At 67.6% G+C, this 56,560-nt stretch carries 55 protein-coding genes (2 of these 55 cut by a window edge); 27 read left to right on the top strand and 28 right to left on the bottom strand.

The window, feature by feature from the left end:
* The 11 genes from ILT43_RS08210 to ILT43_RS08260 form a co-directional block, all read right to left on the bottom strand.
* A protein-coding gene (locus ILT43_RS08210; RefSeq protein WP_204198197.1) for a terminase TerL endonuclease subunit crosses the window boundary here: on the bottom strand, window positions 1-419 show its beginning. It extends 1,342 nt beyond the left edge of the window; only the first 419 of its 1,761 coding nucleotides appear in the window; it begins with the start codon at window positions 417-419; its stop codon lies beyond the left edge, outside the window.
* A gap of 4 nt (window positions 420-423) precedes the next feature.
* Window positions 424-903, bottom strand: coding sequence for a hypothetical protein (locus ILT43_RS08215; RefSeq protein ID WP_204198202.1), 480 nt, complete (start codon window positions 901-903; stop codon window positions 424-426).
* Window positions 904-977: 74 nt separating this feature from the next.
* A complete protein-coding gene (locus tag ILT43_RS08220; protein WP_204198206.1) occupies window positions 978-1,325 on the bottom strand; it encodes an HNH endonuclease in 348 nt (115 codons plus the stop codon).
* Window positions 1,326-1,492: 167 nt separating this feature from the next.
* Window positions 1,493-1,948 carry a hypothetical protein gene (locus ILT43_RS08225; protein WP_204198209.1) on the bottom strand — a complete coding sequence of 152 codons (456 nt, stop codon included), beginning with the start codon at window positions 1,946-1,948 and terminating at the stop codon, window positions 1,493-1,495.
* Between the two features lie 256 nt (window positions 1,949-2,204).
* The gene (locus ILT43_RS08230) at window positions 2,205-5,024 is read right to left on the bottom strand and encodes a phage/plasmid primase, P4 family (protein WP_204198233.1); all 2,820 of its coding nucleotides are present in this window, start codon (window positions 5,022-5,024) and stop codon (window positions 2,205-2,207) included.
* Window positions 5,025-5,068: 44 nt separating this feature from the next.
* Window positions 5,069-5,845: a hypothetical protein gene (locus ILT43_RS08235; RefSeq protein ID WP_204198245.1), complete on the bottom strand. Its 777-nt coding sequence runs from the start codon at window positions 5,843-5,845 to the stop codon at window positions 5,069-5,071.
* A gap of 3 nt (window positions 5,846-5,848) precedes the next feature.
* Entirely contained in the window at window positions 5,849-6,961 is a 1,113-nt protein-coding gene (gene dnaN / locus ILT43_RS08240; RefSeq protein ID WP_204198248.1) for a DNA polymerase III subunit beta, read from the bottom strand.
* Entirely contained in the window at window positions 6,958-7,518 is a 561-nt protein-coding gene (locus tag ILT43_RS08245) for a hypothetical protein (protein ID WP_204198250.1), read from the bottom strand. The genes dnaN and ILT43_RS08245 overlap by 4 nt, the downstream gene beginning before the upstream one ends.
* A 199-nt stretch (window positions 7,519-7,717) precedes the next feature.
* Window positions 7,718-8,017, bottom strand: a complete 300-nt coding sequence (locus ILT43_RS08250) for a hypothetical protein (RefSeq protein ID WP_204198253.1) — start codon at window positions 8,015-8,017, stop codon at window positions 7,718-7,720.
* Entirely contained in the window at window positions 8,017-8,481 is a 465-nt protein-coding gene (locus tag ILT43_RS08255) for a phage regulatory CII family protein (RefSeq protein WP_204198255.1), read from the bottom strand. The genes ILT43_RS08250 and ILT43_RS08255 overlap by 1 nt, the downstream gene beginning before the upstream one ends.
* The gene (locus ILT43_RS08260) at window positions 8,478-8,744 is read right to left on the bottom strand and encodes a carph-isopro domain-containing protein (RefSeq protein WP_204198274.1); all 267 of its coding nucleotides are present in this window, start codon (window positions 8,742-8,744) and stop codon (window positions 8,478-8,480) included. The genes ILT43_RS08255 and ILT43_RS08260 overlap by 4 nt, the downstream gene beginning before the upstream one ends.
* A gap of 93 nt (window positions 8,745-8,837) precedes the next feature.
* On the opposite strand from ILT43_RS08260, the gene ILT43_RS08265 reads away from it, so the two are divergent.
* The 12 genes from ILT43_RS08265 (at window position 8,838) to ILT43_RS08320 (ending at window position 20,152) form a co-directional block, all read left to right on the top strand.
* The gene (locus tag ILT43_RS08265) at window positions 8,838-9,425 is read left to right on the top strand and encodes a LexA family protein (protein ID WP_204198295.1); all 588 of its coding nucleotides are present in this window, start codon (window positions 8,838-8,840) and stop codon (window positions 9,423-9,425) included.
* A 330-nt stretch (window positions 9,426-9,755) separates the two neighbouring features.
* Window positions 9,756-10,076 carry a hypothetical protein gene (locus ILT43_RS08270; protein WP_204198297.1) on the top strand — a complete coding sequence of 107 codons (321 nt, stop codon included), beginning with the start codon at window positions 9,756-9,758 and terminating at the stop codon, window positions 10,074-10,076.
* On the top strand, window positions 10,073-10,582 hold the full coding sequence (locus tag ILT43_RS08275) for a hypothetical protein (protein ID WP_204198300.1): 510 nt from the start codon (window positions 10,073-10,075) through the stop codon (window positions 10,580-10,582). Before ILT43_RS08270 ends, ILT43_RS08275 begins: the two co-directional genes overlap by 4 nt.
* Window positions 10,583-11,046: 464 nt before the next feature.
* A complete protein-coding gene (locus tag ILT43_RS08280) occupies window positions 11,047-11,400 on the top strand; it encodes a hypothetical protein (RefSeq protein WP_204198303.1) in 354 nt (117 codons plus the stop codon).
* The gene (locus ILT43_RS08285) at window positions 11,397-12,545 is read left to right on the top strand and encodes a phosphoadenosine phosphosulfate reductase domain-containing protein (protein ID WP_204198327.1); all 1,149 of its coding nucleotides are present in this window, start codon (window positions 11,397-11,399) and stop codon (window positions 12,543-12,545) included. Before ILT43_RS08280 ends, ILT43_RS08285 begins: the two co-directional genes overlap by 4 nt.
* Window positions 12,542-13,075 (top strand): hypothetical protein, encoded by a 534-nt coding sequence (locus ILT43_RS08290; protein WP_204198337.1) that lies wholly within the window; start codon window positions 12,542-12,544, stop codon window positions 13,073-13,075. Before ILT43_RS08285 ends, ILT43_RS08290 begins: the two co-directional genes overlap by 4 nt.
* A 135-nt stretch (window positions 13,076-13,210) precedes the next feature.
* On the top strand, window positions 13,211-14,797 hold the full coding sequence (locus ILT43_RS08295; RefSeq protein WP_204198343.1) for a recombinase family protein: 1,587 nt from the start codon (window positions 13,211-13,213) through the stop codon (window positions 14,795-14,797).
* 125 nt (window positions 14,798-14,922) lie between these two features.
* Window positions 14,923-15,660 carry a glycosyltransferase family 2 protein gene (locus ILT43_RS08300; RefSeq protein ID WP_204198355.1) on the top strand — a complete coding sequence of 246 codons (738 nt, stop codon included), beginning with the start codon at window positions 14,923-14,925 and terminating at the stop codon, window positions 15,658-15,660.
* 224 nt (window positions 15,661-15,884) lie between these two features.
* Window positions 15,885-16,649, top strand: a complete 765-nt coding sequence (locus ILT43_RS08305) for a hypothetical protein (protein WP_204198357.1) — start codon at window positions 15,885-15,887, stop codon at window positions 16,647-16,649.
* A 25-nt stretch (window positions 16,650-16,674) separates the two neighbouring features.
* Window positions 16,675-17,589 carry a TSUP family transporter gene (locus ILT43_RS08310; RefSeq protein ID WP_204198364.1) on the top strand — a complete coding sequence of 305 codons (915 nt, stop codon included), beginning with the start codon at window positions 16,675-16,677 and terminating at the stop codon, window positions 17,587-17,589.
* 50 nt (window positions 17,590-17,639) lie between these two features.
* Window positions 17,640-18,359 carry a TIGR02186 family protein gene (locus ILT43_RS08315; RefSeq protein ID WP_239474404.1) on the top strand — a complete coding sequence of 240 codons (720 nt, stop codon included), beginning with the start codon at window positions 17,640-17,642 and terminating at the stop codon, window positions 18,357-18,359.
* A 122-nt stretch (window positions 18,360-18,481) separates the two neighbouring features.
* Window positions 18,482-20,152, top strand: a complete 1,671-nt coding sequence (locus ILT43_RS08320; RefSeq protein ID WP_204198393.1) for an ATP-binding protein — start codon at window positions 18,482-18,484, stop codon at window positions 20,150-20,152.
* A 183-nt stretch (window positions 20,153-20,335) separates the two neighbouring features.
* On the opposite strand, the gene ILT43_RS08325 is transcribed toward ILT43_RS08320, so the two are convergent.
* Window positions 20,336-21,808, bottom strand: a complete 1,473-nt coding sequence (locus tag ILT43_RS08325; protein ID WP_204198402.1) for a peptidoglycan DD-metalloendopeptidase family protein — start codon at window positions 21,806-21,808, stop codon at window positions 20,336-20,338.
* A gap of 223 nt (window positions 21,809-22,031) precedes the next feature.
* Here ILT43_RS08325 and ILT43_RS08330 point away from each other — a divergent pair, with 223 nt between their 5' ends.
* The 6 genes from ILT43_RS08330 to ILT43_RS08355 all read left to right on the top strand — a co-directional run bounded on the left by ILT43_RS08330 (window position 22,032) and on the right by ILT43_RS08355 (window position 27,804).
* Window positions 22,032-24,506 carry a helicase-related protein gene (locus ILT43_RS08330; protein ID WP_204198410.1) on the top strand — a complete coding sequence of 825 codons (2,475 nt, stop codon included), beginning with the start codon at window positions 22,032-22,034 and terminating at the stop codon, window positions 24,504-24,506.
* Window positions 24,507-24,523: 17 nt separating this feature from the next.
* On the top strand, window positions 24,524-24,808 hold the full coding sequence (locus ILT43_RS08335; protein ID WP_204198413.1) for an RNA-binding S4 domain-containing protein: 285 nt from the start codon (window positions 24,524-24,526) through the stop codon (window positions 24,806-24,808).
* 97 nt (window positions 24,809-24,905) lie between these two features.
* The gene (gene fdxA, locus ILT43_RS08340) at window positions 24,906-25,247 is read left to right on the top strand and encodes a ferredoxin FdxA (protein ID WP_204198416.1); all 342 of its coding nucleotides are present in this window, start codon (window positions 24,906-24,908) and stop codon (window positions 25,245-25,247) included.
* Window positions 25,248-25,469: 222 nt separating this feature from the next.
* Complete coding sequence (locus tag ILT43_RS08345; protein WP_055841725.1) at window positions 25,470-26,003, top strand: CarD family transcriptional regulator; 534 nt, start codon at window positions 25,470-25,472, stop codon at window positions 26,001-26,003.
* Between the two features lie 298 nt (window positions 26,004-26,301).
* Entirely contained in the window at window positions 26,302-27,060 is a 759-nt protein-coding gene (locus ILT43_RS08350) for a head GIN domain-containing protein (RefSeq protein WP_204198425.1), read from the top strand.
* A 42-nt stretch (window positions 27,061-27,102) separates the two neighbouring features.
* Entirely contained in the window at window positions 27,103-27,804 is a 702-nt protein-coding gene (locus tag ILT43_RS08355; RefSeq protein ID WP_204198443.1) for a GIN domain-containing protein, read from the top strand.
* 110 nt (window positions 27,805-27,914) lie between these two features.
* Here ILT43_RS08355 and ILT43_RS08360 read toward each other — a convergent pair whose 3' ends face one another.
* Both ILT43_RS08360 and mgtE read right to left on the bottom strand, forming a co-directional pair.
* Window positions 27,915-28,319, bottom strand: coding sequence for a DUF1489 family protein (locus tag ILT43_RS08360; protein ID WP_204198446.1), 405 nt, complete (start codon window positions 28,317-28,319; stop codon window positions 27,915-27,917).
* A gap of 41 nt (window positions 28,320-28,360) precedes the next feature.
* Window positions 28,361-29,764 carry a magnesium transporter gene (gene mgtE, locus ILT43_RS08365; RefSeq protein WP_204198457.1) on the bottom strand — a complete coding sequence of 468 codons (1,404 nt, stop codon included), beginning with the start codon at window positions 29,762-29,764 and terminating at the stop codon, window positions 28,361-28,363.
* 119 nt (window positions 29,765-29,883) lie between these two features.
* On the opposite strand from mgtE, the gene ILT43_RS08370 reads away from it, so the two are divergent.
* Window positions 29,884-30,345: a peptidylprolyl isomerase gene (locus ILT43_RS08370; RefSeq protein WP_055842927.1), complete on the top strand. Its 462-nt coding sequence runs from the start codon at window positions 29,884-29,886 to the stop codon at window positions 30,343-30,345.
* 9 nt (window positions 30,346-30,354) lie between these two features.
* On the top strand, window positions 30,355-30,885 hold the full coding sequence (locus ILT43_RS08375) for a DUF559 domain-containing protein (RefSeq protein ID WP_204198462.1): 531 nt from the start codon (window positions 30,355-30,357) through the stop codon (window positions 30,883-30,885).
* Window positions 30,886-30,923: 38 nt separating this feature from the next.
* On the opposite strand, the gene ILT43_RS08380 is transcribed toward ILT43_RS08375, so the two are convergent.
* Complete coding sequence (locus ILT43_RS08380) at window positions 30,924-31,805, bottom strand: LysR substrate-binding domain-containing protein (RefSeq protein ID WP_204198481.1); 882 nt, start codon at window positions 31,803-31,805, stop codon at window positions 30,924-30,926.
* Window positions 31,806-32,089: 284 nt separating this feature from the next.
* Here ILT43_RS08380 and ILT43_RS08385 point away from each other — a divergent pair, with 284 nt between their 5' ends.
* Window positions 32,090-34,363 (top strand): CDC48 family AAA ATPase, encoded by a 2,274-nt coding sequence (locus ILT43_RS08385; protein WP_204198483.1) that lies wholly within the window; start codon window positions 32,090-32,092, stop codon window positions 34,361-34,363.
* 419 nt (window positions 34,364-34,782) lie between these two features.
* Here ILT43_RS08385 and tldD read toward each other — a convergent pair whose 3' ends face one another.
* Together tldD and ILT43_RS08395 are read right to left on the bottom strand one after the other, a co-directional pair.
* Entirely contained in the window at window positions 34,783-36,204 is a 1,422-nt protein-coding gene (gene tldD / locus ILT43_RS08390) for a metalloprotease TldD (RefSeq protein ID WP_204198501.1), read from the bottom strand.
* A gap of 40 nt (window positions 36,205-36,244) precedes the next feature.
* Window positions 36,245-36,475, bottom strand: coding sequence for a zinc-finger domain-containing protein (locus ILT43_RS08395; RefSeq protein ID WP_204198506.1), 231 nt, complete (start codon window positions 36,473-36,475; stop codon window positions 36,245-36,247).
* Window positions 36,476-36,533: 58 nt separating this feature from the next.
* On the opposite strand from ILT43_RS08395, the gene ILT43_RS08400 reads away from it, so the two are divergent.
* The 3 genes from ILT43_RS08400 to nadB all read left to right on the top strand — a co-directional run bounded on the left by ILT43_RS08400 (window position 36,534) and on the right by nadB (window position 41,277).
* On the top strand, window positions 36,534-37,469 hold the full coding sequence (locus tag ILT43_RS08400) for an ABC transporter ATP-binding protein (RefSeq protein WP_204198508.1): 936 nt from the start codon (window positions 36,534-36,536) through the stop codon (window positions 37,467-37,469).
* A gap of 128 nt (window positions 37,470-37,597) precedes the next feature.
* The gene (locus tag ILT43_RS08405; protein WP_204198509.1) at window positions 37,598-39,457 is read left to right on the top strand and encodes an ABC transporter ATP-binding protein; all 1,860 of its coding nucleotides are present in this window, start codon (window positions 37,598-37,600) and stop codon (window positions 39,455-39,457) included.
* A gap of 239 nt (window positions 39,458-39,696) precedes the next feature.
* Entirely contained in the window at window positions 39,697-41,277 is a 1,581-nt protein-coding gene (nadB, locus tag ILT43_RS08410; RefSeq protein ID WP_204198510.1) for an L-aspartate oxidase, read from the top strand.
* A 113-nt stretch (window positions 41,278-41,390) separates the two neighbouring features.
* On the opposite strand, the gene ILT43_RS08415 is transcribed toward nadB, so the two are convergent.
* From ILT43_RS08415 to ILT43_RS08430, 4 genes are read right to left on the bottom strand one after another with little or no spacing between them, the layout of a single operon-like run.
* On the bottom strand, window positions 41,391-41,924 hold the full coding sequence (locus ILT43_RS08415; protein WP_239474411.1) for a SixA phosphatase family protein: 534 nt from the start codon (window positions 41,922-41,924) through the stop codon (window positions 41,391-41,393).
* A 10-nt stretch (window positions 41,925-41,934) separates the two neighbouring features.
* The gene (locus tag ILT43_RS08420) at window positions 41,935-44,634 is read right to left on the bottom strand and encodes a helicase C-terminal domain-containing protein (RefSeq protein WP_204198512.1); all 2,700 of its coding nucleotides are present in this window, start codon (window positions 44,632-44,634) and stop codon (window positions 41,935-41,937) included.
* 31 nt (window positions 44,635-44,665) lie between these two features.
* Complete coding sequence (locus ILT43_RS08425; protein WP_204198513.1) at window positions 44,666-45,232, bottom strand: Uma2 family endonuclease; 567 nt, start codon at window positions 45,230-45,232, stop codon at window positions 44,666-44,668.
* 43 nt (window positions 45,233-45,275) lie between these two features.
* Window positions 45,276-46,280: a cupin-like domain-containing protein gene (locus ILT43_RS08430; RefSeq protein WP_204198514.1), complete on the bottom strand. Its 1,005-nt coding sequence runs from the start codon at window positions 46,278-46,280 to the stop codon at window positions 45,276-45,278.
* A 48-nt stretch (window positions 46,281-46,328) separates the two neighbouring features.
* Between ILT43_RS08430 and ILT43_RS08435 the strand changes: the two genes are divergently transcribed.
* Window positions 46,329-47,906 carry a lysine--tRNA ligase gene (locus ILT43_RS08435; protein ID WP_204198515.1) on the top strand — a complete coding sequence of 526 codons (1,578 nt, stop codon included), beginning with the start codon at window positions 46,329-46,331 and terminating at the stop codon, window positions 47,904-47,906.
* A 9-nt stretch (window positions 47,907-47,915) separates the two neighbouring features.
* Here ILT43_RS08435 and ILT43_RS08440 read toward each other — a convergent pair whose 3' ends face one another.
* The gene (locus ILT43_RS08440) at window positions 47,916-48,335 is read right to left on the bottom strand and encodes a hypothetical protein (RefSeq protein WP_204198516.1); all 420 of its coding nucleotides are present in this window, start codon (window positions 48,333-48,335) and stop codon (window positions 47,916-47,918) included.
* A 195-nt stretch (window positions 48,336-48,530) separates the two neighbouring features.
* On the opposite strand from ILT43_RS08440, the gene nhaA reads away from it, so the two are divergent.
* Window positions 48,531-49,757 (top strand): Na+/H+ antiporter NhaA, encoded by a 1,227-nt coding sequence (nhaA, locus tag ILT43_RS08445; protein ID WP_204198517.1) that lies wholly within the window; start codon window positions 48,531-48,533, stop codon window positions 49,755-49,757.
* Window positions 49,727-50,737 (top strand): histone deacetylase family protein, encoded by a 1,011-nt coding sequence (locus ILT43_RS08450; protein WP_204198518.1) that lies wholly within the window; start codon window positions 49,727-49,729, stop codon window positions 50,735-50,737. The genes nhaA and ILT43_RS08450 overlap by 31 nt, the downstream gene beginning before the upstream one ends.
* Here ILT43_RS08450 and ILT43_RS08455 read toward each other — a convergent pair.
* The 6 genes from ILT43_RS08455 to plsX form a co-directional block, all read right to left on the bottom strand.
* Window positions 50,734-52,212, bottom strand: a complete 1,479-nt coding sequence (locus ILT43_RS08455) for a PepSY-associated TM helix domain-containing protein (protein WP_204198519.1) — start codon at window positions 52,210-52,212, stop codon at window positions 50,734-50,736. The two genes, ILT43_RS08450 and ILT43_RS08455, sit on opposite strands and share 4 nt — an antisense overlap.
* Complete coding sequence (locus ILT43_RS08460; RefSeq protein ID WP_204198520.1) at window positions 52,209-52,754, bottom strand: hypothetical protein; 546 nt, start codon at window positions 52,752-52,754, stop codon at window positions 52,209-52,211. The genes ILT43_RS08455 and ILT43_RS08460 overlap by 4 nt, the downstream gene beginning before the upstream one ends.
* 974 nt (window positions 52,755-53,728) lie before the next feature.
* Window positions 53,729-54,127: a MerR family transcriptional regulator gene (locus ILT43_RS08465; protein WP_204198521.1), complete on the bottom strand. Its 399-nt coding sequence runs from the start codon at window positions 54,125-54,127 to the stop codon at window positions 53,729-53,731.
* 2 nt (window positions 54,128-54,129) lie between these two features.
* Window positions 54,130-54,435 carry an integration host factor subunit alpha gene (locus tag ILT43_RS08470; RefSeq protein ID WP_204198522.1) on the bottom strand — a complete coding sequence of 102 codons (306 nt, stop codon included), beginning with the start codon at window positions 54,433-54,435 and terminating at the stop codon, window positions 54,130-54,132.
* A 115-nt stretch (window positions 54,436-54,550) separates the two neighbouring features.
* A complete protein-coding gene (locus tag ILT43_RS08475; RefSeq protein ID WP_239474233.1) occupies window positions 54,551-55,516 on the bottom strand; it encodes a beta-ketoacyl-ACP synthase III in 966 nt (321 codons plus the stop codon).
* Window positions 55,513-56,560: the 3' portion of a phosphate acyltransferase PlsX gene (gene plsX, locus ILT43_RS08480; RefSeq protein ID WP_204198523.1), read on the bottom strand. The gene runs 26 nt beyond the window's last position; only the last 1,048 of its 1,074 coding nucleotides appear in the window; its start codon lies beyond the right edge, outside the window; the stop codon is at window positions 55,513-55,515. Before plsX ends, ILT43_RS08475 begins: the two co-directional genes overlap by 4 nt.

Consider the following 56,560-nt stretch of genomic DNA (forward strand, 5'->3'; position numbering starts at 1 on the left):
CGCACCATCGCCGCGGCTGGGCCAAAACTGTTGCCTGCCACCTTCTGCGTCGGCGCGAGGATGCTCAGCGCCGCGTCATGCCGCCAGTTGCGGATGAGGGCGGTGAGCATGATCCCGGCCGCAATCGTCGACTTGCCGTTCTTCTTGCTGATGAGCAGCAGGAACTCTTCGATCAGGCGGTGCCCAGCGTTCGCGTCGTAGGCGCCGAAGATCGCGCCAACCAAATCGAACACGAACGGCTCGCACGCCTCGCCGAATGTCGGCTGCCCGGCCACGTCGACCATGCGCAGCGACTTGAACACGTCGAGCGCGGCGGTCGCCTCGGCCGGGAAGAGCGGCGCGAACGGCACCAGCGACTCCCGCTCGACGATGCGGCGCTGCCAATCGGGGCAGGCCGTGGTCCAGATCGGCGCAGTCACGGTGTCAGTTCAGCAGACTGGGCGGCGGAGCCGGTGGTTCGAACCGGCCGCGCAGCGACTCGGCGTCCGCCTGCGCGATCTCCTTCTTGCCTCGGCGCTCAGGCTTGGGCGGGCGAGCGTGATTGGACACCTGCTCGGACAGGGCATTGAGCTTTGCCTTGTCCAGCCGGCGACCGAGTTCCTTCTCCGCCGACACGCTGCCCTTCATAGCGCCCTCATTGAGGCGGCTGAGCTGCACCATTTCGAAGCGGATGGCCGCGGCCTCGCGTTGCGCGACCTCGGAAGAATAATGCTTGCGCAGCGTCGGGACCGAAACCCCGATGCCCGTTGCCGCCTGTTTGACCGTCATCCCGCGAGCGAAAGCGAGAAGCACCTTGTTGGAGTTTGCGCGGCTCCAGGAATGTTCTGGCCGTCCACGACCTTCCTTGCGCGGAATGACGGTGTCGCCAAACAGGTCGACCTCCGAAAAATCCGCGTCGCTCAAAAAAAACCTCCAGATGAGATCGTTAGCGGTCTAGGGGCCGGCACCCCTCCCGACTTTCGACCCCCCCCCTCCCGTCAGGGGTCGCGCGCCTCCAGCCTCTGCTTCCAGCCGTCGTGGCAGGGCTTGCAGAGGGTCCAGAGGTTGAGGACATCCCAGAACAGCGCCTCGACACCGCGATGCGGCTTCCGATGGTCAGCCACCAGCTGCGACGTGTCCGCCTCGATGAGGCCGCACCGCTGACATGTGAACAGGTCACGGACCAGCACGTCCATGCGCAGCTTCTGCCAGCGAGCCGTCTTGTACCAGCGCCGCCACGCCTGCTCGTCACGCTTGCGGTCGAACGCCTGCCGATCGCCCGGCAGGTAGGCCAGCCGCGATCGGGGCGACGACAGCCGCGAGGACAGGCTCTTCAGTCTGCCCATGTGGTCACGTCCAAAACGACGATGGGCGGCAAGACCGAAGTCGTGCCGCCCATCGTTGAGGCTCAGGGGAGAGTACCGTGCTGCGCCCGAAGGCCCGACCCAGTGTGTCAATAAATAGGCCGATTCTGTCCCATAGGCGAACAGGGAAAATGTCCGCCGCTGCACTTTCATCCCCTTGACACGTGTCGGCTAGGATTTCCGCCATTCGCGGCATTGCAGATAGCCTCGACCGCGCGACCATATCGCATCCGCAGCCCGTCTGACCCTCGCGGCAGCCCCATGATGGGCAACAGCTTCAGCCAGGATACCTCGCGCGCACCACGCGCCAGCTGGTTGATGGCCAGCCCGATCAGCTTGCGGTCGACCGGGTCGATGCCATCAAGCCACCCGAACGCCTCCTCCATCTCCGCCACGTCGCGCCGCGTCATCGAGGCCGACCTTAGCGCCACGTCGCTGCTCGTGCCGTCGCCGCCGCGCGCATCGTAGTCACCGGCCAGCACGTCCCGGCTGATCTCCGGCCACGCCGAGCGGATGCGCTGCCATCCGCGCTCCCGGTCGGCATAGCGCCAGCACGTGCGCAGGGCCTCAACCAGCCGATCCTCGACGTCGGCGAAGCCAAGCATAGTCTCAGGGAGGGTAGTTTCTTCAAACCCAAGAATGGGAGGATGAATGGGAGGATGAAAGGTAGAGATATCAGCCATTTAGATCGACCTTGGGAGGGTGGGAGTGTGATCACGGATTATCCCGTGGGTGCGCCTGTCTGCGCGCTAGGTGGAACGGTAGCGTTTTGGCTCCCAACCTCCCCGAACCTCCCAAAGCCGCAGAAAACTACCACTCCCAGCGTTCAGCGATCCTCCCACGGTTGGGAACGCGGGAGGATTATGGCGGCAGATCGTCGTCATCGAACCCGCTGGAGGGGCGCGGGGAGGGTGCGGCACCATCCTTGTGCCGGGGTGCGGGGAGGTCGCTCTCGACCGGCCGACCGTCGCGTACGAAGTCAGTGGCGGCGTACAGCGCCCAGATGTCGCTCCAGATCATCGAGCTGGACTTGCGCTTGTGGAAACCCTTCCGCTCCAGCTGGGTGGCCAGATACTTCGGCGACCACGCCTTGCCGGATGCCGGCAGCAGCTGCGCCCAGGCCTGCCATGCGGCGAACAGCTCGTGCAGCGCAGTGCTGCCGATCGTGTCCCCCGGCGACTTCTCGATGCACAGGCCGAGGAACTTGCCGAGGATGTCGTTCTCGTCGAGATATGCCTCGGTGGCCTCACGGATCGTCGCCGGCAGCGGCAGGCCCGACGTCAGGTACTGCAACGCGCCCCTGACCATCCTGTTGAGGATGCCGTCCGCCTCCCGCACCAGCTTGGCCTTCAGCTGAAGGTCCTGCTCGGCATCGGGGATGATGATGTCCCACGGGACCAGCTGGATTCGGCGACGGATGCCGTGATCGGTCCCGATCCGCGGCTTGTTGTTGGCGATGATCGTGTTCTTGAACGTGATGATCAGCTCGAACGGGGGCTTCATCAGCTCGCGCACGCCGCCCTTGGGTTCGTCGCTGGTCAGCTCCTTCACCAGCGCGTCGGAAAGCTTCGCCCCTTCGTCGGCTTCGTTGGCGTAGACCATGCGCCGGCCGGACAGGGCGGCGAGATCGGGCGACGCGTCGGAGCCCTTGCGCGATCCGCCAGCCTCCACGAACGTGTTGATCGACGCGGCCCAGGCATAGTCGCCGAGGATCGCGCGCTTTGTGTTGATCCAGACGCCTTTGCCGTTCGCGCCCTCGCCGTAGAAGATCGCCATCTTCTGCGCCGAGGCGTCGCCCAGCATGTTGTAGCCGGCCCATACGTCGAGGAAGTCGCGCATCTCCTGCTCGGGCTGCACCCGCGCGAGGAAGCCGTCATAGGCGGCGCAGATGGCGTCCGGATCGTAAGCGGCCGTCCCGACCTTCGTGATGCGATCTTCTCGACGAGGTTTGATCCGTCGAACCGTCGCCGGCCGACCGTCGACCGGCCGGGCGAACACGAGGGTGCCGTTCGCGACGTTGACCAGCAGCGGGTCGGCATCGAAGTCGCCGGGGCGGGCGGCGAGCCGTGCCTCCGCCATCTTGGGAACGCTGGAAATGTGGCCCGCGCCCTCGGAGGTTCGACCCCAACGGCTGATCATGTCCGACAGCAGCGTGATCGTGTCGTCGCGCGCGACCTTCACGACGCGATCGAGCTTGCCCTTCTGCTGTTCCCCGTGCGCGCGCAGCTGCTCCGCATCCCAGCCGGCAGGCGCTTCGGACGGTATGCCGGTCGACCGAACGAACTCGGCTTCCTCCTGGATCGCCCGCATGGCGTCCTGCACCGCGCGGCCGAGCAGGCTGACCGCCATGTCGCGATTCCAGCGCCGGCCGTCCCATGCCAGCCAGCCCCATTGTTCGACGTAGAGGAAATCCGCCCCGTGGCGGGTCAGGAAGCGTTCAAGGTTGCCGAGGTCGGTCTGGGGCAGGAACGCGCACGCACGCGCCGCCTCTTCGCCCCCGGCCCCCTTTTGAACCCTCTCCGGAGCCGTTCCTCCCGGATGGGAGCTTGGCTCATTCTCATCTCCGGCGGGGGAGGGGGGAGTGGAGCGGGAGGATGCCCCCGATGCGCGAGGCGAGCGAGAGGAGGTGGACCGGCCGCTGTCGCGGCCGCGCGCCGCCTGCGCGCCTACGGCGCTGAGATCGCGGGGCTGGGCGTTATTGAAGCCGTTGTCGATCGCCGCGAGCGCGCCGTTCATGTCGGCGTTGTTCGGCATCGAACGCACGACGGCTTCGATGGCGGCTCGCACGACGGACTCGCGCAGCGCGCCCGCCAAGACGAAGCCGCCGAGTTTCATGGCCGCGTGATAGATGCCGGCGTTGCGCCCGCCGTAGCGACCACCGCCCTCCGGCGTCCGCTCCAGCTCCGCCAGCTCCTCGTCGAGGGCGCGCAGGGCGTAGTGGCGCTGCGCGTCATCGGCCTGCGCGGCCGTGGACATCGGTGCGGCGGGCGCGACGCTGCGATCGCGGGCGGGAGCCTTGGCTTTTCGGTCGCGCAGGATGCGTACCAGCTCGGCCGGGGCGGGCTTCACCGCATCGGGGTTGGTCCAGTCGCCGCTGGTCCAGGTATAGGCGCCCGGTCCCTTCTTCCCGCCCTGATCGAGGTCACCGAGGCGGACCGAGGGAGGCGCGATCACGTAGCCGCCGAGGCCGCGGACATCGATGTGGCGGGGCAAGTTGCCGCGGTTCCCGATCGGCTCGCCTTCGGGCATCAGGAACCAGTGATGCTCGCCACCGGACGGCGTCAGCGACGTCAGCGTCGCCGGCAGCGGACAGCCCATGTCGGCCATCAGCGCGGCCTTCAACCGGTCGACGGTCCAGACGTCCTGCTCGATCTCGCCCGTCTCGCTGTCGACGTACTCGTCAACGCGCGGATCGAAATCGATCAGCAGCAGCCCGCCGGCGCCGGCGGACAGGCCGATGTTCGCGAGCGGCCACTTGGTCCACCAGGCGCGGATCTGATCCTCGTCACAGGTGGCCTTCGTCAGCCCGCCCGAGTTCGGGATCGGCTTGTTTTCTTCGTCACGGTCGCGGCCGAGCAGCGGCCGGCCGTTGCGATCGTTGCAGGGGAAGACTGGCCACCCCCGGCGCGCGAATTCAAGCGCCGCCTCACACATAGGCGACGTCGTGGTGTTGACCGACACTGGTACTATCCCCCGGTGGCGCCCTCAGGCGCTCGTCGCATTGTTCAGGCGAACATCGCTTTCAGTGCTGCAATCTTGCGTTCGGCTTCCGTCGCGCGCGCTTCTGCCGCCTCCGCCCGCTCGATCGCCGCGGCGAGGTCGGCGGACTGATCCGGCCGCGCGGCCTGCGTGGACAGTTCGGCGAACACCCGGCCGATATCGGCGACGATCGTGTCGACCGAGGGTACGTGTTCGGCCGAAACGGCCGCGGCGACTGGGGGCGCTGGCTGAGCACCTCGACCGATCAGCACGGCTGCGGCGTGGCCGAGCGAGATGTCATCGGACTTCGCCAGCGCCTCGATCGCGGCGATCGCGCTGGTGGCGGTAGCGGGGAGCATGAACGACTTGCCTGCCATGACGGGTTCCTTCGCGGGCTGGGCCGCGGCGGGTGCCGCTGGCGAGGTGACGGTGGAGAGTAGCTTCGACGCGTTCTCCGCGACGACGGCACGCGCGGACTTCCGACCGCGGTTGAGGATTGCTGCGATCCGCGCCGTGGTGGCGTCGACCACGGGATCAGCCTTGGCGACGGTGGGCACCGGCCGCTCGACCGGCTCCAGCGCGTGGCGCTGCCGGCCCAGTGTCACCTTGCGGGTGTCGCCGTAGCCCTTGATCGTGATCCGGCCGGCGTCGGCCAGCTCGGCGAGCAGCGTGCGCGCGGACTCGGGGCTGTCGAAACTGAACCGCTCGCATATCTCGGCATCAATTGGCGTAGGCTCGCCTGCGGAGACGCGTGCCTCGATCCAGTCGTACATGGTGGTCAGTGCGAAGCGCGAGTGGGCCATCGATCAGACCCGCAACGGCATCAGGACGAAGGTGGTCGATGCCGCTTCGCTATCCCGCCACAGGCTCGGCGCGGCGCTGTCCGTGAACGTCGCCTCAATCGTGTCGGCCGACATGTGGCCGAGCATCTCGCCGAGGTACTTGGCGTTGAAACCGATCGTCAGCGCGGTGAACGGCCAGCCGCAGGGCACTTCCTCGCGCGCCGTTCCGGTTTCTGGCGAAGACACCGACAGCACGAGCAGGTCGCTCTCCAGCTCCAACTTCACCGCTCGCGTCTTCTCAGTGGAGATGGTGGCCACTCGCGCGACCGCCTTGGCTAAATCCTCGCGCGCGATCGTCAGCTTGCCGGTGTGGCTGGACGGTATGACGCGGGTGTAGTCGGGAAACTCGCCGTCGATAGTCTTCGCGTCGATCGTCGTCGAGCCGATCTCGAAACGGACCCGCTTGCGGCTGATCCGCACGTCGACGTTGCCCTCGTGTCGGCCGAGCAGCGGCAGCAGCAGCTTCACGACCTTGCGGGGGATGATCACGTCGGGCAGCGCCTCGGCACCGTCAGGCCGCGCAACGGCGCAGCGGGCGAGCCGGTGGCCATCTGTGGTGGCGAACCGCAGATCGCCGTCGTTTGGCGCATGCACGAACACCCCGTTGAGGTAGTATCGCGTCGCTTCGGTGGAGGCGCAGTGCGCCACCTGGTCGAACGCTGCGGCAAGGTAGATCGCCGGCATCTCGAACTCGGCTTCGAACTCGCCGCGCGGCAGCGACGGGAAGTCGTCGACCGGCAGCGTGCCCATCGAGAACCGCGACCGGCCGACGCTCAGCGTCAGCTTGCCATCTGCGACCTTCACGAGGGCCTCTCCGTCCGCCGGCAGCTTCGCCGCGACACGCGCCATCAGGCCCGCTTCCACGGTGAAGCTGAAGGCGGCTTCCGCCTCCAGCGAGTGGTGCCGCTCTGCCCAGGCATCCAAGTCGGTGCCGGTAACGACGACGCCGGTACGGCCGACGCTGATCAGCACATTCGAGAGGATCGGGATCGTGTTCCGCGCCTCGACCACGCCGGCCACGTCGCCGAGCATCGCGCGCAGCGCCGTCACCGGGATCTGGAAAGAGCCTTCGTTCATGCTGCCAGTCCTGTCTGGGCGCCCGTGGCGATGATGATGATGCGGCGGTAGGTCGGCGCGGCGCAGCCCTGGACGCGGATCAGGTGGCCCGCTGCCATCGCAGCTAGCCCCGCCTTCACGGCTTCCTCGGAAAGCCGCGCGCGGGCCGCGAGTTGTTTATCGGTAGGGCACGGCCGGCCATGGTGGGCGAACCGCTCCAGCACCGGCAGCAGCGCGTCGATCAGCGCCGCTTCCCCGTCCGCCAGCACGGCAGACGGAGCAACCAACTTAGGTCGATGCGGGCGCGCCATGGCCGTCATCGTCGCGGTCCGGTGCGCAGTGTAATTGAACACGGTCGTGTCCAGCGTGGAGCGCGGCCGGGTCAGCACGACCAGTCCGCGCTTCTCCAGCTCGCGCATGCGCGCCGCACCGCGGCTGGCGACCGGCAGACATAGACGCGTGGCATAGACGAAGCGATCGCCGGGTTTGGCGATCTCCATCCACGCGTCGATCCGCTCCGGCGACGCCACGATGCCCGGAGCCTCGTCATAGACGTGGATCAGCGGGGCTGCGGCCATCACGACGCCCTCCCTTGGTCACCCGGCGAGGCGGTGTTTGCGGTGGGGGGGACCTCCGCCTCGCCGGCACGCGTCGGGGACAGGGGGGAAGCCCCGCGCGTGATCTCGTTATCTCGTGCCGCGAGCTGCGGCGTGTGCGCGATCGCGCGCGCCCACGCACCGGGCGCGCTGACGGCGTCGATGGTGAGCGTCGGCGACATCAGGCGGCTTTCGCCAGCATGCCGCGATCGGCGGGATGATCAGCCCACGCACCATCGGCAGGGCGAAGCCAATCGCGGCTCCACACCGCACCGCCGGTCGCCCAATAGATGGCATTTGCCTCGTCGCCGACCGGCTCGACCTCACCAGAGATCAGACGATCTACATAGCTGACGTGATGACCGATCGTGCGGGCGAAGCGGTCGAACGCCTGATCACCGCCGCGGCCGAAAAACCATGCCAAGCGCCTTGCGCCTTCGTTCAAGGGCTTCAGCGCCGGCAGATGCAATTTCGTCTTCATCAGGACTCCACGATGGTCTGAAGGGCAGCGCGCATCGCCGCGGCGACACGGATGGCATCGTCGACCTCGGTCAGCGTCTTGCGCGCGTCCGTCTGGTCGAAGTTGTTGTCGGCTAGGCCGGTGCAGACCGCCGCAGTGACCTCGCTGAGTTCCTTGGTCAGCGATGCGAGCAGCGACAGCAGGTCCTCACGGGTCGCCGGAGCGTCAGGCAGGGCTACGAAGGTGCCTCCCATGATCTGGCAGAGATTGCGGGTGACGTGGGGCCAGCCTTCCCGGCTTCGCGCCAACGGCTCCAAATCGGCAATCACGTCGAGGGCGACGAAGCAGTCGTCCTTGTTCATGTTCTGCGCGTCAGAGAGCGTCGACTTACCGACGCGGCAGAAGCTGGCAGCAGCCTCGACCCCGCCGACACCCTTCACCATCTCCGCCGTGGCACGCTTCAGCGCGAGCAGATCGGGCGTCACGAGACTGCCCCGGCGGAAACATGATTGCCGTTTCCGGATGACTGATCTTCAGCCGCCGCGGCAAGATCGTCTCCATGTTCAGCCGCTGCGAAATCGAACTCGATGCCCTCGGCGCTCGCTACCAACCGGAGATGCGCCATGCGCGACCGCGGAATGCCATTCTTGCGCCAGCTGTGGACTGTCGAAGGCGGGGCATCGATCATCCGAGATACAGCGGTCGTGCCGCCAAGCGTGTCGATGATGTGATCAGCAGCGTTGGCCATGGCGGGCGGTTTGCGATAAACGCAAAGTTCTTGCAAGCTGAAATTTGCGATAATCGCGATTGCGATATTCGCAGGCTATCGCATGACCGAGCCATGGACGTTGAATGGATCAAGGCTGAGCTGGCTCGCCGGAACATGACCCAGCGCGATCTCGCGCAGGCGATCGGGATGGACGAGAACCATCTGTCGAAGGCTCTGAAGGGCAAGCGCCAGTTCAAGCTGCACGAAGCCGACGCCATTAGGGCTGAGTTGCCGGAAGAACCGGAAGACATCGAACGGTTGCCGGTGCGCTCCATCCCATTGCTCGGCGAGGTTCCTGCCGGCAGCTTCGATCATCGGGAAAACCGGGGAGGGCGGAGGTTGATCGTGAGTGATCCCGACGTTCCGGCTGGCGCCTACGGTCTAACCGTCAAGGGAGACTCGATGGACCTGATAGTTCCGGAAGGTTCGACGGTGATCATAGACCCGTCAGACCGGCAGCTGTGGCCAGGTGCTCGGTACGTAGTGCGATCCGCTGACGGAGGCACGACCTTCAAAGAATACCAGGAAGGCCCAGCCCGGCTGGTGCCCTGTTCGAGCAACCCGGATCACGAAGAAATTCTACTTGGCGCGGAATTGGTCGTGATTGAGGGACGCGTGTTTTCGTACGCTATGCGCGACGTTCCTAGGCGCTCAGTCTAAGCTGCTCTTCCCGCTGCCAGACGATGGCAGCGCCACAGTCGAGGTACAGATCGCCCCACTCATCTCGCTCGGCCAACCCAGCGGCGACGGCATCTTGAACAGCCTGCGACTTCTTAATTCGCCACGGTCCCTTCGGCTGCCCGAACGCGACACACCTATACCTGAGCGCCATTCCCTAACCCGCTAACGACTCGCCAATGAGAACAAAGATTGAACATCATCGAACCGCCGCATGTCAATCTGCGTATATCGCAAAAGACTGATTGACAGGAAGTTTGCGAATATCGCACATACCGCCATCAGCCGCACCCCGCGGCGATGGAGGCTCCCTTGCAATCCTGCACCCTCTCCCGCGATCTCGGCGTGCCGCGCCTTGCTCGCACTCGCTTCGCCAGCAGCTTCGGCGAACACGCCGCGCCGTTCGGCCTCGCACCAGCCAGCCAGTCGGTCGGCGACACGGTTCAGCGCCTGCGCGAGCGCGAGCAGTTTGACTTAGCTGCGCTCGAAGCCAGCCTTCATCGGCAGCTACGCCCCATCGAGCCGATCCGACCATCAGCAGAGACGACCAAGCGCATCGAATGGGCGTGCTTGGGCACGGCGCTGGCCATCGGGCTGTTAGTCGTCAGCCGCACCGCTGGTTGGCTGCCATGAGCAGCGTCCTGCAAGGCTGGGTCGGCAGCTTGTCCCTCATGCAGCAGACCGTGCTGCTTACTGCGGTTCGTGGGCCGGACGGCGTGCCAAAGTATGGCCCGACGAAGATGCTTTTGCGCTGGTACCGGCGCTGCATCCTGCTGTCGGCAATGGATCAGGCGGTTCTGGCGACGCCGTACGAACATGGTGGCGGGTCGTTTACCGGGCCGAGCTTTTCGGCTCTGTACGGGAGCGATTGGTACGCGCCGATGGACGCGATCGTCGGCGACTATCTGCGCGAGCTGGACGCGATCCCGCATCATTTCCAGCTGCATCTCCTGCATGCGGCCGAGATCGTCGGATACAAGCACCCGCTGCCCGAGATCCGCGCGTGGTGGTTCTCGACATACGTGCGCCTCGTGCACGACATGCATCTCTGGCCTGAAACCGAAGAGCAGCTGGATCACCGGCTAGGTGACAGCCGCGACCAGTGGCTGTCGCGCAACGACATCGCGACGGTCGACTGATGGCGCAGGATCACGCCCCGACGCTCGCCGCCTCTAACGCACGTCCGACCGAGCCCTGCGGATATTGCGGCGAGGCCCCATGCATCTGCGACCGTGACGATCTGTGTCAGGCCCCCGGATGCCGCAACGTCACGGACAAAGGCATATGTTCGTCATGCGACCAGTGGGTAACGGATCAGACTACCGCACGCCCGACCGAGCGCGGGGCGGTTGAGGATCAGGCAGACGGCGAAGAACGCAACTCGCTATTTCCGAGCGAACGGTGCGGGACAGGCATCGACGGATCGCGGAGTGTCTACGCCCGCAACGCAGATGGCTCATGGCCTTGCTTGCCGACGCGCGTTGAACCCGCGCGCCCCACCGAGCAGGTGCCACCCGACCGCTCTCAAGACGACCGGGTGACGCCACCTGATTGTGCGACGGCCGCGTATATTCCAATGATATCTGGGGCGGACACTGCCGCCATGTTCGCCCGCGTCCGCGCGAACGCCGAGAAGGCCTGCTTTGAAGCCGGCGACCTGTTCGAGATCATGCAGGTGATCGCGATGGCAGAGCGGGTTGCGGCTGTCGGGCTGGAAGACGTTCTTACCCGGCACGCTGTCCAATTCCCCCTGAGGGTGCTCTGTGATGGGGACATCGAGGACGCCGCAGGCATCGCCGTCCTCCAGGTCGACCCCAACTGCGAACGAGATGACGATCAGGTCACCGAGATCACCGATGTGGTGGTAGCGGCGCTGAACGCCTGTGCAGGGTTCGGGCCGCTCCCGATCGCGGCCGACATCATACCCGAAAGCACGAACGCGACGCCTGCGAAGTGACCGTGCAGTACCGCCAAGCCGACTTCTTCAGCCAGTCGGTCGATCCATTCGCGATCCAATCCACGCCGATGATCGACGAGGCAGTGCGGAACGGCGCGCGCGTCGTGTTCAACCTGTCCGGCGGCAAAGATTGCGGCGCGATCTCTGCCCTCACGATGCGGTTGCTAGACAAGATGGGACATTCGCGGGAACGCCGCATTGCTATCCATGCTGACCTTGGCCGTGCTGAGTGGCGATCAACACCTGCCCAGGTTGAGCAGCAAGCCTTGGCTCTCGGATTACAGCTGGTCGTCGTGCGCGCGGCATCGGGTGATCTGGTCGATCGGTTCGAGAACCGGTGGGAACGAGGCCTCGGCCAGTACATCGATCTCAGTCTCTACAATCTGCGCGGCCCGTGGTCTTCGCCCAGCCTGAAGTTCTGCCAGTCGGAGAAGAAGATTCAGGTCATGGGTCCGCACCTTGCGCGGACCTTCAAGGGCGAGACGATCATCAACGTCGTCGGCATCCGCCGAGAGGAAAGCACCGGCAGGAAGAACACGGAAGTCGCGAAGCTGGATACCCGCTTTGCGGAACCCGGCAACCGAGCCGGCACCACTATGATGCTCTGGCATCCCGGCGTCGATCTGCTCGTGGATGCGGTGTTTGCCGCTAACGTCCAGCACGGCATTCCGCTCGCCGAGAGCTACCAGCTGGGCGCGTCCCGCCATAGCTGCGCGTTCTGCATCATGGCCTCCGCCAACGATCTCGCCGTCGCGGCGAACGCGCCGGGTAACCTCTGGCTGTACCGTCACTACGTGTCGATGGAGGCGAAGACGACGTTCTCTTTCCAGCATGTGCGCTGGCTTGGTGACGTTGCCCCAGACCTGCTTACTCCGGGCCTCGCTGCCGATCTGGCAAGAGCCAAGCACCTCGCCGCCGAGCGTCGCGCCGTAGAGGCGCAGATGCCCGCTCGGCACCGGTACGTGAAAGGATGGCCGCTTCATGTGCCCACGTATGACGAGGCACAGATCATCTGCGACGCTCGTCACACGATCCTACGACAGCATGGGGCAACCAGTCCGTATGACAGCCCCAGCCTGATCATCGACCGGATTGCTGGCCTGAAAGCGACCGGCGAGGCGAAGCGCGCGAGACTGGCGGCATGAACCGGCCGCGTTTCGCGGACGCCACGCACGAGCTGGCGATCGTCGCCCGCGATCTGCGCGACAGCCGCGCGGCCGGCGACCCCAAGATGGTCGCGGATGGCAAGCTGACCCCGGCGCAGGCTGGGGACCGGCTGCGCATCGCCGACGCCGTCGCGGCTGACTGGACAGCCTACGCCGCCATGCAGCTGCCGTCCGGCGCCGGTGCCACTCAGGCCGAGAAGCGGGACATGCTGGCTGGCGCGCTAAAGGTCATCACCACCCGCCGCGATCGCGCGCATGCCGCCATGCTCGCCGAGGGCGCATGGATGGGGCAGCTGGCGATCGGCGCGCTTTGGCAGCTGGTCGACGCGCACTTGCCGCAGACCGGCAGGATCGAGCCGTACCTGCACTGGGAGAGCTACGCGGCTGCCGTCGAGGCGCTGCTGTGGTGGCAGGACCGCACCGAACAGGCCAGCAAGCGCTGGTCCGTCGAGGGCACGCTGTGGATGCGCGAGCAGCTGGCAGCGGGGCAGGGGAGGCTGGCCGCGTGAAGCACGAGCGGATAACAGCCGCTTGCGGGCCACCGGCGAACGGCGCGTCGCCGGCCGAGTTCATTGAGCTTGCCCGCGCCCTTGCGCGCGTAGCGGTCACGCGGGACATTGCCGCAGCCCGAAAGGATCGAATCGGTGCGGACCCTTCTATACGCCCGCTACAGTAGCCAGCTTCAGAACGCCCGCTCGATCGAGGATCAGATGCGGCTACTGCGCGATCGAGCCGATCGCGAGGGCTGGACGATCGTCGATGTCTTCACCGACTATGCGATCAGCGGTGCAGCCGGCTTTGGTCCGGAGCAACGCCCCGGCCTGAACGCCTTGCTGGAGCGGGTGGAAGCTGGCGGTGTCGATCAGGTGTTCACCGAGTCGACCGATCGCATCGCCCGCCATCAGGGCGACGCCTTCACGATCCGCGAGCGCCTGCGGTTCGCCGGCTGCCGACTGTTCACCCTGCTCGATGGCGAAGTCGACGAGATCACCGGCACCATTAAAGGGCTGATGGATGCCCGCATGCGCACCGACCTGGGCGCACGCATCCGGCGCGGCGCGAGGGGAACCGTCTCGGAAGGTCGGGCCGCTGGCGGGCTGGCCTATGGCTACCGCCGTGCCAACCGGCTGGACGAGAAAGGCGAGCTGATCCGCGGCCTCCGCGAGATCGATGCCGATGAGGCCGAGATCGTCCTGCGGTGCTTCCGCGAGTTTGCCGCTGGACGCAGCGCGATCAAGATCGGGCAGGGGCTGAACGAAGATGGCGTCGTCGCCCCTCGCAAGAACTTCTGGCGCGCGAGCACCCTGATCGGGCAGCCGAAGCTGCAAACCGGCATCCTGCGCAATCCGATCTACATTGGCCAGATCGCCTATGGTCGGACGCAGTACGTGCAGTCGCCGAAGACGAGGCGGCTGGTCGTGAGGCCAGGGCAGGAGGGGATTACGATCGGACGCGCCGATCACCTGCGGATCGTCAGCGACGAGCTATGGCAGGCGGTGCAGGAGCGGCTGGCAGTGGCATCGGAAGACAAGCCGCATCGCCAGCGCCGCCCCAAGCATGTCCTGTCAGGACTTGGGGTGTGCGGCGTCTGCGGCGGTAACTGGATTATCACGGGCAACAACGGCGCTTACGGTTCGAAGGTATGGGGCTGCGCCCGTGCGGTCGACCGGGCGTGCACGAACCGCCGGCAGATCACGCAGCATCGATATGAGGCGAGGGTGTTGGCCGACCTGAAGGGCCAGATGCTTGCACCTGACGTGGTCGCGGCGTTCGTCCGCGAATACCATCTGGAGCATGCTCGCCAGTCGAGGGAGCTTTCACGGGGCCGGGACAAGATCGAGCGATTGCTGGCGGAGGCGGACCGGAAGCGTGATCGTCTGGTCGCGGCGGTCGCCGAAGGCGGTTCCAGCTTTCCCGAGATCAAGGCGTCGCTGACAGCTGCGCGCGACGAACACGAGCGCCTGCGCCGAGAACTCGCGTCGATGGATGCCCTGCCCGTGCTGGCGTTTCATCCCGGCCTTGCCGACACGTACCGCCGCGAGATCGAGGAACTGGAGCAGCTGCTCAGCCAGCCGGCCGCGCATCTGGAAGCCATTCCGCAGATCAGGAACTTGATCGAGCGAATCGAACTCGTGCCGGCAGAAGGCAAGCTGCGCGGCGTCGATCTGCGAGTGATCAGACGGATTGATCACGTGCTCGAAATCGCCACACGATCCCGCGCTGCCGGATAAGCTCCGGTAGATGACCAGCGGCCTCGGCATCCAACAGGCTGCCGAGGCCGCTGTCGTTTGGGGCTGACCGCGCGCCTCCGATTTATTGCGGTAATGTCCAGTTCGTTGAGTCGCACCTGAAGGGCTTGGTCGTTCGCGCGGCGCTAGGGGCCGGCCTGCCGCTCGCCGGCACCGGCTGCGCGATCCGGCCGGACCTGCTCGCGCGGCTCGCGGCGCGACGCGGCGGCGATCCGTTCGATCCGGCGTGTATGGTCGAGGACTATGAGCTCGGCCTCGCCATCGCGCGGCTCGGCGAAAGTGGCATCTTCGCTCGCGTGGGGGATGGGGAGGGCAGCGTCGTCGCGGTACGATCCTACTTCCCCGACACGTTGACGGCAGCCGTCCGGCAAAAGGCGCGGTGGATGTGCGGCATCGCGCTATCGGGCTGGGACCGCACCGGGTGGAGCCGCGCCGGCGCCCTCGCCGATCACTGGATGCGGATGAAGGATCGCAGCGCCCCGCTGGCGGTGTTGGTGCTCGCCGCTTCCTATCTGGCGCTGGTGCTCTGGGCGGCTGCCGCGTTGGTGCATTGGGCGCACGGTATTCCGGTGCCGGCGACCGGCGACGTGCTTGATGAACTGCTCACGATCAACGCGGGCCTGCTCGGCTGGCGCTGCCTGATGCGTACGGTCCTGACCGCGCGCGCCTATGGCTGGCGCGAAAGCCTGTGGTCCGTACCGCGCCTGATCGTCGGCAATGTCGTGGCGATACGCGCGGCACGGCGCGCGCTCGGCCGGTATCTGCTGACGCTGCGTGGTGTGCGACCGACGTGGGACAAGACGGTTCACGCCTTCCCCGAAACGGACGCGCCGGAGCGGTCATGACCGGACGACCCTTGCGGTTCCTCGGCGCAGTCCTGCTGGTGTGGGTCACCATCAGGTTGGTCGCCTGGTGGCCGGAGGGCTCATCGCCGACTCCGATCCTCGCGGAGAGGACTGGTCCGCCAGCCGAAATGACCTCGTTTCTACCGTTGCGATTCACGGCGCTCGACCGTGTGATCCGTGCGCCACATCCGACCCGACGTGCGCTGGATCGATCGCTGCGAGCTGTGGACCCGTCGTCTGTCACCAAGATCGACACGATCGCCATTCCCGTCGAGGCACCGCCGCCGACACCGGTCGAGTGGTCGGCAGTGGTGTCGGAGGGCGAAGTAAGACCGGCCGCGCCGATCATCGCATCCCCGCACCTCCCACCGCCGACACATTCACCCGACCGCCTAGCTCTCGGCATCTGGGGTATCGCGCGCGGCGGGCGCAGCGATACGCTGGCCACCGGCCAACTCGGCGCATCGCAGGTCGGTGCGCGTGCGACCTACATCATCGCTGACTCCGCCCGCATCGCACTCGCCGCGCGGATCAGCGCTCCCCTGCGCGGCCGCGGGCGAGAAGCCGCTTTCGGCATCGACTGGCAACCCACCGCTGCCCCGATTCACGTGATCGCCGAACAGCGCCTGCCGCTCGACGGCGGCGATGCGCGACCGGCCGCCTTTGTGACCGCCGGCCTCGACCGCGCCGTTTTTGGTCCCCGATTTCGGATCGAAGGCTATGGGCAGGCTGGCGGCGTCCTCGGCCGCGGCCTGTTCGTGGATGCTGCTGCGCGCGTGACGACGCCGGTCGCCCGGCTGCACCTCGGTCTCGGCAGCTGGGCCGGTGCGCAGCGAGGCGCGAGCCGCATCGACATCGGCCCGACCGCGGCGCTGGTGCTGCCCATCGAGGGTCGCGGCGTACGGCTGACGCTCGACTGGCGGCACCGGATCGCGGGCGACGCTCGTCCGGGGCCCGGCCCGGCGCTGTCGATCGGTGGCGACTTCTGAGCGTCGAAACGCTACGGCAGCGGCCGTGGACCTGTACCTGCCCGTCGCGAACCTGTCGGTGAATGCCCTCGTGATGATCCTGCTCGGCGGCGGGGTCGGCCTGCTGTCGGGCATGTTCGGTGTCGGTGGCGGCTTCCTGACGACGCCTTTGCTGATCGTCTACGGCATCCCGCCGACGGTGGCCGCCGCCTCGTCCGCCAGCCAGGTGACCGGCGCGAGCGTATCGGGCGTGTTCGCGCACGTCCGCCGCGGCGGCGTCGATTTCAAGATGGGCGGCGTCCTGGTCGGTGGCGGCGTCCTCGGCACGATGGCGGGTGCGTGGCTATTCCGCCGGCTTCAGGAACTTGGACAGATCGATACCGTCATCGGCGTCGTCTACGTCATCATGCTGGGTTCGATCGGCGGCCTGATGGCGAAGGAGTCGCTGGTGTCGATCGGCCTGTCCCGTCGTGGCCAACCGCCGCGCGCCAAGAAGCGCCGCCACCACCCGCTCGTCGCCAGCCTGCCGTTCCGCACGCGCTTCTATGCGTCGGGCCTCTATATCTCTCCGCTCGCGCCGCTGATGCTGGGTTTCATGACCGGGGTGTTGACGATCCTGCTCGGGATCGGCGGCGGCTTCATCCTGGTGCCGGCGATGATTTACGTCATTGGCATGGCGACGGGCGTCGTCGTCGGGACCAGCCTGTTCCAGACGCTGTTCGTCACCGCCGTCGCGACGATGGTCCACGCCACCACGACCAAGGCGGTCGACATCGTCCTCGCCGGCCTGCTGCTGGTCGGATCGGTGACCGGTGCGCAGATCGGTGCGCGGCTGGCGACGAAGGTGAAGCCCGAATATCTCCGGCTTGCGCTCGCGCTGATGGTGCTCGGCGTCGGCATCCGCATCCTGCTCGGGCTGGTCTGGCGGCCGGAGGAGATCTTTTCGGTCACGGTCTCGTGACGCGGCGGGTCGGCACACGAATCGCGCTGCTGCTCGCCGCGCCGCTGGCGATGGGGCAGGCCGCGCCGACGCTCGTTCCCGACGTATCGCAGCGCGATATCGAGATCGTCTACAGCTTCACCGGTGCCGACCTGCTGCTGTTCGGCGCGATCCTCTATCCGGGCGGCCGCATCCCCGATGGCGAGCGCCCCGCGGACATCGTCGTCGTGGTCAAGGGGCCGACCCAATCGGTGCTAATGCGCGAGAAGGAGAAGGTCGCCGGTATCTGGGTCAACGCGCAATCCGCGCGCTACCGCTCCGCACCTAGCTTCTACGCGATCGCCTCGTCGCGACCGATCGGCCAGATCGTCGACGACCGCACCCGCGCGATCTACGAACTCGGGCTCGACAGCCTGCAATTGTCGCCCGTCTCGACCTCTGCGCCCGACGTGCAGGCGCGCTTCACCCGCGGTCTGGTCGACCTGAAGGCGCGCGCCGGCCTGTATGTGGAGGCACCACGGGCGGTCGAGATCAGCGAATCCGTCCTGTACCGCGCCCGCATCACCATTCCCGCCCGCGTGCCCGTGGGGCGGTTCACCGCGGAAACATTCCTGATCCGCGACGGCCGCGTCGTCGCGGCGGCGGTGCGCGACATCGACATCCGCAAATCAGGTTTCGAGCGCTTCGTCGCCCGCGCCGCCGATCGCGACTCGTGGCTCTATGGTATGGTCGCGGTGTCGCTGTCCGTATCGCTCGGCTGGCTCGCCGGCTGGGTCGCGCGGCGGCTCTAAGCGCAACCCGCTCCGCTACCTCCGGCCGAGGGCGACAGTTACCTCGATCCATGTCCGGCATGAACGCGATGGTAACCCGCACGCATGCAGGAACGGCGTGTAAGCAGGGACACCGCCACGATATGACCGATATGCCCGGCCCCGCGGCCTTCGCGCGTTCGACCGAATTCAGCGCAGCCATGACCGCACCCGACGCGGCCCTCGTGCCGATCGGCTGCGTCTTCGCGATCGCCGGCGCCTCCAGTCGCGTGCTGCTCGACCGCGCCTTGCTGGAGACGCTGGCGCTCGATCCCGATCCGATCGCCGCGGCGGCGGGACAGGTCGGCAGCCAGATCAAGATGCGCGTCGGCACTGCGTGGCTGGTCGCCAACGTTCGCGCGCTGAAGCTGGAGGATAACAGCGGCACCTGCATCGCCGCCGACATCGACTTTCTGGGGGAGGGCGACGAGGAGCGCCTGACCGGGAAGCTCTACAATTTTCGCCGCGGCGTGACCCGCTATCCCATGCCCGGTTGCGAGGTGTTCCCCGTCACCGCGGCCGACCTGCGACAGGTCTATGCCGCCGACGATCGCGCCGCGATCTCGGTCGGCACCGTGTACCCGACGCAGGACATTCCGGCGTCGCTCTACATCGATGCGATGCTCGGCAAGCATTTCGCGCTGGTCGGCTCGACCGGCACCGGCAAGTCCACCTCCGCCGCGCTGATCCTCCACCGCATCTGCGCTCTCGCGCCGCAGGGACATATCGTCATGATCGACCCGCACGGCGAATATGCCGCGGCATTCAAGGACAATGGCGCGATCTACGACGTCAACAATCTGGCGATGCCGTACTGGCTGATGAACTTCGAGGAGCATTGCGAGGTCTTCCTGACCACCAGCGGCTCCGATCGCCAGGTGGATGCCGACATCCTCGCCAAATGCCTGCTGATGGCCAAGCAGAAGAACCGCATCGGGCAGGAGATCGCGAAGCTGACCGTCGATGCGCCGATCCCCTATCTGCTGTCCGACCTGACCAACCTCATCGGGCTGGAAATGGGCAAGATGGACCGCGCCGGCGACACCGCGCCGTACCTGCGCCTCAAGTCGAAGATCGACGAGATTCGCGCCGACCCGCGTTACGGTTTCATGTTCAGCGGCATGCTCGTCGCCGACACGATGGCCAACTTCCTCGCCCGGATCTTCCGCATGCCCGGCGACGGCAAGCCGATCTCGATCGTCGACGTATCGGGGGTGCCGTCCGACATCACCTCCGTTGTGGTCGCGGTGCTCAGCCGCATGACGTTCGACTTCGCGATCTGGTCGCGCAACGAACCGCAGCGGCCGATCCTGCTCGTCTGCGAGGAGGCGCACCGCTACATCCCTGCGGGCAACGATCAGACCAACTCGGTCGGTCGCATCCTCGCGCGCATCGCCAAGGAAGGCCGCAAATACGGCGTCAGCCTGGGTCTCATCACGCAGCGTCCGTCCGATCTGGCGGAGGGCGTGCTGTCGCAGTGCGGCACGATCATCGCTATGCGCCTCAACAACGAGCGCGATCAGGCTTTCGTCCGGGCGGCGATGCCGGAGGGCGCGCGCGGGTTCCTCGATTCGATCCCGGCGCTGCGCAACCGAGAATGCATCATCTGCGGCGAAGGTGTCGCGATCCCCATCCGCGTGTCCTTCGACGGGCTGGAGGAACACCGCCGCCCCGCCTCCAGCGACCCGCTGTTCTCGCAACTCTGGCGAAACGTCGGCGGCGAAGACCAGATCATCGCCCGCACCATTCAACGCTGGCGCGCACAGGGGAAGTGAGCCGTTCCCGATCCTCCCCGCCCGCGGGGAGGTGGCACGGCGAAGCCGTGACGGAGGGGCAGCCCAAGGCAAATCGCTTCATGTAATCATCCCCTTGCAGGCGAGGATTGCAGTTGCGCGCGTCAGCAACATTTCCGGCACGCACCACGCGAAGCGCTCAAGCCGATGCCCGCCGAACCCGAGCTACCGCCCCGGCGTCACCGCCAGCAAATTCGCCACGCGCCGCTTGAACGCGCGCAGATTCTCGCCCGCCAGCCGCGCCACGCTCGTGAACGACAGCGCGCGCGGATTGATCGTCTGGCCGTTCCGCCAGACCTCCCAGTGCAGATGCGGTCCCGTCGACATGCCGGTCGACCCGACATAGCCGATCACCTGACCCTGCCGCACACGCGTGCCCGGCCGCACCGCGATCCGGCTCATATGACCATAACCGCTCGCCAGGCCGCCCGCGTGCACCAGCTTCACGAAATTGCCGTAGCCGGAATTACGCCCCGCGAACTGCACGACGCCGTCGACCGCGGCATAGATCGGCGATCCATATGGCGCGGCGATGTCCAGCCCCTTGTGCATCCGCATGAAGCCCAGCAGCGGGTGCATCCGCATCCCGAACCCGGACGTCAGCCGCCCCGCCACCGGCATGCCGGCATAACCGCGCTTCTCCGCCTGACCCGACGCGTCGAACCAGTCGGCGCTTCGCTCGCCACTGGCGGTCCAGCGAACGAGGCGGATCGGCTTGCCCCCGCGGTTCAGCCCGGCGAACATCAGGTCGCCCAGCCGCGTCTCGCCGGTGGCGGCGCGTTCACGCTCGACGACCATGTCGAAACTGTCGGCCGCGCGCACGTCGCGACCGATCGACACGCGCGTCGCCATCGCCTTGATATACGTCTCAACCGCCTTGGCCGGGATGCCCGCCGCCCGTGCCGAGCGGTACAGGCTCTGCCCGACCAGCCCCTGTACGCGCAGCGGCGTCGAATCCACCGCGATCGGCGTCCGGTTCAGGATCAGGCTCGATCCCGCCCGCGCCAGCGTCAGGGACAGGTCGAAACGGGCGCGGAAGGTCAGCGTCTCCAGCGGTCGTGCCACCGTCCGGCTCGGCCGCCGGCCCAGCGTCAGCGCCAGCCGCGTGCCTGAAGGAATGTCGCTCAAGGAGGTCGCGCCCGCGACCAGCCGCGCCGCCTCCTTCGCTTCGCCGCGACCGACCCCCGCGCGCACCAGCGCCCGGTCCAGCGCATCGCCATCGCCGAGCGTTGTTGTCAGCTCCACCGTCGGTCTCTCCGGCGCCTGCGCCAGCGGCGCGACGAGGTCGCTTGCCGCCATGCGCTTGCCGGTATCGGCACCCCATGCCAGCGGGGCGATGCCCTGCGCGCGCGCCTCGTCCCACTGCTCGCCCTGGATCGGCGCGGGCACCGCGCCGATCAGCGGCCGGTCGAACCCCGGCGACAGCGCCCAGGTCGCGGCGCACAGGGCCGTGCAGGTCGCGACGCCGCGCCACCAGTCGCGCGTGCCGATCTGCGCGCCCAGATCGGGCACCCAGTCGATCGCGGCGACCCGGTGTCGCCAATCCTGCTGAACGGGAACCGTGAAGCTGCGCGGCGACAGGCCCCGCGCACTCGTGCCGCCGGCGAGTTCCAGACCATGATCGCTGCGAAGGAACACCGGCGACGCTCTCGGTTACTCGCCGATACCCCCCGGCGCTGGGAGGATTCGTTGTGGCTCGAACATCCTAAAGTCAAATTAACCGCGCCGCACGAGGGCGTTTGCTGCGACGAGTTGGCACTGGAATGCGACGGAACGCAGGAACGGATTGGTGGCGCAGTATCGCGCCACATCCGCAACCAAATCATTGCGAAAGCGGCGCTGCGGCCCGATGTTGCATGGCATGGCCGCCCCGGTTCAGAACGTCACCGCCGTGCTCGGCCCGACCAATACGGGCAAGACGCACCTCGCGATCGAACGCATGTGCGCGCACTCCAGCGGCATCATCGGCTTTCCGCTGCGGCTGCTGGCGCGCGAGGTCTATGACCGGGTCGTTGCGCTGAAAGGCGCGCATCAGGTCGCGCTCGTCACCGGCGAGGAAAAGATCGTGCCCCCGGGCGCGCGCTGGTTCCTGTGTACCGCGGAGTCCATGCCGTCGCACGACGCCGCCTTCGTCGCGCTGGACGAGGCGCAACTCGGCGCCGATCCCGAACGCGGCCACGTCTTCACCGACCGCCTTCTGCATATGCGGGGGCGGGAGGAAACGATGATCCTCGGCTCGGAAGCGCTGCGGCCGATGGTCCGCGCGCTGGTGCCCGACGCGGAGATCGTCGCCCGTCCGCGCTTCTCGACGCTCAGCTATGCCGGCGCGAAGAAGATCAGTCGGCTCCCCAAACGCTCCGCCATCGTCGCGTTCAGCGCCGAGGAGGTTTACGCTGTCGCGGAGATGCTGCGCCGCCTGCGCGGCGGGGCGGCGGTGGTGATGGGCGCGCTCAGCCCCCGCACCCGCAACGCACAGGTCGCGATGTTCCAGGCGGGGGAGGTCGATTACCTCGTCGCCACGGACGCGATCGGCATGGGCCTGAACATGGACGTGGCGCACGTCGCCTTCGCCTCGCTCAACAAGTTCGACGGCCGTCGCCAGCGCCGCCTGACCGTCGCCGAAATGGCGCAGATCGCCGGGCGCGCCGGCCGTCACCAGCGCGACGGTACGTTCGGTGCGGTGACGGAGGAGGGGCCGGGGGCTTTCCTGCCGGAGGAAATTCTCGCGATCGAGGAACATCGCTTTCCGCGGCTGGAGGAACTCTACTGGCGCGCGGGGCAGCCCGACCTCTCCTCGATCGACGCGCTGGTCGCCGATCTCGAACGCCGCCCGCCGCCCGGCACGCCGCTGCGCGCCGCGCCGCAGGCGATGGATCTGGCGGTGCTCAAGCGGCTGGCGGAGGAGGGCTGGGTGCGCAACCGCGTCCGCACCCCGTCGATGGTCAAGCGGCTGTGGGCGGCGTGCGGCGTGCCCGATTTCCGCAAGGTCGGCCTCGATCCACACGCCCGCTTCGTCTCGCGGCTGTTCGGCCACCTCAGCGAAGGGCGCGGCATCATCCCGCATCAATGGTTCGCGGACGAAATCCAGCGGCTCGACACGATCGCCGGCGACGTCGAGACGCTGGCCGGCCGGCTCGCCGCGGTCCGTACCTGGGCCTATATCGCGCAGCGTCCCGACTGGCTCGCCGATCCCGCCGAGTGGGCGGACCGCACCCGCGCGATCGAGGAGCGGTTGTCGGACGGCCTCCACGCCGGCCTGACGCAACGCTTCGTCGACAAGCGGACGACCGCGCTCATCCGCCGCATCGGCGCGGACACCGGCGCGCTGCCCGTGACGATCGGCGCGGAGGGCGAAGTCACGGTGGAGGATCACCCGATCGGCCGCCTCGACGGTTTTCGCTTCGTGGTCGAACCCGGTGCCCGCGGTGGCGATCGGCGGATGCTGCTCGCGGCGGCGGAAAAGCGTCTCGTTCCCGAACGCGCCCGCCGTGCGCAGGCATTGGCCGACGCCGCGGACGTCCAATTCGCGCTGGACGATGCGGCGATCCGCTGGAACGGCACCGCTGTCGCATCGCTGTGCGCGGGCGTGTCGCTGGCCCGCCCGCGGCTGGTGCTCGACCGCGACCTCGACGTGCTCGATCGCGCCGGCCGCGACCGCGTGTCCGCACGGCTGGAAAAATGGCTTGCCACGTCGCTGCACAAGCGCGCGCCCGCACTCGCCGCGCTTGATGCGATTGCCCGTGACCCAGCCGCCGGCCCGGCCCTGCGCACCGTCGCCGCCGCGCTCGAAGCGGCGGGCGGGCTGACCCAGCGCCTGCCGCTTCGTGGCCCGCTGGAGGCGTTGACGCAGGAGGACCGCCGGCGGCTGCGGGTCGCCGGCGTCACGCTCGGCGCGCTCGACCTGTTCGACCCGCGCCTTCTGAAGCCGGAGCCGGCGCGCTGGCGAAGCGTGCTGCTCGGCCTGCGCGACGTCGCGCCGCCGGAACCGCCGGTCGGTGCTACCGTCCTGCCGCGCGGCCACGCCGCCGCGACGCTCGCCGCCGGCTTCCGGCCGCTCGGCGTGCAGGCCGTCCGCGTTGACCTCGTCGAACGCATCGCCCGCGCCGCACACGATGCGCGACAGGGGCGCAAACCCTTCGCCCCCGATCCCGCGCTCGCCACGTCGATGGGGCTGGAGCCGGCCACGTTCGAACGGCTGATGGCCGAACTCGGATTTCGTCCGGCGGGCGGGGAGGGTGGCTGGGTCTGGCGTGGTCGCCCGCCGGCCCGCCCGACCACGCCGACCCCGTCCAGTGCCAATGCATTCGCCAGCCTTGCGGAGATGTTCGCCCGGTGATTCCATCCGTCGACTCCATGCGGCTCGATCGGTTTCTCTGGTGGGCGCGCCTTGCGAAGACGCGCAGCGCGGCGCAGGCGCTGGCCGGCACCGGCCATCTCCGCCTCGACGGTCGCCCGATCGACCGCGCGCACGCTGCGGTGCGGGTCGGCGCCATCCTGACCTTCGCGCAGGGGGCGCGCGTTCGCGTCGTGCGGGTGGAGGCGCTGCCCGCCCGGCGTGGCCCGCCGGCGGAGGCACGCGGCTGCTATGCCGATCTCGTGACGGGTGATAACGTGTCGCAGGACGCCGACGGCGATTGACGCACGCCACGCTTGCGGCCTAGTCGCCGCGCGATGATCGCCGGCCTGTCGATGGCCGTATGAAGCTTGCCGGCATGGGCCGGTTCGGGAGTACGCAATGACCTACGTCGTCACCGACGCCTGCATCCGTTGCAAGTACATGGACTGCGTCGAGGTGTGTCCGGTGGATTGTTTTTATGAAGGCGAGAACATGCTCGTCATCAATCCGTCCGAATGCATCGATTGCGGCGTCTGCGAACCCGAATGCCCGGCCGAGGCGATCCTGCCGGACACCGAGAACGGCCAGGAAAAGTGGCTGGAACTGAACGCCACCTTCTCCGCGCAATGGCCCAACGTCACCCGCAAGATGGACCAGACCCCGCCGGACGCCGACGCGATGAAGGGCGTCGAGGGCAAGTACGACAGTTTCTTCAGCCCGGAACCCGGCGCGGGCGACTGACGGCAGGGCGACCGCTGGCTGCTATGGGAGGCGGCGTGACGGACCGATCGGGATGGAATGGTGGCGTCGTGCGGCGGTGCGACACGAAGCTGGCAATTTTGTTGCAAAGCTGCTAGATACTGTTGCGACGGGCGCGATCGGCGTTGCCCGGATCCCCAACACGCGCCCCGTCGCCGGCCTTCGCGCCAGCGGGTCGGGCGCGGGTCCGATGAAAGGCCCCACATGGCTGCCAAGGCGCTGTTTTTCGACGTCGGCGATTATGTTGTCTATCCCAAGCACGGCGTAGGCCGCGTGATCGAGCTGCAGAAGCAGGAGATCGCCGGGACCAGCCTCGAACTCTACGTCCTGCGGTTCGAGAAGGAGCGCATGACGCTCCGCGTTCCGACCAACAAGGCCGAGAGCGTCGGCATGCGCAAGCTGTCGTCCGACAAGACGATGCGCGAGGCGATGGACACGCTGAAGGGCAAGCCCAAGGTCAAGCGCACCATGTGGTCGCGCCGCGCGCAGGAGTACGAGGCGAAGATCAACTCCGGCGACCTCGTGTCGATCGCCGAAGTGGTCCGCGACCTGTTCCGCGCCGACGACCAGCCCGAGCAGAGCTATTCCGAACGTCAGATCTTCGAGGCCGCGACCAGCCGTCTGGCCCGTGAACTCGCCGCGATGGAAGAACTCGACGAGCCCAAGGCGCAGGAGAAGATCCTCGAGATCCTCCGCGCCGCCGCCGCGATCTACAACAAGGACAAGCCCGCCGCCTGATCGGCGTGGAGCCTCGGTCTACAGGAAGGGCGGTCCGGCGACGGGCCGCCCTTCGTCGTTCAGAGCTTAATGTCATGAGGTTGATCCCGGCCTTCCGTTCGCCCTGAGCTTGTCGAAGGGCATGAGCCTCACCGGTGCTTCGACAGGCTCAGCACGAACGGTTCAAGCTGATGACGGCGGTACCCCCGGATCCGTCCTCCCGGCGGCAGTCCGAGTCCCCGACGACGGCAAACCGCCAGCCCCTTGCATCGCCCTTCCCAGCGTGTATTATCTAAGCAACACACAAGGGAAACACATCATGAAGCTCGGCACCAGAACGCTCCTCGCCCCCGTCGCGCTTGCGCTGCTGGCGATGCCCGTCGCCGCCTGCTCCTTCAACTGGTCGTCCGACGACGAGCCGGACGGCAGCGCGGGCGTTGCGGCGACCGGCTCGGGCGGCACCCGCAGCTATGCCGTGACCGACTTCGACAGCGTCGGCCTGGCGGCGGGTGGCGACGTGGAGGTCCGCGTCGGCCCCGCCTTCTCCGTCACCGCCACCGGCGACCCGGCCACGCTCGACAAGATCAGGGTCGAGCGGAAGGGCAGCTCGCTCAGCCTCGGCTGGAAGCGCGGGATCAACTGGAATGGCACCGGCAAGGTCCGCTACCTCGTGACGATGCCGCGCATCACCGGCGCTGACATCGGCGGCTCCGGCACGATCACTGTCGACAAGGCGGAGGGTGACAAGTTCGAGGGCAATATCGGCGGCTCCGGCAAGCTCGATATCCGCGGCATGAAGGTCGACAAGGCCGAGTTCGCGATCGGGGGATCGGGCGACATCGCCGCCGCCGGCACCGCCCGCTCGCTTGAAATCTCGGTCGGCGGCTCCGGCAACGTCCGCGCGCAACCGCTCCGCACCGAAACGGCGGAGATCAACATCGCCGGCGCCGGCGACGTGCAGGCGACTGCCACCCGCACGGCGGAAATCAACATTCTCGGTTCCGGCGACGTCACCATCACCGGCGGCGCGAAGTGCGAAGTCAGCAAGATGGGCAGCGGCAAGGTGCATTGCGGCTGATCCCGGCTTGATCGAAGGGCGGGGATCGTCGAGCGTAGCGTGATGCGCCCGCTCCCCGCCATTCTCCTGTCAGCAATTGCCCTGTCGGCCGGCCCTGCATCGGCCGCGGACCGCACCGTCGGCATCGGCAGCTTCGAACGATTGCGCGTAGAAGGACCGTTCGACACGACCGTCACCACCGGGTCGCCCGCCGTCCGCATCGCCGGCGACTTGGACGCGGTCCAGGCGATCGACGTCCGGCTCGACGGCACCACGCTGACGATCCGCCGCCGCCCCGGTGTGTTGGGCGACGCGCAGCGCCGATCGACCGCCCCGATCCGGCTGACGCTCTCGACGCCGTCGCTCGCCTCGGCGCAGTCGATCGCAGGGGCGCGGCTGACCATCGCGCGGCTGCGCGGACCAAGGATCGACCTCGTCGTCTCCGGCTCGGGCGCGATCGCGGTGACAGCCGTCGACGGCGTGGAACTATCGGCGGTGCTCGCCGGCGCCGGCCGCATCGCGCTCGCCGGTCGCGTCGGCAAGGCCCGGCTGACGAAGAACGGGGAGGGGGCGCTCGACGCCTCGGCGCTCGACGCGGGCGAACTGCTGGTCGCCGCAGACGGCATCGGCGACCTCTCCGCCCGCGCCCGCTACACCGCGCAGGTGTCAAACGCCGGCACCGGACAGGTCACCATCACCGGCACCCCCCACTGCGTGATCCGCCCCGCCAACGGCGGCCCCGTCGCCTGCGGGAAAGCGCGTTAAGCTGCCATCCACTCCGTTCGTGCTGAGCGCAGTCGAAGCACATGCCCAGCAACATGGCCCTCGATGTCGCTCAGGCCGAGCGATGGGCGGGAGCGCAGAGCCAAACCCGGTCAGATCAAACCCAACTCCGCCAGCTTCCCGATCAACTCCGCCGGCATCGCCTCCACACCCATCCCGTCGCCACCCAGATCGACGGGCGCATCCGCCGCCTCCAGATAGCGCCAGCCCTGATGCGCCCGCTTGGGCCGCGCCTGCACCAGCACCAGTGGCGGCGCGAGGAATATGGCGACGCGACCCCCCTCCGCCTCACCGAACCCGGTGATCGCGGACCGTGCGACCAGTTGGTGCTTCAAGATCCAGAACAGCGACCCCGCACCCGCCACCTCCTCGTGCCGCTTGGGCAGATAGCGTGTCGTCAGGAACAGCTGCCCCTCCGCCGCGCGCAGGGCGAGACGTTCGGAAAGATGCTCGACGCTGGCCGCGCCGAACGCCACTTTGGTCAAATGAAGCGCCATCGGAGGCTGCCATGTGGGTCACACTCGCAGGCGCCGCAAGCCTATCCGTGCAGGCCCCACAAGGTCGCAAGGCCCAGAAACGCAAAGAAACCCATCGTGTCCGTCAACGTCGTCACGAACACTGCGGACGACACCGCCGGATCGACGTTGAAGCGGTCGAGCGTCACTGGCACCAGCACCCCGCCCAGACCCGCGGTCAGGTTGTTGATGACCATCGCCGACCCAATGACCAGCGCCAGATCGCCGCGCCCGAAGATCAGGAACGTGCCGACCCCGATCAACAGCCCCAGCATCGCACCATTCGCCGCCGCGATGCGCAGTTCGCGCAGCACCATCCATCGGGTATTCGAATTCGTCAGCTGATTGGTCGCGATCGCGCGCACCACCACGGCCAGCGTTTGCGTGCCCGCATTGCCGCCCATCCCCGACACGATCGGCATCAGCACCGCGAGCAGCGCAAAGGTCGCGATCGTGCCCTCGAACAGCTTCACCACGCTGGCGGCGAACATCGCCGTCGCCAGGTTCACGACCAGCCATGTCAGCCGCGTCTTCACCGTCAGCCGGATCGGTTCGTTGATGTCGCCGTCGCCCGCACCCGACAGGCGCAGCACGTCCTCGCCCGCTTCCTGCTGGATGATGTGAACGACGTCGTCGACGGTGATCATACCGACCAGCCGCCCCGACCCGTCGGTGACCGCGGCGGAGATCAGCGCATATTTCTGGAACCGGAGCGCGACCTCTTCCTGATCCATGTCGACCGGGATCAGCGTCTGCTCGCGGCTCATCACGTCGCCCACCGGCACCCAGTGCGGCGTGCGCAAAATCCACGACAGCGCGCACGTGCCGATCGGGCGATGCCCCGGATCGACGACGAACACTTCCCAGAAATCGGTGGTCAGGTCCTCCTGCTTGCGCAGATAGGTGATGACGTCGCCGACGGTCCAATGCTCCGGCACCGCGACCAGATCGCGCTGCATCAGGCGACCGGCGGATTCCTCCGGATAGGACAGCGCCTCCTCGATCGCGGCGCGATCGTCCGGTTCCATCGCGCGGAGCACTGCGCGCTGCCCGTCCTCGTCCATGTCCTCGATGATCGCGACGGCGTCGTCGGTATCGAGTTCGGACGCGATATCCGCGACCTCGTGCGGCTCCAGCGCATCGATCAGGTCCTCGCGGACGTAATCGTTCATCTCCGCGAACACGTCCGCGTCGAGCAGGTCGGTGACCGCGCGGGCGAGGGCGGTACGGTCCTCCTGCGGCGTCAGTTCGAACAGGTCGGCGATATCGGCCGGGTGCAGCGGCTCGACCAGCGTGCGCGCTTCCTCGTCGTCGCCCGCCTCGACCGCGTCGAGCACCGCCCTGACGAATGCGGGCCGCAGCCGGTCGTCCTCGTCCAGCTCGTCCAGTTCTTCGGTCGGCGCTTCGGGAAGCTCGTTTTCGCTCATCGCCGGCTCCCTCTTGGCATGGTCTGATCGCGGCGCCTGCTCCCTATCGCGGCGCAGCGCGATTTGCCAGCGGCGCACTCCCTCCCTATCTGCCGCTCGACCAATCTGGAGTGGACGACATGACCGATACCCCGACTGCGGAGACGCTGACCCTGACGCTGGAGGGCGGCGACGTCACGATCAAGCTGCGTCCCGACCTCGCGCCCGAGCACGTCAAGCGCATCACCGAGCTGGCGAACGACGGCTTCTACGACGGCGTCGTGTTCCACCGCGTCATCCCGGGCTTCATGGCGCAGGGCGGCGATCCGACCGGCACCGGCATGCACGGCTCCGACAAGCCCAACCTGAAGGCGGAGTTCAACAAGGAACCGCACGTCCGCGGCATCTGCTCGATGGCGCGCACCAACGATCCCAATACGGCGAACAGCCAGTTCTTCATCGTCTTCGACGACGCCCGCTTCCTCGACGGCCAGTACACCGTCTGGGGTCAGGTTACCGACGGCATGGAACTGATCGACGCGCTGCCCAAGGGCGAACCCCCCCGCCAGCCCGGCAAGATCGTCAAGGCGCGCGTGGCGTAACTTTCGAAAATGTCCGCACCCTCTTCCCCTCCCTGCAAGGGAGGGGAAGAGGGTGGGAAGACGCCCGCAAAACGCGCTGTAGTCTGCGACCAAGATGCAGCGCTTCCCGCCCGAACTTACGCGCAACGCCCGCGATCTCAGAACCGACCAACCCCGGCAGAACGGCGCCTCTGGCAAGCCCTCCGGTCCCACCATCCACGCTTCACGCGACAGTTGGTAGTAGACCGCTTCATCATCGACATAGTCTGCCGCAGTCTGAAACTCGGCATCGAACTCGACGGCGGGCACCACGGCTTGCAGATCGAACGAGACGAAGCCCGCGCCGCCTATCTGGCCGCGAAAGGCTGGACGATCCTCCGCTTCTGGAACACCGACGTCCTGCACAACCTCGACGGCGTCGTCTCCACCATCTCACAAACGGTACAGTGTACCGCAACCCACCCCCAACCCCTCCCTTGCAGGGAGGGGAGCAGGAGAATTTCAACTTCTGAGGAGTGGACTGCTCGTTTCCCCTCCCTGAAAGGGAGGGCCCGGGGGTAGGTCGACGCCCGCGAAACGGCTCGGAGCTGCCCAGCCCCTCAAGCCCCCAAAGTCTTCACCAACCAGTCATGAAACAGCCGCACCGGCTTCGACTGCAACGCCCGCGGCCGGCAGACGAACCAGTAGCTGTACGGGCTCTCCACCTCGATATCGAACAGCCGCACCAGCCGCGGATCGTTCGCATCCTCGAAGTGGCTCTCCAGCATGAACGCGATGCCGAGCCCTTGCGCCGCCGCCTCCAGCATCAACTGCCCCGAATCGAAATGATCGACCGCCTGCGGTTCGATCTCCTCCAGCCCGGCGGCGTTGCGCCACGCGGTGAAGGTGTCGGGCATGTCGCGGTGGATCAAAGCGGTCAACGTCGCGACCTGCGCCGGATCGACCACCGGGTTCGGTCCCTCCAGCAAGGTGCGCGATCCGATGACGTACACCTTGTTGTGATCCAGCCGCTTCCCATACAGCGAGGGATCGATGTCGCGCGCCAGTGCGATCACGGCGTCCAGCCCGTCACCCAGCCGCGCGATGCCGTGCGCCGCCGTATCGATGTCGAGATGCAGTTCGGGATGCGTCGCGCGCAGGTCGCCCAGCCGCGGGAACAGCCGCTGCGACGCGAATAGCGGCAGAATGCCCAGCCGCAGCCTCAGCACTTCGGTCCCACTCGTCATCGCCTCGACCGCGTCGGACAGCTGGTCCAGCACCGGCGCGATTTGCTGCAGCAGCCGCTCGCCATCGGCATTGGCGACCATCGCCTGATGCCGCCGCGCGAACAGCGGCTTGCCGATGAACCGTTCCAGCGACTGCACGCGGCGGCTCAGCGCCGGTGCCGACAGCGCCAGTTCCTCCGCGGCAGCCTTGATCGATCCCAGGCGCGCGACCTGCACGAACGCCTCGATCGCGCCCAACGGGGGCAGCCTGCGCATCCCGTCCTCTCCCGCTTCTTATGTTAGCGATACCGCGAATTGCATAGAACGCAATCGTAGCGGAGTATTTCGCACTTGCAACATGGCTCGCTGCGACGCAAAAAGACCGTGCCTTTCAGGCATCCTCTCCTAAAAACTTTCAAGGGGTCGGACTTTCGGGTCCGGCCCTTTTTTTCGTCGCGTGGGGTTGCCCCGCCCCTAACCGCGCTGGAACCGGCTTCCTACCTCACGCGCTTGCCGTTCGAAAGGAATCGGCCAGATGGACCGCGTGGAAGGAAGCAGGAATGGCCGATAGCGAAACCCCGACGCGCAAGATTCAGGTGGCGAACAGCCGCCCGGAGGATTCCGGCCGTGGCCTCGCTCACCTGCCGCGTGCGCTGATGGCGGCGCTGGGCGTGGGCGAGGGCGACGTGATCGAGATCGTCGGCAAGCAATCGACTCCCGCCCGCGCGGTCGGCCCCTATCCCGAGGACGAGGGACTGGAGGTGCTTCGCATCGACGGTCTCCAGCGCGCGAACGCCGGCGTCGGCTCGGGGGATTTCGTAGAGGTGCGCCGCGCCGAGTCGAAGCCGGCGACTCGCGTCGTCTTCGCACCGGCACAGGCGAACCTGCGCCTCCAGGGCTCCGGTGCGGCGCTCCAGCGCACCTTCCTCGGTCGCCCCTTCTGCCAGGGCGATGTCGTCGCGACCGCGGGGCATCAGCGTGTCTCGGACATGCCACCGACCGTGCAGCGCTTCATGAACGCGCCCGCGTTCGCGTTGCAGGAAATCCGCCTCATCGTCGTGTCCGCCAGCCCCAAGGGCGTCGTCCACATCGACGAGAATACCGAAATTGAACTACGCCCCGAATATGAGGAGCCGCAGGCCGCGCGCCGCGCCGACGTGACCTATGACGATATCGGCGGCATGGCCGCGACGATCGACCAGCTGCGCGAAATGGTCGAACTGCCGCTCCGCTACCCCGAATTGTTCGAGCGCCTCGGCGTCGAGCCGCCCAAGGGCGTGCTGCTCCACGGACCGCCCGGCACCGGCAAGACGCGCCTAGCCCGCGCTGTTGCGAACGAATCCGACGCGCAGTTCTTCCTGATCAACGGTCCGGAGATCATGGGCTCCGCTTACGGCGAGTCCGAGTCGCGGCTGCGCGACATTTTCGAGGAAGCGACCAAGGCTGCGCCGTCGATCGTCTTCATCGACGAGATCGACTCCATCGCCCCGAAGCGCGGTCAGGTGCAGGGTGAGGCCGAGAAGCGCCTTGTCGCCCAGTTGCTGACGCTGATGGACGGGCTGGAGGCACGTGCGAACCTCGTCGTCATCGCCGCCACCAACCGGCCGGAGGCGATCGACGAGGCGCTGCGGCGTCCGGGGCGCTTCGACCGAGAGATCGTCGTCGGCGTCCCCGACGAACGCGGCCGGCGTGAAATCCTCGGCATCCACGCGCGCGGCATGCCGCTGGGCGACCGCGTCGACCTCGATGAGCTGGCGCGCACCACCTATGGGTTCGTCGGCGCCGACATCGCCGCGCTGGCGCGGGAAGCCGCGATCGAGGCGGTCCGCCGCATCATGCCGCGCCTGAATCTGGAGGAGCGGACAATCCCCGCCGAGGTGCTCGACACGCTGTCGGTGACGCGCGAGGATTTTCTGGAGGCGTTGAAGCGCGTCCAGCCGTCGGCGATGCGCGAGGTTATGGTGCAGGCCCCGAATGTCCGCTGGGAGGATGTCGGCGGCCTCGATGCCGCGCAGGAACGGCTGAAAGAAGGCGTCGAACTGCCGCTGAAGGACCCGGACGCGTTCCGCCGGCTCGGCATCCGTCCGGCCAAGGGCTTCCTGCTCTATGGTCCTCCCGGCACCGGCAAGACCCTGCTCGCGAAGGCGGTCGCGCGTGAGGCACAAGCCAACTTCATCGCCACCAAATCGTCGGACCTGCTGAGCAAATGGTACGGTGAAAGCGAGCAGCAGATCGCTCGCTTGTTTGCCCGCGCGCGTCAGGTCGCGCCGACCGTGATCTTCATCGACGAACTCGACAGCCTCGTGCCCGCGCGTGGATCGGGCGGTGGCGAGCCGCAGGTGACGGAGCGCGTGGTCAACACCATCCTCGCCGAGATGGACGGGCTGGAGGAATTGCAGTCGGTCGTCGTGATCGGCGCGACCAACCGGCCCAACCTCGTCGATCCCGCGCTGCTGCGACCCGGTCGGTTCGACGAGCTGATCTATGTCGGCGTGCCCAGCGAGGCCGGGCGCGAGCGCATCCTCGGTATCCAGACCGGCAAGATGCCGCTGGCGTCGGACGTCGATCTCGCCTCCATCGCGCGCCGCACCGACCGCTTCACCGGCGCCGATCTGGAGGACGTCACCCGCCGCGCCGGCCTGATTGCGCTCCGCCGTTCCCGCACCGCGACGGAGGTCACGATGGCCGACTTCGAGGGCGCATTGGCGGAGGCGCGGGCGAGCGTCACCCCTGAAATGGAACGCGACTACGAACAGATCGCCGCGCGCCTGAAGCAGGATGCGGCCGCGATCCAGCCGGTCGGCTTCGCCTTCCCGAGCGCGGCGCGGGGGTAGGGGGCTTTCGCTTGCGGGGGACGGGTGGCGGCCAATACTGACCAAACGCCCGGACCGCGCGCGCAACTGACCGTCGATCGACCCCGGCGAACGCCGGGGGTAGTCGCCACGTAGACAGTGGCACTCACAAAGCTTGCCACGACTGGGCCCCGGCCTGTGCCGAGGAAGTGCAGGAAAAAGAGCTATTTACCTTAGATTCCGTCATTGCGAGCGGAGCGAAGCAATCCAGGAGCCGCGCAGGACGCGCTGGATTGCTTCGCTCCGCTCGCAATGACGGCTCGGTGGTTGGTTGAGCCCGGACCAAGCGCCATAAACCAACTCCACCTCTCCCCTTCAGGGGAGGGGCCGGGGGTGGGGCGGTGCCACGAGCAAATGACGCGTGAAGAAGCCGCGCGCATTCCGAAAAACGTGCTCGAAACCTAGGTCGCAGTCCCCCCGACCGTCAGCCCCTCGACCAGCAGCGTCGGCTGACCGACACCCGCCGGCACGCCCTGACCGCCCTTGCCGCAAACCCCGATACCCTCGTCCAGCGCGAAGTCGTCGCCGATGCCGGTCACCTTGGTCAGCACGGTCGGACCGTCGCCGATCAGCGTCGCGCCCTTGATCGGCGCGCCCAGTCTGCCGTCCTCGATCATGTACGCCTCGGTGCAACTGAACACGAACTTGCCCGAGACGATGTCGACCTGTCCGCCGCCGAAGCTCTTGGCGAAGATGCCCCGCTTCACGCGGCTCAGCAGCTCGGCGGGATCGTCCTTGCCGCCCTTCATGAAGGTGTTGGTCATGCGCGGCATCGGCGCGTGAGCGTAGCTTTCGCGCCGCCCATTGCCCGTCGCGGCCATGCCCATCAGCCGCGCGTTCAGCCGGTCCTGCATGTACCCCTTCAGGATACCGTCCTCGATCAGCACCGTTTCGCGCGTCGGCGTTCCCTCGTCGTCGATCGACAGCGATCCGCGGCGATCGACCAGCGATCCGTCGTCGACTATCGTGATCCCCGGCGCGGCTACCCGCTCACCGAGCCGGCCCGAAAACGCGCTCGTACCCTTGCGGTTGAAGTCGCCTTCCAGCCCGTGGCCGATCGCCTCGTGCAGCAGCACCCCCGGCCAGCCCGGCCCAAGCAGCACCGTCATCTCACCCGCCGGCGCGGCGACCGCGTCGAGGTTGACCAGCGCCTGCGCCAGCGCCTCGTCGATGCCGCGGTTCCACGTCGCATCCTCGAACAGGCGGTCGTACAGATAGCGCCCGCCGATCCCGAACGTCCCCGTCTCGCGCCGGCCATTCTGCTCGACCACGATCTGGATATTCAGCCGCACCAGCGGCCGCACGTCGGTCGCGACGAAACCATCCGGCCGAACGATTTCGACCACGCTCCACGATCCCGACAGCCCGACCGACACCTGCGCCACGCGCGGATCGCGCGCGCGCGCGGCGGCGTCGATCGTCTGGCACAGGTTCACCTTGTCGGCGAAAGGGATCAGGTCGAGCGGGTCGGCGTCGGTGTACAGATGCCGGTTGTTGCCCTGCGGCGGCGGTGCCTTGGCCGCTGCGGACGGATCGATCAGCGCCATCGTCTGCGCCGCGCGCTTGATCGCCGCCTCGCTCACCTCGTTGGCGTGAGCGAACGCCGTCGTCTCGCCCGACACCGCGCGCAGGCCGAAGCCCGCATTGGTGTCGTAGCTCGCGGTCTTCAGCCGCCCGTCATCGAACCCGAACGCCTCCGACTTGCGATACTGGAGGTAGAGTTCGCCGTCGTCCGCCTTGCCCAGCGCATCGGCCGCCAGCGTCTGCGCGGCCTCCGGAGCGAGATCGCGGTACAGGAAGGAGCGGGGATCGAGATATACCATACCGGCAATATAGGCACCGGTTCGCGAACGTCCATGCGGTTCAGGCGCTGCCCTCGGTCACGTCGGGCAGGCTCGCCTGATCGACGCCGTCCGCCGGCCCGCCGATCAGCACGAAACGCCGGTCGCAATAGCCGCAGTCGACGTAACCGAGTTCGTCGATCTGCAACCACACGCGCGGATGGCCCAGCGCGGCGCCGCCGGGGATGTCGGCAGCACCGTCGCAGGCGACGCGGGGCTGGCTGGTGCGGGTGACTTCTAGCGGCGGGGTCATACGGTCCGAATAGCAAGGAGCATTGTGGCGAGGCAAGCCGAAGCCTAACGGGATTCGCATGACGTCCATCTCCACCGAAGCTGCGATCTCCATCAACGGCCTGTGCAAGACCTATCAGGGCGGCAAGCGCGCGCTCGACGGGGTGACGTTCGACGTGCCCCGCGGCCAGATCTTCGGATTGCTCGGCCCCAACGGCGCGGGCAAGTCGACGCTCATCAACATCCTCGCCGGGCTGGTGAACAAGACGGAGGGCTCGGCGTCGATCTGGGGCTTCGACATCGACGCGCACCCGCGCAACGCCAAGGCATCGATCGGCATCGTCAATCAGGAGATCCTGTTCGACCCCTTCTTTACGCCGGTGGAAACGCTGGAGATCCAGGCCGGCTTGTACGGCGTGCCGAAAAAGGACCGCCGCTCGCTCGACCTGCTGCGCGCCGTGCATCTGGAGGACAAGGCGAACGCCTATGCCCGCACGCTGTCGGGCGGCATGAAGCGGCGGCTGATGGTCGCCAAGGCGATGGTGCATTCCCCGCCCGTGCTGGTCCTCGACGAGCCGACCGCGGGCGTCGACATCGAACTTCGCCAGCAGCTCTGGGCCTATGTCCGCGAACTCAACGCGGGCGGCGTCACCGTCGTGCTGACGACGCATTATCTGGAGGAGGCGGAGCAGCTCTGCGACCGTATCGCCATCATCAACCACGGCCGCCTGATCGCCAACGAACCGACCCGCGACCTCGTCGGCCGGGCGCAGGAAAAGGTCGTCGCCGTCACCGTCGACCGCGACCTGACCGCCGCGCCGGAAGCACCCTGTTTCGAAAAGATCGTGCTGAAGGGCGCCCGCGTGCTGGAAATCACCTACTCCAAGGCACGCGTGAACGCCGGCGAGGTCCTAGCCGCAGTGCAGGCCGCCGGTGTCGGCATCGTCGACGTCTCGACCCGCGAACCCGATCTGGAGGACGTGTTCCTGTCGCTGACGCGATCGACCGCGGACTAGTTCCGGGGATCGTGCAGCTAACCACCTGATTCGCTCGCACCGACGAAGAATCCACTCTCGCCGTCGCAACCCGATGGTGCTTCCGTGTGTTGCGGCGCAGCATAAGCAGGTCATCGGTGGAGTGCGCCTTGCCTTTTCTCGTCAGCCCGACGCGCTTCATCTTGCATTACGTGCGGGCGCGGCCGTGGATATTCCTTGCGCTCGCGCTGCTGGTCGCCGGGGCTTCGATCTGCGCGATCAGCGTTCAGTATGCGATGAAGCTGCTGATCGACGCGATGACCGGCACCGATCGCATCCGCTCCGCCGTCTACGACGCCCTCGCCGCGTTCCTCGGGCTGGTGGTGCTGGAAAGCCTGCTTCAGCGGGCGGCGGCGCTGACGCTGGGGCAGTCTACGGTCGCGTCCGGCGTCGGCATCCGTCTGGACATGATCGATTATCTGACCGGCCACCAAATGCCGTTCTTCCAGAACCAGCGCGCCGGCTCGCTCGGCCACCGCGTGTCGGGGCTGGCGGGTATTTTCGGCGCGATCGTCCACCGCCTGTTGCAGGAGGTGACGCCGCCGCTGATCGTCTTCGTCGGTGCGATGATGATCTTCACCACGATCGACGTACGGATGGCTGCGGTGCTGGGGGCGATCTTCGTCCTCGTCACCGCCGGCCTCGTCATGCTGGGGCTGCGCGGCCACGTCCACCACAAGGCGTTCGCGGAGCATGCCGGCACCGTCGGCGGCGAACTGGTCGACCTGATCGGCAATATCTGGGTGGTGAAAGCGTTCGCCGCCCGCCAGCGCGAACTGTCGCGGCTTCAAGGATTTCTCGACGACGAGGCGAGCGCGCAAAAACGCGGCTGGTTCTTCGTCGAACGGATGCGCGGACTGCACGATCTGGCGCTGGCGATCCTCGTCGGCGGCACGCTCGTCTGGGCGATCGGCCGGTGGTCGACGGGTGCGATCAGCACCGGCGATGTCGTCATCATCAGCACGATGACCTTCCGCATCCTGCACGGCTCCCGCGATCTAGCGATGGCACTGATCGATACCAGCCAGCAATTCAGCTACCTGCGCGAGACGCTGGACATCATCGGGGTGCCCCAGACGCTCAGCGATGCCGACGACGCCGCCCGGTTGCGCGTCGGCGAGGGGCGGGTGGAACTGACCAACGTCACCTTCGGCTACGATCCGCGCCACCCCGTGCTCCACGACCTGTCGCTCGTCATCCCGGCGGGGCAGAAGGTCGGCGTCGTCGGCCCTTCGGGTGCCGGCAAGTCGTCGCTGCTGCAATTGATCCAGCGCTTCCATGACCCGCAGGCCGGCCACCTCGCGATCGACGGCCAGCGCATCGACAGCGTCACGCAGGAAAGCCTGCGCGACACGCTCGCCGTCGTCCCGCAGGAGGTGCTGCTGTTCCATCGCACGGTGATGGAGAATATCCGCTTCGCCAAACCCGACAGCAGCGACGAGGAGGTCCACCGCGCCGCCGAAGCCGCCGGCTGCGACGACTTCATCCGCCGCCTGCCGCACGGTTACGACAGCATCGTCGGCGAACGCGGCACCAACCTGTCGGGCGGCCAGCGCCAGCGCATCGGCATCGCCCGCGCCTTCCTGAAGAACGCACCCGTGGTCCTGCTCGACGAGGCGACCTCCGCGCTCGACTCGGAATCGGAACTGGAGGTGCAAAACGGGCTGGAGGCGCTCATCAAGAACCGCACCGTCATTGCCGTCGCGCACCGCCTGTCGACGATCGCGAATTTCGACCGCGTCGTCGTCGTGGTCGACGGCCGCGTCGTCGAGGACGGACCGCCGCAGGAACTGCTTCGCATGCCGGGCGGCGCGTTCCGCCAGCTATGGGTGATGCAGGTCGAGGGGCTGGACCGCTCCACCGGCATCTCCGGTGCCGGCCAGCGCATCCGTCACCTCTCCGACCAAAGCCGCCAGCACATCCAGCGCATGATGCGCAGCGCCTGGGCGGGGGTCACCGAACGGGTCTAGAGGCTGTCGGTATCGACCTGAACCGTTCGTGCCGAGCTTGTCGAAGCACAGATGAGGCTCATGCCCCCTTCGGCAGACACCATTGCGCCGTTGCCCGCCAACCCCCTGTCCTACACCGCGCAATCATGTCACAGACCCGTCATGCCCGCCGCGCCCTCCCGTCGCTCCGATGTCGCCTATCGTGCGCGTTGGACTAACCTTAGCCTAACCTTCCGCGCTCCCATCGCTGGGTTCGGCTTGTGAGTCAGGCGGATATCCTGATCGTCGGCTCCGGCGCGGCCGGACTGACCGCGGCGCTCAACCTCGCCGAACGCTTCCGCGTCACCGTGCTCGCCAAGGGCGCGCTCAACGAGGGCTCGACGGCCTGGGCGCAGGGCGGCATCGCCGCGGTGCTGGAGCCGGGCGACACGTTCGACAGCCATATCGAGGATACGATGATTGCCGGCGCGGGCCTGAACGACCGCGCCACCGTCGAGTTCGTCGTCGAACGCGCGCCCGCCGCAATCGAGCGGCTTCAGAAACTCGGCGTCCCCTTCGCGCAGGAAAACGACATCCTGCACCTGACGCGCGAAGGTGGCCATTCGCACCGCCGCATCGTCCACGTCGCCGACGCGACCGGCTGGGCCGTGCAGGAGGCGCTGCAACGCGCGGCCGAGGCGCATCCGAACATCACGCTCGTCCCCGATCAGGTCGCGATCGACCTTGCGACCAGCCGGCACGAGGAACGCTATTCCGGCGCGGGTCATGTCTGGGGCGTCTACGCGCTTGACCGCCGCACCGGCCGGGTCGAGGCGCATGTCGCACGCGCCACGATCCTTGCGACAGGCGGGGCGGGGCGCACCTACCTCTTTTCCACCGCCCCGCGCGGGGCGACGGGCGACGGTATCGCGATGGCGTGGCGCGCGGGTGCGCGCGTGTCGAACATGGAATTCATGCAATTCCACCCGACGTGCCTCTACCATCTGGAGGTCAAGAACTTCCTCATCACGGAGGCCGTGCGCGGCGAGGGCGGGCGGCTCATCAACCCGTCGACCGGCAAGCGCTTCATGTCGGAATACGATGCCGACCGGATGGAACTGGCCCCGCGCGACGTGGTAGCGCGTGCGATCGATGCGGAGATCAAGCGCTACGGCCTCGATTACGTCCACCTCGACATCAGTCACCAGCCGCCGGAGTTCGTTCGCGCGCACTTCCCGAACATCTATGAAAAGCTGATCGGCCTCGGCATCGACATGACCAAGGAGCCGATCCCGGTCGTGCCTGCGCAGCATTACACCTGCGGCGGCATCATGGTCGATCGCGACGGCCGCACCGACCTGCCCGGCCTCTATGCCGCGGGCGAGTGCACGCAGTCGGGGCTGCACGGCGCGAACCGTCTCGCTTCCAACTCGCTGCTCGAATGCTTCGTGTTCGGCGAAGCGGCGGCAACGCACATCGCGGAGTGCTGGGATGATCTGCCCGCCCCGCCCGCGATCCGCGCGTGGGACGAAAGCCGCGTCACCGACTCCGACGAAGAGGTCGTCATCAAGCAGAACTGGACGGAAATCCGCCGGTTCATGTGGAATTACGTCGGCATCGTCCGCACCACCAAGCGGCTCCAGCGCGCCGCCAATCGCATCCGCATGATGACTGACGAGGTCGGCGACTATTACGGCCATTTCCGCGTCACGCCCGATCTGATCGAACTGCGTAACCTGTTGCAAACCGCGGACCTGATCGTGAAATCCGCGCTCCACCGCAAGGAAAGCCGCGGCCTCCACTACACGCTGGACTATCCCGCCACGGACGCGGAGGCGGTCGACACGATATTGGTGCCGTAAAACGTAAGCTCCGCCCAGTCCGTCACCCCAGCGAAAGCTGGGGTCTCCCTCCGCATATCGACCGCTTCGGCAGGAGGGCCCAGCTTCCGCTGGGATGACGACCAAGACCCCCCTCAGTCCTCGTCCGGTCCCAGCGTCGCATCCAGGTCGCGCGGCCGCGTGAACGCCTCCAGCGTCGCTGCCCCCGACCGCAGGTCCGCCCACCCGCCGTCCCAAGTCATCACGGCCACCGCCGCGGTCGGATATTTCGCCTCCACCGCGTCGCGCAAATCGCCCCCGTCCGCCACCAGATCGAGGACGAGGTCCTCCAGCCCGGGATTATGACCGACGACCAGCGCCGTCCCCGCCGCCTCCGGCAACTCGCGGATCAGGTCGAGCAGGGTCGCGGCCGATGCCAGATACACGCGCTTGTCCCATGCCGGCGCCAGCGCCCGGCCATAGCCATATTCGACCTCGACCAGCGTCTCGACCACGCGCAGCGCGGGGGAGGCGAGGACATGGTCGAACGCCGCGCCCTGCGTCTTCAGGAAGCGGCCTATCACCTGCGCCGCGCGGCGCCCCTTGGGATTCAGCGGTCGGTCGAAATCGCGGGGAACGGCGTCGTCCCAGCCCGACTTGGCGTGGCGCAGCAGCGTCAGCGTCTTCATGGCGTCTCCGTCAGCCGGCTTGATCTGCGTCATGCCCGATCCGGACGGTGGTGGAAAGCCGCTCGGCGACGCGGGCGACCGCGTCTTCCAGCGTCACCCTCGACACTCGCACGCCGGACGGAAATGCATCCAGTAACCGCGACGGCATCGCCGCCGACAGTAGCACGAACGCGCCGCGGTCGTCCGCCCGCCGGATCAGCCGCCCGAACGCCTGCGCCAGCCGCGCCCGGACGATGCGGTCGTCATACGCCGAACCACCCCCCGCCAGCTTTCGCGCGGCATGCAGCACCGTCGGCTTCGGCCAAGGCACGCCCTCCATGACGACGAGGCGCAGCGACGTGCCTGGCACGTCGACCCCGTCGCGCAAAGCATCGGTGCCCAGCAACGACGCCGCCGGATCGTCGCGAAAGATGTCGACCAGCGTCCCTGTATCGATCGGATCGACATGCTGCGCATGCAGCGGCAGGCCACCGCGCGCCAGCCGGTCGGCGATCCGCGCATGCACCGCGCGCAGCCGGCGGATCGCGGTGAACAGTCCCAGCGTGCCGCCATTCGCCGCCTCGATCAGCCGCGCATAGGCATTGGCGAGCGCCGGAATGTCGCCGCGCTTGACGTCGGTGACGATCAGCACCTCGGCGTTGTTGGCGTAGTCGAACGGGCTCTCGACCTGAAACCGCGCCGGCGCGCGAGCCAGATGCGGGGCTCCCGTCCGCGCCTCCGCCACCGACCAGTCGCCGCCGCCCGTCAGCGTCGCCGACGTGACGAGCGCGCCGTGCGCCGGCTTCAGCACGATCTCCGCGAACGGGCGCGTCGGGTCCAGCCAGCGGCGATGCAGGCCGATGTCGTACTCGCGGCCCTCGACCCGCTCGACCGACAGCCAGTCGACATGATCGGGATCGACCGGCCCGCCGACCCGCGCCAGCAGCGCCAGCCACGCCGCGACCGTCTCCGCCCGCCAGCCGATCGAGGCGATTGCGCCTTCGACCCGCGCCCGCGCCGGTCCGTCGAGCCAGTCCGGCCCTTCGGTCAGCACCGCTTCCAGCCGCCGGCCGAGCGTCACCAGCGGTCGCACCAGCGCATCAAGCGCGGCGGCGGCGGGGGCGGCGGCCTCGATCAACTCGGGCGTCGGTTCGGCCAGCTCGGCCTCCAGCCCGTATCCGGCATCGCCGGGCTGTTCGGCGCGCGCATAGGTCAGGCCGCGTACCGCCGCGAGCAACGCCTCGATTGGGCCGAACGGCTGCCCCTCGTTCAGCCGTCCCAGCCAGCCGTCCGCCGCCAGCGCCTGCGCCGCCCGCACCGCATCGGCGATCGCGACCCCGCCCGCCTCGTCGTAACTGGCGACATCCGACAGGCGTGCCTGCAACCCGCGCCGTCGCCCGCGCCCGCCCGCCTCGGGACCCAGGATCCAGCGGCGCAACTCGATCGTCTCCGATCCGGTCAGCGCCACCCCGAACATCGCATCGGCGGCGTCGAACAGATGATGCCCCTCGTCGAAGACATAGCGGGTGGGCCGTGTCGCCACTTCGCGTCCGCGCGCCGCGTTGACCATCACCAGCGCGTGGTTGGCGATGACGATGTCCGCGTCCGCGCTCGCCCGCGCCGCCCGTTCGATGAAGCACTTCCGATAATGCGGGCACCCGGCATAGACGCACTCGCCACGCCGGTCGGTCAGCGCCGCCGGCCCGTTGCGCCGGAACAGCGTCGGCAGCCAGCCGGGCAGGTCGCCGCCGACCATGTCGCCGTCCGCGCTATACGCCGCCCATCGCGCTACCAGCTGCGCCAGCACCGCTGCACGGCCCGCGAAGCCGCCGTGCAATGCGTCCTCCAGGTTCAGCAGGCAGAGGTAATTCTCGCGCCCCTTGCGCGTCACCACCCGCTCGCGCCGCAGTACCGGGTCGGGGTAGAGCCGCTGCGTCTCCGCCGCCAATTGCCGTTGCAGCGCCTTGGTATAGGTTGAAATCCACACCGCGCCGCCCGCCCGCTGCGACCACAGCGAGGCGGGCGCGAGATAGCCCAAAGTCTTGCCGATGCCGGTCCCCGCCTCCGCCAGCACCATGTTCGGCGACTCGCGCACCGCGCGCGGCGCGAAGGCGGCGGTCGCGGCGGCGGCATAGGCCCGCTGCCCCGGCCGTTCCTCCGCCAGCCCGCCGGTCAGTTCCGCCAGCCGCGCCTCGCTATCGCCCGGCTCGATCTCGATCGTGCGCGGCGCGGGGCGGGGCGCGCCTTCCTCCCATTCCGGCAGGCGGGAGAACAGCCAGCGCTCGTCGACCCGCGGCTTGACGATGCGCGGTCCGACGACGGGGGCCCAGGCCCACCGCAACCGGCCGAGCGACTGGACCGACGCCCATGCGCCCTCCCGCTCGCGCCAGTCGTTGTCGGGCACCGCCAGCAACGCCGCCGTCGCCTCCAGCAGAAACGCCGCCACATCCTCGTCGCGCTCCGGCGGCGACAAGTCGACCGCGCGCGCCAGCCCGGCCGGCGTCGGCACCGCGAACCGCGCCGGATGCAGGAAGGCGTACAGTTCGAGGATGTCGAGGCCCGACAACTCCGCATAGCCCAGCCGCTGCCCGACCAGCGGCGCGTTCAGCAGGATCACCGGCGTATCCGCGGCGACCCGGATCGCCTCGCCACGCCCGACCGGCCGCGTCCCCTCGGCGGTCGCGATCCAGATGCCGCCATGGCTGGCATGAAGGGCGGGGTAGGGGGGCACGCGCCCGTTTTAGCGGAACGAAGCGTGAATGCTAGAGAATGCCGTGCCCATCGATCGTCAGGTTCGGCACCGTCGCGCTCTGCAAGGGCCCCGCCATCGGGACTATCCTGCTGTCGACGTAGCTGCCGTCCGCCGGCGTCCAGAACTGATGCACCTGCCGTCCGTCGACATCGACGACCCAATATCCCGGGACGTGCTGATCCGCATACAGCGTGCGCTTGATCCCGAGGTCCCCGCGCAGCGACGTCGCGCCTACTTCGATCACCAGCATGACGTCGTCCCGGTTGAAATACGCGCCCTTGGCGTCGATCCGCGCCACGAGAACGTCGGGTTGCGGCATATTATGCGGCGCGAATGCCAGACTGCCCTCGACGTAAGCGTCGTATGGGTCGCTGCGGTCGCGGAGCGCCAGCCGCAGGCGGAACATCAGCTCGTTCTTGATCCGCGTGTGCGGCAACATCTCCGAATTCACCGCGACGATGACCCCCTCGATCAATTCCGTGCGACGACCATCGAACGCGCCCGCCCGATCGAGCAGTTCGTAATCCTCGATGCGCAACTTGAACGGTTGCAGGTCGGATGACGGCATCATGTTCATGGCGACGCTCTTCTACCACTCACACGGGCCGACCCCAAGCCTTTCAGCGCAACGAGCGCGCGATCAGATCCTTCAACCGCGCCAGCATTCCCGGCGTCCGCTCGCCCAGCACCCCGCGCGCGTCGGGCGGCAGATGCGCGACCGGATCGTCGGCGCGGAAGACATAATGGTCGAACATCGCCCGCCACGCCTCGCGCTCGCGCTGAGCCACCGGCCCCAGTGTCAGGATCGCGTGGTACAGCGCGCTCAGCGGCGTCGTCGTTCCCGCCGGCGCATCCCGCCACCAGTAATTGACCATCGCACCGATCTCATCCAGCCCGCGCACCGCGTGCCACCAGAGCGAGGGCATATACAGCACGTCGCCCGGCTCCAGTTCCGCGACCTGCGCCTGCTCCAGCGCCGCGGCGAATTTCGGATGCCGCGCGAAATCCGGCGCGTCGATATCGACCAGGCTCGACGGCTGCCCCGCCAGCGTCAGGTCGAGCGGCCCGACATACAGGTTCGCAACCTGATCGGTCGGGAACAGCGTGAACCGCCGCCGCCCCATGACCACGCACGCCAGATTCTGCGGCAAATCCCAATGCGCCGCCGTCTTCGTCCGGTTGCCCAGCCACAGCGACACGAGCATCCGCCGCTCCGCATCCAGCAGCGGCATCGCATTCTCCGCCCGAAAGCCCGGGACATGCTTCGCCACCGGCAGCGCCCCGGCATAGATCGCGAATGGGCTGGCGCTTCCCCGCTGGCGCAATAGCAGGTCGAGCAGCTGGTCGATCGTCGCCAGCCGCCGGTCGTGGTTGTACCCCTCGAAATCCTCGGTGAAGCCGAACCGCCCGTCGATCGCCGGATCGCCGAACCACGCCTCCGCCGGCTCGTCCGTCGCCCGCGCACGCAGATACGCGGCCAGCGCTTCCGCCCCCTCGCGCGCCGCCGCCACGATCGGCCAGTCCGCCACCAGCCCGCGCAGCACCGCCGGGCGTCCCGCGGGCACGATCTCCGCCTCGAACCGTGCGCGGTCGACGGCGTAATATTCCGGAACGCTGCTCGTCACGGCCCCCAGGGTAGCAGCGCGCCGCAGGTGGGGCTAGGAGCCGGGACAATGGTCGACGAAACACTGAGAGCGGAGGCGCTGGCCTCCAAGGCATGGCCCTATGAAGAGGCGCGCAAGCTGCTCGCGCGCTACCCGGACGGGAAAGCCAACGGCCCGATCCTGTTCGAAACCGGCTACGGCCCCTCGGGCCTGCCGCATATCGGCACCTTCAACGAAGTGCTGCGTACGACGATGGTGCGTCAGGCGTTCCACGCCCTGTCCGACCAGCCGACGAAGTTGGTCGCATTCAGCGACGACATGGACGGCCTGCGCAAGGTGCCGGACAACGTGCCGAACGGCGACATGCTGCGCGCGCATCTCGGCAAGCCGCTGACGACGATCCCCGATCCGTTTGGCACGCACGACAGCTTTGCCGCGCACAACAACGCCCGTTTGCGCGACTTCCTCGATCGCTACGGCTTCGACTACGAGTTTGCCTCGTCCACCGAATACTACACCGGCGGTCGCTTCGACGAGGCGCTGAAGCTGGTGCTGCGCCACTTTCAGGGCATTCAGGACGTGATGCTGCCGACGTTGCGGGCGGAGCGGCGCGCCACCTATTCGCCGGTGCTGCCGATCAGTCCAACGACGGGCGTCGTGTTGCAGGTCCCCGTAGAGGTGGTCGACGCCGCCGCCGGCACGATCGCGTTCGTGGACGAGGACGGCCAGCGCGTCGTCCAGTCCGCGCTCGGCGGCCTGTCGAAGCTGCAATGGAAGGTCGACTGGGCGATGCGCTGGGTCGCGCTTGGCGTCGATTACGAGATGGCGGGCAAGGACCTGATCGACTCGGTCGTGCAGTCGTCGAAGATCACCCGCGTCCTCGGCGGCCGCCCGCCGGAGGGGTTCAACTACGAGATGTTCCTCGACGAGCATGGCGAGAAGATCTCGAAGTCCAAGGGCAACGGCCTGTCGATGGACCAATGGCTGACCTATGGCCCCGAAGAGTCGCTCGCCTTCTTCGCCTATCGCGAGCCAAAAAAGGCCAAGCAACTGCACATGGGCGTGATCCCGCGCGCGGTGGACGACTATTGGCAGTTCCGCGCCAACTACCCGGCGCAGGACCTGAAGCAGCGGCTCGGCAACCCCGTCCACCATATCCACGACGGCAATGTCCCGACCGAAAAGCTGCCGGTGACGTTCGGGCTGCTGCTCAATCTGGCCAGCCTGCCCGGTGTCGGCGATGCGCAGACGATGTGGCGTTTCCTGCAACGCTACGACGCGGGCCTGTCCCCGGAAGCGAACCCTGCGCTCGACCGGCTGGTCGGCTATGCGGTCGCCTATGGCCGCGATTTCGTCGCGCCGACGCTCGTCCGCCGCGCACCGACCGACGCGGAAAGCGCCGCGCTGACCGACCTCGACGCGGCGCTGGCCGAACCGGTCGAGGGCGACGACGTCGCCGGCGTGTTGCAGGACCGCGTCTACGAGATCGGCAAGGCGCATTACGGCAAGGAGGCGCTGCGCGACTGGTTCAAAACCCTGTACGAGACGCTGCTCGGCTCGTCGCAGGGCCCCCGAATGGGCAGCTTCTTCGCGCTCTACGGCGTCGACAACAGCCGCAAGCTGATCGCTGAGGCGCTGGCGCGGTGACCGTTCCGCCTAGCTGACGACGCCGTCGGTACAGCGGATACGCATCCCCTTGGTCGTCACCAGCGCGGTTTCGCCGGGTTGCGCCTCGACCCGGCCGTCGCCCTTGCTGCTCGATACTACCAGGATCATCGGGCGATCGACGACGCAGCGATATTCGGCCTTGGTCACGGTGCAGGCGCGCCGCAGCGCGGCTGCATCGTCGGCAGACGGATTTCCCACCGATTCGACGCTGAACCCGATCGACGCTGAGCCGCCGAGGAAGGCCGCCTTCAGCCCCGAGATGAGCCGGCCTTGCCACAGGTCCGGTTTGCTCGTGGGGCTCAACCCGATCTGCGGCGCGAGCCGCGCGCAGAAGCTCGGCCGCCGTTGCTGTGCCGTGGCGGCGCTGCTTCCGATAATGGACAGTATCGCGACGATCGCCAGTTTCATCCACCACTCCCCGGAACTCGCACGGTCCCCCCGGCGTGTCGGAACGATAGGGACGTTAGACGACAAATGCGTGACAGCCGCCGGTCCCGCCCGGCTGATGTCTCCGGTCGTGTCGCGGCACTTTGGGAGGCACCCGATCTGCCAACCCTCCAAGCCGTATTCAGAACGCGCCCCCGATCGGCTAGGCCTGTCGTCATGATCCGTCGTCGCCCCCTCTCCGCCCTCCGCGCTTTCCTCGTCGGGGAAGCGGGGGGTGGTGCCGTGCTGATTGCGGCGGCGGTCGTGGCGATGGTCACGGCAAATCTGTCGGCGACCGCGCCGGTCTATGAGGCGTTCCTGCACTGGACCACTGGACCGGTCATCGCTCCCGCGCTGGGGTCGATGACGGTACATCTGTGGATCAACGATGCCGCGATGGCGCTGTTCTTCCTGCTCGTCGGGCTGGAGATCAAGCGGGAGCTGGTCGATGGACAGCTTGCCAATCCCAAAAAGCGCCGCCTGCCGATCATAGTCGCGGCGGCGGGGATGGCTGTACCTGCGCTGATCTATTTCGCGGTCGCCGGCAGTACGCCCGGCCTTGCGCGGGGTTGGGCGATCCCCGCGGCGACCGATATCGCTTTCGCCGTCGGCATCCTCGCGCTGCTCGGCAGCCGGGTGCCGCCGTCACTCAAGATCTTCCTGACTGCGGTGGCGATCGTCGACGATATGGGTGCAGTGGCAATCATCGCGCTCGCCTACACGCCCGCGGTCGATCTCGGGGCACTGGCGGCGGCGGCGGGAACGCTGGCGGCGATGATGGCGCTCAACCGGCACAAGGTCGGGGCGGTCTGGCCGTATCTACTCGGGTTCGTGGTGTTATGGTATTGCGTCTTGCTGTCCGGCGTCCACGCGACGGTCGCGGGCGTGCTGGCGGCGGCGGCGATCCCGCTGACGCTATCGCCGGGCGTTCCCGACGAGCCCGATTCGCCGCTGCACCGGATCGAGCACGCTCTGGCCGGACCTGTTCTGTACGGCGTCGTCCCGCTGTTCGCCTTCGCCAATGCCGGCGTGTCGCTGCAAGGGATCAGCGCCGAGACGCTGCTGCATCCGCTGGTCGTCGGCATCGCGGCCGGACTGTTCGTCGGCAAGCAGGCGGGTGTGATCGGCGCAATCTGGCTGGCCGAGCGGCTGGGGTTTGCCAAACGGCCGGGCGGCGCGGGGTGGATGCAGGTTTACGGCGTCGCGTTGCTCGCGGGGATCGGCTTCACGATGAGCCTGTTCATCGGTCAACTCGCCTTCCCGGAGGACCCGGTGCTGGCGGAGGAGGTGAAGCTGGGCGTGCTGGGCGGATCGATCGCATCGGCGCTGATCGGCTATTGCGTCCTGCGCCTCGTCGCCGCCAAAAAGCCGGTATGCAACGCTTCTTCTCCCCCGCCCAGTTGATCCACGCGCCTGCGCGCGAACTGCACAACGGTAGCTTCACCGACTATGCCGAAACCCCGGCGCGAGCGGAAGCGATCCTGCGTGCGATCGGCGGTGCGGCGGAACCCGCTGATCGCGGCGAAGGTCCGATCCTGGCGGTCCATACGCCGGATTACGTTGCGTTTCTGAAGGATGCCGCGCGGTTGTGGCGGGAGGCGGGGCGGCCGGGTAACGCCATCCCTTATGCCTTTCCGATCGTCGGCCGCCGCCCGCTGAAGCTCGACCGGATTGATGCGCTGCTCGGCCGCCACGGCTTCGATGCAACGACGCCGATCACGCCCGACACGTGGGCGGCTGCCTATGCCAGCGCGCAGACCGCACTCGCCGCGACCCACGCGGTATTGGACGGCCAGCAGGCTGCGTTCGCGCTGTGCCGCCCACCAGGCCATCACGCGGGCGCGGATTATTGCGGAGGCTATTGTCACCTGAACGTCGCCGCAATCGCTGCGCAGGCGGCGCGCGACGCGGGAATGGAGCGGGTCGCAATCCTCGACATCGACTATCATCATGGCAACGGCACGCAGGATATCTTCTGGACGCGCAGCGACGTGTTCTACGCCTCGGTCCACGCCGATCCGGCGCGCGACTATCCCTTCTACTGGGGCCATGCCGATGAAGTGGGCGAGGGTGAGGGCAGGGGCGCAACGCTCAACTTGCCGCTGCCGCACGGCACGACGCGGGCCGCTTTCCGTGCCACGCAGGTCCAAGCGCTGGACGCGATCGCCGCGTTCGATCCGGGGTTGCTGGTCGTCAGCTTCGGCGCGGACACGTGGGAGGGGGACCCGATCTCCCGCTTCGCACTGAAGACTGACGACTATCCGCTGCTCGCCGCCGACATCTGCGATCGCGGGTGGCCGACGGTGATCGTGATGGAAGGCGGCTATGCGGTCGACGCGCTGGGGGCGAACGTCGCTGGCTTCCTGTCGGGGTTCGACGGCTAGATCGACCGGACTGTCCGCACGCCGCGGAACAGCCACAGGACCGCGCCCGCCGATACCGCCGCGATCAGGTCAATCGCGATCGGTCCCCCCATCTCCGGCCGCAGCAGCGCCGCATGCCCGGCCGCCGTCGCCAGCACTGCTGCCGCCGCCACCGTCCGCAGCCGTGCCGCCGTGGCCCAGAGCGGCCACGCGATCGCAGCCACCAGCATCGCAGCCATCAGGCCCCAGAACATGCCCACCAGCGGCGCGTCCGGCCCGGCGGCGCCGCGCAGCCACAGCGCCGCGAGCAGCGCCAGCGGGGTACCCCAGACCACTACCGCCCAGCACGCCGCCATGCGCTGGCTGTGCAGCCCGCGACGGCGGCGCTTCTCCAGCCACAGCGAGGTGCCCGTGGCGGTGACGACGCACAGTCCCAGGCCCAGCAGCATATAGGCTAGCTCCACCGCCAGCCCGCCGAAATTGCCGAAGTGCAAATTGTACGCAGACGCCGCCGCCTGTCGGCCGATCGGTCCATCGGACAGCCCGACCTTGCCCTTCGCGACGCCGCGCCCGTCAAAGGCATAGGTTTCGCCGTAGATCAGCCGGCGGGGATGCTCGGCAATGATCTGGACGTGCTGGCCGCGCGTGCCGGGGTCGTGCGCGATGACGTAGGTTGGTGTCGTGCCGGGTGCCTGTGTGGCCTGCGCGCGGATCGCAGTCGCGAGATCGGGCAGGGGCGCGCGAGCCGCGTCCGGCTTCGGTTCGTGGCCGAAGATCGTCGCATAGACCGGCTCGACCGCGCCGTTCGTGTAGGCGCGGGCTAGTAGCGTCGTACCGACGCTGCCCAGCCCGATGAACGCGCCGGTCAGTGCCACCGCCAGCACGAACGGCAGTGTCCATACGCCCAGCCGGTTGTGCCAGTCCGCCCGCGCGAGTTGGGTGTTGTGGCGGGTGCGGATGCGGAAGGCGTCTCGGAAGATCCGGGGGTGGGCGAGGACGCCGGTCACGACCAGTCCGACGAGCATCACGCCGAACGCGCCGACGACGATCAGCCCCAACGTCGCGGGAAGATGCAGATATTCGTGCAGGCCGATGACGAACTCGGTCCAGGCATGCGCCTCCCGCCCCACGACCTTTCCGGCACCGTCGACATACCAGGCACCGTTGTCGGTGGTGACCACCGCGCGCGGCAGGTCCGGCGTCGGCATGCGGATGTAGAGGTGCGTGGTGCGCGGCTTGCCCGCCTCGCCGGCGACGACCGCAGTCATCGCCGCCTGTGCCGCGGCGGGCGACAGCGATGCCGTTTCGGCGATATTGGGCTGTTCCCAGCGTTGCCAGCGATCGTGGATCACGATCAGCGATCCGGTCAGCGCGATGATATAGAGCAGGGCACTCGCCAGCAGGCCGATCGCGGCGTGGCCGCCGAGCGCGCGCTGCACGAGCGTGGCGGGGGCCGGCGTCGTGGTCGGCGTGTCAATTTTGAAGGGCGCGTTCATCCGACGCTCCAGAAGACGGTTCCGAGGATGGCGGCGGACGCGGGCGCGGCGATCATCCGCGACGGGCCGGCGCGAGTCATCTGCACCGCGATGATGATCGCCCAGGCGATCGGTTGCAGGAACAGCGTGATGACGACCGCATCGGTCTCCACCGCGCCGGCCCGCCGGGCCGCGGCCTGCACGCCGAACGCCAGCCACTGCGCCGCGACGAAGGCGACGGGTACGACGAGAACGAAGACCGACACCCGCGCCGCGATTTCGGAGGCGCGTTGTGGTAAGGCGATCGCCGCCGCCACGCGGGCGGGACGCTGTGGCCGGGCGGGGGAGGTCCAGCCTGCGTAGAGCAGCATCGCCAGCGCCGCGGCCGAGCCGGCGAGGATCGTCACCGCGAGGCCCCACGCGCCATCGGCGACGGTCGCGCCGATCGCCGCGACGGCGGCGATCAGCCAACCCCCCAGTGCCACCCCGCGACGGCCGTCCCAACCGAACCGCACGAGCATCATCGCGGCGACCGCCATCAGCAGCATCACCGGCGTCGTCATGCCGCCAAGTCCATGCCAGGGCTGGGCTTCATCGACGGTTCTCCGCTACTACGACGCTGATCGGCATGGCCGCACCGGTACAAGCCGCGCTATTGCAAATCAATCGCATAGTGGAGCGGGTCGGAAAACGCTGAGGTCAGCGCCCCGCGAATGCGCCGATGTCGTTGGGCGCGCACCGCACGGCGTCGACGTGCATCTTCACTCCCGCTTCGGGGATTGTTGCAGAACCTCGTCTGTCATCCCGGACAGGCCGGGGTCCACTTGGGACTACGGCGGTAGGAGATCGGGAACGTTGCCCAACTAGACCCCGGCCTCCGCCGGGGTGGTAGTTTGCCACCAGACAGGAGGCTGTTTCGCAAGGCCCCTCCACCAGCGAGCCGCTCGCGATAACGTCCCATTCCGAACTTTGTCCGGCAAGTCACATGGGACACGGTGCAGGCGACGATCCTGAAGTTCGGGACGTAAAGATCGCGCTCAAGGCTTCGATACGATCCGCGGCTGGCGGCAATGGTTTGACGATGGAGCAGCGCGGCGGTTCTTCTGCCCTGTGCCGTCAGTCGAAGCCTCGTCTCCCCGGACGTGGTCGGCGTCGACTGAGCAGCGAGCGCCGCCCGCTGAGCCTCTTGCCAATGAAGCCGCGCTTGAGAGGCCTCGGATATGTCGGTCATTGTTCCCGCTAGACACATACCGCTCATGTGCTCCCGCGAAGGCGGGAGCCCAGTACTGTGCTCCCGCCTTCGCGGGAGCACATGGATGCGGGGAAAGTTGTAGTTCCTAATTAGGAGGGGCAAGTCTCAGGCACGTCTGCGGTAAAAGGCGCACTTGCGCCGATCGCCTTAAAGCTCGAAGCGAAGTCGATCAGTCCCAGGAACGAGATGTCGGCACAGGCGCAGTCGGTCATATAAATTAGCGGACGTGCCCTGTCGCCAGCTACAATCCTCCTTCCCGCAGCCCCGAAGGAGCGGAGGTACGTGTCAGGTCCCCGAGGACACGCCGTCCTCGACCAGTGCATCCGCCAGCAGGGCGCGGATCGCCTGCAACGATGCCGCGGTGTCCGGGTCAGCAGGTGAGGGAGCAGTGTCCGCGACGGGCGAGGGAGGTGGCGAAGCCGTGCCCTTCTTCTCCGCGGCCAGCAACTGCTGAACGCCGCGGATCGTGTAGCCCTCGTGGTTCAGCAGCGCGTCGATACGCCGCACCAGTGCGACGTCGTCGGTGCGGTAGTAACGGCGGTTGCCGGCACGGGTTAACGGCCGCAACTGGGGAAAGCGCGTCTCCCAGTACCGCAGCACATGATGCGGCAGACCGGTGTCCGCCGACACCTCGCCAATCGTTTTCAGCGCGCCACTCGCCTTGGGCGTGGGCGCGCCGACCACGATTATGCCTCCGGAGCCCCGACGATGCGGTCGCGCATCATCTGGCTGGCTCGGAATGTGAGGACGCGGCGGGGTGCGATCGGCACTTCGATGCCGGTCTTGGGATTGCGACCGACGCGCTCACCCTTGTCGCGGAGCACGAAGGTACCGAACCCGGAAATCTTGACGTTCTCGCCCGAGGCGAGGCTCTCGCACATTTCCGACAGGATCTGCTCGACGATATCCGCTGAGTCCGCGCGGCTCAGACCGACCTGATGATGCAGTGCTTCGGCCAGATCGGCCCGCGTCAACGTCCCTGCTTCACTCATTCCAGGCTCCCCATTCGCCGCGCCTACACTGGCACAAGGCGATTCGAAAGCCCCTTTGCTCTATGTTACACATAGTTGAAAAGAGGAGAACCGCACATGAATGAAGTTTTTGCCGCTAAAAACGGATGACGGCCGCGCCCCAGGTGAATCCGCCGCCCATCGCCTCCAGCACGACGATGTCGCCCTGCTTCACGCGCCCGTCGCGGACGCCGACATCGAGGGCCAGCGGCACCGACGCCGCGGAGGTGTTCGCGTGGCGGTCGACCGTGACGATGACCGTCTCGGGTGCCAGGCCCAGCTTGCGTGCGGTCGCATCGAGGATGCGGGCATTGGCCTGATGCGGCACGACCCAGTCGACATCGTCGGCGGCGATGCCGGCGATCCCCAGCGACTCCGTCATCACGGCCGCCAGATTGGTCACGGCGTGGCGGAATACCTCGCGCCCCTTCATCCGCAGCTTGCCGACGGTACCGGTGGTCGACGGTCCACCATCGACATAGAGCAGGTCGTTGTAGCGACCGTCCGCGTGCAGTTTCGTCGCAAGGATGCCGCGGCCGTCCTGTTCGACTTCCTGCCCCTCCAGCACGATCGCGCCGGCGCCGTCGCCGAACAGGACGCAGGTGGTGCGATCCTCCCAATCGAGGATGCGGCTGAACGTCTCCGCCCCGATCACCAGCGCGCGGCGGTGGACGCCGGTGCGCAGCATCGAATCGGCGACCTGCACGGCGTACAGAAAACCTGAACACACTGCCGCCACGTCGAACGCGACGCAGTCGAGGATGCCCAGCGCCGCCTGGACCTTGGTCGCGGTAGCGGGGAACGTCTGGTCGGGCGTAGCCGTCGCCAGCACGATCAGGTCGATATCGGTGGCGGCGATCCCCGCCGCCTCGATCGCGCGCCGGGCGGCGTCGGTGGCGAGCGTGCCCGTCGTCTCGTCCGGGCCGGCGATGTGGCGGAAGCGGATACCGGTCCGCTCGACGATCCATTCGTCGCTGGTATCGACCTGCGCCGCCAGTTCCGCGTTCGACACGCGGCGGGCCGGCAGGGCCGACCCGGTGCCGGTCACGACCGAGCGGATCATGCCGCCGCGTCCTGCGGCTTGGGAGTGCCGGCACGTCGGGCGGGGCGGGCGACATGCTCCAGCCCCAGATCCTCGGCGATGCGGCGGGTGAGGTCGGCGCGCGCCATCTTCGTCGCGTTGCCGATGGCGGTGGCGACGCCGCGCTCGTTGGCGCTGCCGTGGCTCTTCACGACGATGCCGTTGAGGCCCAGAAACACCGCGCCATTGTGGTTGTTGGGATCGAGATGATGCTTCAGCAGCTCGGTCGCGGGGCGGGAGATCAGGAAGCCGACCTTTGACCGGATGGAGCTGGTAAAGGCCCGCTTCAGCAGGTCGGCGACGAACCGCGCCGTCCCTTCCGCGGTCTTCAGCGCGATGTTGCCGGCAAAGCCGTCGCACACGATCACGTCGTGGTTGCCGCGCGCCAGCTTGTCGCCCTCGACGAAGCCGGTGAACGCGAGCGGGAGGTGCGCAGCCGCCTTCAACTGAGTCGCGGCGTCGCGAATCACGTCGGTGCCCTTCTGATCCTCCGACCCGATGTTGAGCAGCGCCACGCGGGGCCGCTCCAGGTCCATGATCGTACGGGCATAGGCCGCGCCCATCACCGCGAACTGGACGAGGTTGCGGGCATCGACTTCGGTATTGGCACCCAGGTCGAGCATCACGACGTCGTTGTCACCCAATGTCGGCAACGGCGCGGCGAGCGCCGGCCGGTCGATGCCGGGCAGCGTGCGCAATGCGACCTTTGCCATCGCCATCAGCGCGCCGGTGTTGCCGGCGGACACGGCAGCCGCCGCGCGACCCTGCTTCACCAGATCGATCGCCACGCCCATCGACGTGCGTTTGGCGCGACGGATCGCCTGGCTCGGCTTTTCGCTCGGCCCGACGACCTCGGGCGCGTGTACGACCTCGGCGTTCTGACTGAGATTGGGGTGGGCGACGAGGGCTTCGCGAATCGCCGCCTCGTCGCCCACCAGCAGGAACCGGCTGCCCTCGAACGCGCGGCGCGCCCGCGCCACGCCGGCGAGCATCACCGCCAGCCCTTCGTCACCGCCCATCGCATCG

It is taken from the genome of Sphingomonas longa (genome assembly GCF_016892685.1).
GTDB lineage: Bacteria > Pseudomonadota > Alphaproteobacteria > Sphingomonadales > Sphingomonadaceae > Sphingomonas > Sphingomonas longa.

Bases quoted from the DNA above. Each gene is read 5' to 3' on its own strand.
- ILT43_RS08345 (WP_055841725.1), top strand. From the start codon at position 25,470: ATGGCTGCCAAGGCGCTGTTTTTCGACGTCGGCGATTATGTTGTCTAT.
- ILT43_RS08355 (WP_204198443.1), top strand. From the start codon at position 27,103: ATGCGCCCGCTCCCCGCCATTCTCCTGTCAGCAATTGCCCTGTCGGCC.
- ILT43_RS08440 (WP_204198516.1), bottom strand. From the start codon at position 48,335: ATGAAACTGGCGATCGTCGCGATACTGTCCATTATCGGAAGCAGCGCC.
- ILT43_RS08415 (WP_239474411.1), bottom strand. From the start codon at position 41,924: ATGAAGACGCTGACGCTGCTGCGCCACGCCAAGTCGGGCTGGGACGAC.
- ILT43_RS08220 (WP_204198206.1), bottom strand. From the start codon at position 1,325: ATGGGCAGACTGAAGAGCCTGTCCTCGCGGCTGTCGTCGCCCCGATCG.
- ILT43_RS08380 (WP_204198481.1), bottom strand. From the start codon at position 31,805: ATGCGCAGGCTGCCCCCGTTGGGCGCGATCGAGGCGTTCGTGCAGGTC.
- ILT43_RS08335 (WP_204198413.1), top strand. From the start codon at position 24,524: ATGCGGCTCGATCGGTTTCTCTGGTGGGCGCGCCTTGCGAAGACGCGC.
- ILT43_RS08360 (WP_204198446.1), bottom strand. From the start codon at position 28,319: ATGGCGCTTCATTTGACCAAAGTGGCGTTCGGCGCGGCCAGCGTCGAG.
- ILT43_RS08225 (WP_204198209.1), bottom strand. From the start codon at position 1,948: ATGCTTGGCTTCGCCGACGTCGAGGATCGGCTGGTTGAGGCCCTGCGC.
- mgtE (WP_204198457.1), bottom strand. From the start codon at position 29,764: ATGAGCGAAAACGAGCTTCCCGAAGCGCCGACCGAAGAACTGGACGAG.
- ILT43_RS08425 (WP_204198513.1), bottom strand. From the start codon at position 45,232: ATGAACATGATGCCGTCATCCGACCTGCAACCGTTCAAGTTGCGCATC.
- ILT43_RS08245 (WP_204198250.1), bottom strand. From the start codon at position 7,518: ATGGCCGCAGCCCCGCTGATCCACGTCTATGACGAGGCTCCGGGCATC.
- ILT43_RS08280 (WP_204198303.1), top strand. From the start codon at position 11,047: ATGTTCGCCCGCGTCCGCGCGAACGCCGAGAAGGCCTGCTTTGAAGCC.
- ILT43_RS08315 (WP_239474404.1), top strand. From the start codon at position 17,640: ATGGGGCAGGCCGCGCCGACGCTCGTTCCCGACGTATCGCAGCGCGAT.
- dnaN (WP_204198248.1), bottom strand. From the start codon at position 6,961: ATGAACGAAGGCTCTTTCCAGATCCCGGTGACGGCGCTGCGCGCGATG.
- ILT43_RS08250 (WP_204198253.1), bottom strand. From the start codon at position 8,017: ATGAAGACGAAATTGCATCTGCCGGCGCTGAAGCCCTTGAACGAAGGC.
- ILT43_RS08470 (WP_204198522.1), bottom strand. From the start codon at position 54,435: ATGAGTGAAGCAGGGACGTTGACGCGGGCCGATCTGGCCGAAGCACTG.
- ILT43_RS08370 (WP_055842927.1), top strand. From the start codon at position 29,884: ATGACCGATACCCCGACTGCGGAGACGCTGACCCTGACGCTGGAGGGC.
- ILT43_RS08450 (WP_204198518.1), top strand. From the start codon at position 49,727: ATGCAACGCTTCTTCTCCCCCGCCCAGTTGATCCACGCGCCTGCGCGC.
- ILT43_RS08475 (WP_239474233.1), bottom strand. From the start codon at position 55,516: ATGATCCGCTCGGTCGTGACCGGCACCGGGTCGGCCCTGCCGGCCCGC.
- nhaA (WP_204198517.1), top strand. From the start codon at position 48,531: ATGATCCGTCGTCGCCCCCTCTCCGCCCTCCGCGCTTTCCTCGTCGGG.
- ILT43_RS08275 (WP_204198300.1), top strand. From the start codon at position 10,073: ATGAGCAGCGTCCTGCAAGGCTGGGTCGGCAGCTTGTCCCTCATGCAG.
- ILT43_RS08460 (WP_204198520.1), bottom strand. From the start codon at position 52,754: ATGACGACGCCGGTGATGCTGCTGATGGCGGTCGCCGCGATGATGCTC.
- ILT43_RS08320 (WP_204198393.1), top strand. From the start codon at position 18,482: ATGACCGATATGCCCGGCCCCGCGGCCTTCGCGCGTTCGACCGAATTC.
- ILT43_RS08435 (WP_204198515.1), top strand. From the start codon at position 46,329: ATGGTCGACGAAACACTGAGAGCGGAGGCGCTGGCCTCCAAGGCATGG.
- fdxA (WP_204198416.1), top strand. From the start codon at position 24,906: ATGACCTACGTCGTCACCGACGCCTGCATCCGTTGCAAGTACATGGAC.
- ILT43_RS08455 (WP_204198519.1), bottom strand. From the start codon at position 52,212: ATGAACGCGCCCTTCAAAATTGACACGCCGACCACGACGCCGGCCCCC.
- ILT43_RS08400 (WP_204198508.1), top strand. From the start codon at position 36,534: ATGACGTCCATCTCCACCGAAGCTGCGATCTCCATCAACGGCCTGTGC.
- ILT43_RS08375 (WP_204198462.1), top strand. From the start codon at position 30,355: ATGTCCGCACCCTCTTCCCCTCCCTGCAAGGGAGGGGAAGAGGGTGGG.
- ILT43_RS08260 (WP_204198274.1), bottom strand. From the start codon at position 8,744: ATGGCCAACGCTGCTGATCACATCATCGACACGCTTGGCGGCACGACC.
- ILT43_RS08235 (WP_204198245.1), bottom strand. From the start codon at position 5,845: ATGGCCCACTCGCGCTTCGCACTGACCACCATGTACGACTGGATCGAG.
- ILT43_RS08290 (WP_204198337.1), top strand. From the start codon at position 12,542: ATGAACCGGCCGCGTTTCGCGGACGCCACGCACGAGCTGGCGATCGTC.
- ILT43_RS08385 (WP_204198483.1), top strand. From the start codon at position 32,090: ATGGCCGATAGCGAAACCCCGACGCGCAAGATTCAGGTGGCGAACAGC.
- ILT43_RS08265 (WP_204198295.1), top strand. From the start codon at position 8,838: ATGGACGTTGAATGGATCAAGGCTGAGCTGGCTCGCCGGAACATGACC.
- tldD (WP_204198501.1), bottom strand. From the start codon at position 36,204: ATGGTATATCTCGATCCCCGCTCCTTCCTGTACCGCGATCTCGCTCCG.
- ILT43_RS08330 (WP_204198410.1), top strand. From the start codon at position 22,032: ATGGCCGCCCCGGTTCAGAACGTCACCGCCGTGCTCGGCCCGACCAAT.
- ILT43_RS08395 (WP_204198506.1), bottom strand. From the start codon at position 36,475: ATGACCCCGCCGCTAGAAGTCACCCGCACCAGCCAGCCCCGCGTCGCC.
- ILT43_RS08350 (WP_204198425.1), top strand. From the start codon at position 26,302: ATGAAGCTCGGCACCAGAACGCTCCTCGCCCCCGTCGCGCTTGCGCTG.